The sequence below is a fragment of the Actinomadura sp. DC4 genome (assembly GCF_030406325.1).
Taxonomy (GTDB): Bacteria; Actinomycetota; Actinomycetes; order Streptosporangiales; family Streptosporangiaceae; genus Actinoallomurus.
The window spans coordinates 55611-112696 of the sequence record NZ_JAUEQY010000002.1 but is presented as its reverse complement, the minus strand read 5'-3'; the positions used below and the strand labels follow the sequence as shown (position 1 = coordinate 112696).

The following is a 57086-nucleotide window of genomic DNA, read 5'->3' as shown; positions in this document are numbered from 1 at the left end:
TCCGGCGCATTCGCGGCGTGACCATGTCGATCGCGGTGACGGTGCCGCGGACGAACAACCGGTCGATCAGGACCTTGCCCGCGCTTCGTACGCTCACCATGGCTCGGCCTCCTTTCGAGATATGTCGCGACTATAGATCACTTGTTCGCGGGGCGGAACCAGATCGCGACGAAGACGGCGGCGAGGAGGACGACGACCGCGGCGGAGCGGTAGCCGATCGCCACGGCGTCCACGAACGCGGCCACGGCGCGGGGGCTGTGGCCCGCGCGGGCAAGGGCCTCGCCGACGGAGTGGGCGCCTCCCGGCGTACGGGCGGTGAACCGTTCGGTGAGGATCGTGCCGAGCACGGCCACGCCCAGGGCGCTGCCGATCTCCCTCGCCGCGCCGTTCAGGCCCGACCCCAGGCCCGCCTGCCCACGGGGCAGCGCACCGATGACGCCCGTCGACAGCGTCGGCACGCACAGGCCCATGCCGAGCGACATGACCACCAGGAACAGCGCGTACAGAAGGTACGGCGTGTCCGGCCCGGTGAGCGACACCAGCGCGAGGCCGACGGCGATGGTCACCATGCCCGCCGTGACGAGCGGGCGCGCGCCGAAGCGGTCGGCCAGGTTCACGCTCCAGCGGGAGGTGACCAGCATGCCGAGCGCCAGCGGGCCGATCGCCACCCCGGTCACCACCGGCGAGAAGCCCTTCGCGTACTGCAGGAACTGGGCGTTGACGTAGAACAGCGCGAACAGCCCGAAGAACCCGAACCCGACGCCGATGACGCCGGCCCGCAGCCGGGCGACGCGGAAGACGCGCGGGTCGATCAGCGGGTGCTCGACGCGCAGCGCCCGTACCGTGAAGATCGCCCAGACCACGGCCGCGACCGCGAAACCGCCGATCACACTGCCGGAGGCCCAGCCCAGCTCCGGGCCCTCGATGATCCCGTACAGCAGCGCGGCGAAGGAGAGGATGAGCAGCGCGGAGCCGGTGAGGTCCAGGTCGGCGGGGTGCCGGTCGGAGTGCGGCGCGAGCCGTACGGCCAGGGCCAGCAGCACGAGCATGATCGGCGCCATCGCCCAGAACAGTCCCTGCCAGGGCAGGTACTCCAGGATCAGCCCGCCGCCGACGTTGCCGAAGATGCCCGCGAGACCGGTCGCGGCGGTCCAGGTGGCGACCGCGTACGGCCGCCGGGTCGGCGGGAACGACTGGATGGACAGCGAGAGCGTCGCGGGCATGATCAGCGCCGCGCCGACGCCGGTGACCACCCGCCCGGCGAGCAGGACGCCGACGCCCGGCGACAGCGCGCACACCAGGCAGCCCGCGGCGAACAGGCCGAGGCCGGCGAGCAGCGCGCCCCTGCGGCCGTGCCGGTCGCCGAACGCCCCGGCCGGGATCAGCAGGCAGGCGAACACCAGGACGTACGCGTCGACGATCCACAACAGTTCGGCCGAGGAGGGCCGCAGCGTGCTCGCGGACAGCTTGGGGATGGCCAGGTTGATCGCGGCGACCAGGGCGACGGTCATCGTCGCGCAGACCGACATCAGCGCCAGGATCGCGGTACGCCGGGGGTGTCCGGTCTCGGGCGGGTTCAGCTCGGTCTGCAGAGTCACGGGAACCTCCGGGGGTGGGACTCTCAACGCGACACAACGTAAGCTCGCCGGTAACTTGCTATCAAATGCATCTTTCGAAGGTGAAACATGCACGAGACGCATTCCCGGCTGGACCTGAACCTCCTGGTGTCCCTCGACGTCCTGCTCCAGGAGCAGAGCGTCGGGGCCGCCGCCGCGCGACTCCACCTGTCCGAGCCCGCCATGAGCCGTACGCTCGCGCGCATCCGTAAGGCGCTCGGCGACCCGGTGCTGGTGCGCTCGGGCCGGGCGATGGTGCCGACGCCGCGGGCCCTGGCCATTCACGCCGAGGTGCACGAGCTCGTCGAACGCGCGAACTCGGTGTTCACCGAGCGGGCACTCGACCTCGCGGCACTGGACCGCACGTTCACCTTCCAGGCGGACGACTCGATCACCGCGGTCGCGGCGGCCACCCTGCTCGGCCGGATGCGCGCGGAGGCGCCGGGCGTCTCGATCCGCTCGCTTCCCGAGGGTGCCGCCGACTCGGGCGCGCTGCGCGAGGGCCGGATCGACCTGGAGATCGGCGCGATCGCCGACCGGCCGCCGGACGTCGTCGTGGAACCCCTGCTGGACGACCTCGGCGTCGGCGTCGTACGGGCCGGGCATCCGCTGCTCGACGGGGAGATCACGCCCGAGCGGTTCGCCGCCGCGGAACACCTGACCACCTCACGGCGGGGCCGCCTGGAGGGCCCGATCGACACGGCGCTGGCCGCGTACGGGCTGCGGCGCCGGGTGGTCGCGTCGGCGCCGTCCTTCTCCTCGGCCCTGCTCATCCTGCTGACGACCGACCTGGTGGGCCGGGCGGGCCGGCGGCTGCACGCGCCGCTCATCGACCGGCTGGGGCTCGCCGTCTTCGACTTCCCGATCGAGGTGCCGCCCGTGGCGCTCGCGATGGCCTGGCACCACCGCTATGAGACCGACGCCGCCCACGCCTGGCTGCGAGGCTGCGTCCGTGAGGTCTTCACCGCCCTGTGACGGGTCCGCGAGCCCACCGGCGCACTCCGCTCAACAGGCATGTGGAGGGCAGATAACAGCCTGTTTCTGTACTCTTCCGGACATGCGCGTCAAGATCGGTTGCCTGTCGGTCGTCGCGGAGCGCGGCGCGTGTGCGGGTCCGCGGACGGCGGGATGACGCCGGGGTTCGGCGTCGTCCCGGGCGCCTGGGGGCGGGCGGGGAACGGCTTCCAGCAGGCCGCGTACGACCTCGCCTACTCCGCCGGCGGCCTGGACGCGTTCTACCGGGCCATGAACGCCCAGCCCTTCGGGAGCGACGAGCTGGGGAAGGCGCTGTTCAAGGGTGATGAAGCGTCGGGGGCGCCGGGATTCGTCGGGCAGCGCGACGGGCTGGTGCGGGACCTGGCCTGGACGGTGAACCTTCTGCGCCGGATGGGAGCCGGCCTGGCCGCCTCGGGCGAGGTGTACGTCGAGGCCGACGGCACGGTGGCCGACCAGCTCGGCGGCCGGCCTGCGGGGCAGGCCGGAATCCCGCCGGCGGCCGAACCGGAGGTGTACGTCCTGCCCACTGTCTCCGGCGGGCTGCCCTCGACGGTGGCGGCTCCGCCGGCCTGGCGCCAGGCCCTGTGGATCCTCGAGGCGGTGGGCGCCGGGTCCGAGTGGCCGGACGGTCACGTCGGCCAGGTGGGGGAGTTGCGCGACGCTGCGCGGGCGCTCGAGCAGGTGGTCCGCGGCGTGATCGGCCTGGTGGCCGGCCACTCGGCACACGTGACCGGCAGCGGGTACGGGACGGCCACGGACGCGTTCGGGTCCACCGCCCGGCTCGTCCACGGCGAGGCGGGGCTGCTGGCCGACCTGGCCGGTCGCTGCGGAGGCCTGGCGGACTACTGCGGGCACGCCATCGACGCGATCAGACGATCGCAGGCGCAGTGCCTGGCCTCGGCCGTGTTCGTCGTGATGCTGATGAGATGCAGCGCTCTGCTCGGCGGGTGGACCGAGGCGGCGGTGCTGCCGCTCATCCGGCTGGACGGCCGGGCACTGCAGATCGTCCTGCGGGCGATCAGGGAGGCGGTGCTGGGGATGACGTTCTCCGGCGGTCTCGCCGGGATCGGTCAGGCGTTCCGCGGGGACTTCGACGCGGCTGAGCTGTGGGCGGCGTTGTGGCAGGGCGCGCTGGCCGGCGGCATGATCGGTACGACGAACGCCGGGCTCCCCGGCCTGGCGCGGCACGCTCCCTCCGTCGCCGGTCTGCTCCGGGCGATGGAGTCGCCGGGCGGGAAGGGGATGATGGCCCGCTTCGCCGTCGGCGGGACCGTGGGAACCGCGGCGATGGCGACGACCGGGTGGGCGAGCGGGCACGGCTGGGATTGGAAGCATGCCGCGGAGACCGGCTTCGGCATGGCCTTCGTCGGCCTCGGCGCCGAGTCGGGCCACGCCGCGAAGGGGTTCGTGCACGACTTCCTCGACGCCCGGCGCGGCGGCGAAGGCGCACGGCCCGTAGGCGGGGACGCCTTTCCTCCGGCCGGCGCCGCGCACGACTCGGCTCTGGGCGCGGAGAACACCCGGACGGCTCACGCCGTGCCCGCCTCCGCCGATGTCGCACAGACGTCTTCGCCCCGGTCCGGTGGGGACCATGTCGTGTCCGGGCCGGTCGCCCTGGACACCGCCCACACCGTCGCCGGGCACGGCGTACGGACCGCGACGGACACCTCTCTCGCGGGACCGCCGGGGCTCGACCGGACCGCGACGGACACCTCCTTCGCCGGGCCGCCGGGGCTCGACCGGGCGGCGGGCGGGCACACGGGAACCGCTCCGGCTTCGCAGGGCGCGCACGCCACGTCCGGTTCAGGTGTGCCCGGAGGCCTCGACGCGCTGCTGAACGTCCGTACCGACCCTGCCCCCGCCTCCGAAGGCGGTCGCCCCGAGGGCACCTCCGTCGCCGCGATCCTGGGTTCGGAGCGTCCGTCCCGCGCCGCGCCCCCGGTCGTGGCCCCCGGCTCCGGGGAGCCTCGCCCGGACCCTCGGGTGACGCCTCAGACCGCCCTCGCGGATCAGGTCTGGCACGGATCGCCCCTGCCGGACGGTGGAACGCACGCTCCGGCGCCGAGGCAGGAGGGTGGCTTCACTCCGTGGCGGCGTCTTCGCCGTCTCTTCGCCGGACCGACGGTGCCGGAGGCCGGGCCGGGCTCGACGGGCGGCGAAGACGCCGGTTCTCAGCACCCCGGCCCAGGCGCACGGCACCTGTACATCAGGAGCGGGTACGAACTGGTCGAGCTGCGTGGTCGGTACGCGAACCGGATCGACCCGGCCGACGCCCTGTCGCACCATCAGTGGGTGCGGCTCAAGGAGTCCGCGACGGCTCACGACGTCGTCAGCGATCTCGTCCGGAGCTCGGACCTGCGGGTACGGCGGATGACCCTGACGGAGCACGGCGGCGCCGAGCGGGACGTCACGGAGTTCACGCTCGAAGTGAACTACCGGGCCGAGAGTCCCGGGCTGGCCCGGACGGTGATGGAGAACGCGGTGGAGGCGGTGGACCGGTATTACAATTACCAGCACATTCTCCCCGACCATTCGCAACTTCATGTCGAGCTGAAGTTCAACGAGGTCGTCGGCGAGCCGACGAGAGACTTCGTGCAGTTCAAGGGCGACCGGAATCACGGCCTGGTCGAGCGAGCCCACGCGGATCTCTGGTTCGCCGATATGGCGCCGAGTGTCTACGCCCACGAGGTCGGGCATCATCTGGGATTCCCCGATGAGTACATCGAGCCCGGCGTCCCTCGGCGCGGTTCGCTCACCGCGCCCGGCGTCAGGAGCGACGCCACGCTCATGGCGGTGGACCGGCAGTTCATGCCAGGAGGGGACGTACTCCGGGACTCGCGGGGGTCGGAGGTATCGGCGGTCGCCTCGGTGCTCGACCGTCACATCGAACACCTCCACGAGCGCGCGAAAGGGGCGGGGCACGGGGACCGTGCCACGGGCCACGGCACAAAAGGATCTGACGATGGCGTCGCGCGGCCCAGAATATGGCGACGTGCCTATCATGAGGCCGGTCTGCGGCTCTCTCCGGATTTGAGCCAGCTGCTCAGGGACTTTCCCGCCGGAGACCGGCCGATCCCTGATCATGCCGTTCTGCTCGACCATATGCGTGAGCTGTTCGGCTTCGAGCCGCTGACCTCTGGTCATCTCCGGTACACGATCGAACTCTTCGAGGCCACCCGGCAGATCTACGGGACATCTCTTCACTTCAAGTTCCTGCAGGGCGAGATGCCGCGCCTCCATGAACTCGCGGATGCGTTCGGCATGGGGTTCCGCGATGCCGCACCGAACGTAGGTGTATTTCGCGAAAAGGCGCGAGAAGTCCTTGGATATCGGCCCGACGATCCGGTCGGCGCCGCGGAGATGGACGCCTTGGCGCGGCTGGTCGAGCTGGACTCCCTCCCTCCCGCCTACTCGGCCGTATGGAACACGAGGAGGGACTCGCCGGTGCACGGCGCGGCCGCCGACCTTTTGATGGCGCCGGAGGGAGAGGCGACGACCAGGGAGGCGGTGCGGATCATCGCGGACGCCGCCGCGACGGACGCGCGTATCGTGAGGCCACACCCGGTCACGTCGTTCGGGCACGGGTTCAGGGAGGCCGCGGGCTTCTTCGTCGAACGGGGCCTGGCGCCTCGCCTCTACCAGCCGCTGGGCTCGAGATCCGACCCGAACTGGACGGTGTCGGCGCTTCGCGTCGTGCGGGACCTCGATGGCAGAACGGTGGTCCAGACTCTCTCGAATCGGGACGACTGGCCGGCGATGTCCGATGATTTCATTCTGGGCGGTGGGCACAGAGCTCTCAGCAGCCCCAGTTCCGGTGAGGCCGAACTCCAGGGGCTGGCCGGAGAGAGGATCGCGGACCAGCTGTCCCAGGCCGGATTCGAGCGAGTCCCGGGTGACCACTCTGGCGGTCGGCTCTGGAAGTACGGCGGCGGCCCGGTCGACGTGGTCGTGCGGCTCGACGGGGAACGAGTCGCCGGAATCTACGCCGCCGACGATCTGGACGCCCTCTCGCCCGTCATCGCGAATTCCCGGTTCGCTCACCCGCTCTTCGCCTCGGATGGAGAGGTCGGCCTCCGGTTCTACAATGACTGGCTCTCCTACACCGTCGGGCATGGTCACGACCCGATCAGCGACGCTCTGATCACCGGTGACGTCCGGCCGGGCGACCTGGGCCTCGATGAGGTGGCATTCCGCCAGGAGGACAACGGATTCGTGGTCGGCGGCGACAATGACATGGAGACCGTACAAGGGCTCGACGAGATCAATGACAGGCCGCTGGCACAGATCGAGAACCATCTGCGGACGGGACACTTCGACGAACCGCCGCCGTGGGCGACAGCTGAAGATCATCGAAGGCGGCTCCGCGACGACGATGGTCTCGTGGATGTCCTCACCCGGGACAACGGCAGGGTCTACGCGCTGGGGATGACCCATCGCGATCTCGCACTTCCACTCCGGACCATCGTGAAGCTCTACGACATCGGCGTCCTGAAGAGCGATGAAACCCATGAGGTGCCGATCGGCGGACGACTCTTCGAGGTGCGAGGCGAGCTCGGGCCGCGGAGAGAGTCGTCATTCGACGATGGGCTCCGCGACAGATTTCGCTTCACCGTCACCGACGTCGCCACCGGCCAGAGCCTCCGGGCGTCCAGCCTGACCGGCGAGATGATCGCGCGGTACGGCTTCTACGGCGGCCCCGGAACCCCGCTGCGCGTCGCGCCCGACGACATCACCCGCGTGTTCGGCGACGCCGTGGAGGCGCTGCGCGGCGAGTGACCGGCCGCCGGCGCGCCGAAGCCCACGCCCAGGACCACCCGGTCCGGGTACGCCTCGGCCAGAGTGCCGCGCGTCTCAGCGTGGGTCGGGCTGCGACTTGCGGCGGGCGAACGTCGCCGTACGAAGGCCCGGGGCCAGCCGGGCGAGGTCGGCCTCCGGCCACCTCTGGCGCAGTGAGCGCACCAGCGCGATGATCATCCCTCGGCCGCCGATGCCGGGCGTGGTCTTGCCGGAGTTGCGGGCCCACAGGTCGTTCACGACGTCGAGGTAGGCCTCCGACGGCGGGACGCGGTTCGCCGCCTCGCGCAACAGGTCGACGGTGGTCGCGACCGGCAGCGTACGGGCGTCGTCGCGCAGCCGCAGCAGCACCTGCGTCTCCAGGCGGGGGAAGGCCGGCAGCGCCTCCAGGCACGGGCCGTAGCGCTGCGCGCGTTCCCACGCGGGCGTGTCCTTGCTGTAGTCCAGCAGCGCCAGGAGGTACGCGGGCAGCGCCGCGTCGTCGTCGCCCTGGCGCCAGCGCACCTGGTCGCCCATGCTCCGGTAGTACGGAACCGTCTGGAGCAGCAGCATTCCCATCCGCCAGTTGGGCAGGAACGCCATCTTCCTGATCGAGATCCCGAGGTCCGTGCCGGCCGGCGCGCTGAGGTCGAACGCGTCGGGGTCGTGCGAGAGGAGCACGTCGTAGTCGGTCGTCTCGGGCCGTGAGCCCGGCGGTGAGATGAGGAAGGTGTCCAGCAGCCGCGCCGGCGAGCCGTCCTCGCGGGCCAGCGTCACGTCGACGTTGCCGCTGTCGCGGATCGCCCGCGCGCGCAGGGTGTTGACCAGGCCGTTCCACTCCGAGGCGGTGAGCTGCGCCTCCCACAGCCGGCTGTGCTCGATCCAGCGCTGGACGGCGGCACCCGTGCCGGGGAACATCGCGCGTACGCCGATGCCGCCCTCCGACGCCAGGACGAGCAGCACCGTGAGGTTGGCGGAGTAGGCCGCGAGCCGGCGGGTGAGCGTATGGCGGACGGGCTCGTACGCCGCGTACGACCGGCTCGGATGGGGGTACAGCGCGCCGTCGAGGATCTCCAGCAGCAGTTCGCGGTACCGCCCGCGCGCCGCCTCGGGCAGCCCGCGGAAGATCGCCGCGAGGAAGTCCACGACCGGCGCGCGCTCGGCCACGCACGCGAACGACAGGATCGCGTGGAGGAACCCGTCGTCCAGCCGCGCCGCCGTCGACCGATTGCGGACCAGGTCCTGTACCGCCACGAGGTCGCCCAGCGTCCGGTTGGTGAGCCAGGCGACCAGGAACTCCCCGAACGTCGTGTGCAGGAACTCATAGGTACGGGTCCGGTGCCCGCGCGCGTGCGCCTCGGAGCGGTGGATGAAGAAGAACCGGCCGATGGCGCGCTGGCCCAGGCTGAGCAGCGCCTCGTCGTCCGCGTCGGCCGACGGATCGGGCCGCAGCAGCGCCAGGTCGCGGTCGAGCTCGCCGTCGCCGACGCTCTGGCGGCCACGGGCGAACATGGCGAGCGCGACGACCGCCAGCCGGTCGAGCTCGGCCTCGGCGAGCTTGTGCTGGGCGCTCAGCGGCAGCGACTGGTTGCCCGGGGTCTTGCGGATCTCCCGGAGCGCGAAGTCCATCAGCAGCGCCTCGTACAGCTCGGCCTGCCCGAGGCTGGCGTCGCCGGTCAGCAGCGCGTTGTCGGTGGCGTCGAAGATCGCGAGCATGAGCAACAGCAGGGGCTGGCGGGCCAGCTCCCGGTGCGACAGCGCGGCCTCGGCGGTCAGCGGGCGCAGCCCGCGGCTCTTCAAGATGTCGGAGTTGTGGAGTTTCCAGACTTCCAGCCACTGCCGTACCTGCTCGTCGGAGAACGGCTGGAGCTGCAGCGCGATGCAGCCCGCCGGATAGCGCACCCGGTCGGCCACGACCGTACGGCTCGTCACGATCACGACGACGGGACGGCCGAGCGCGAGCTGACGGCGCTGGAAGTCGCGTACCTGCTCCAGGTAGTCGTAGCGGTTGACGCCCGCGGCCTGCAGCAGCTCGTCGAAGCCGTCGAGCATCACGACGGGCAGCGCGCCGGAGGCCGCGTCGAGCAGGTCGTGAAAGGAGACCCGCTCGCCCGCCTGGCGGAAGATCGCCTGTTCGATCTGCTCCTGGATCAGGGATTCGGCCTCCACGTCGCGCAACTCGACCCGGATCGGCAGGAAGTCCTGCTCCGGGAGGCGCGCGGCGAGGACCTCGGTGAGCTTGGACTTGCCGGAACCGGGCTCGCCGAGCACGACCAGCGGCGCCTGCACGGCGCGTGGCAGCGTGAGGAACCCGGCCAGGAACGTCTCGACGTACGGGACCGGCTCGTGCGGGGCCCACCAGTCCAGCCCGGCCGGCGTGTCGCCGGGAAGCACCTCGGCCGCCTTGCAGCGCGGGCTGACGTACGCCTCACCGAGCGCCGGCAGCACGACCCACTCCGGCGCGTGCCCGGTCGCGACGACCGGGTCGGCGAGGGCGGCGCGGTAGGTGCGGATCAGGTGGCTGCGCGGCCGGTCGCCGACCCGCTGCCCGGCCATCTCGCCCAGCAGCCGGCCCACCTCGGCCAGCCCGGAGCTCAGCCCCGCCGCCTCGGTGAAGCTGGCCCAGACCTCGAACTCGCGGTTGTCGGTGGCGAGCCGCCGGAACGCGTCGTCGTACGCGCTCAGCGCCTGCGGCGGCATCTTTCGGACCAGGTCCAGCACGCGGGTGCGCTCGCGCCCGGCGAGCGACTCCCAGGCGGGAGCGGCGCGGATGAGCGTCGTCAGGCGCCGCGACATGAGGTCGTAGACGGCCTCGATCGCCTCGCGGGTGCGAGCGTAGGGCACGTGCGGCTCGGGCAGCGGGAGACGGTCGCTGAGCAGGCCGTCGATCAGGTCGACATAGCCCTTCGGCGGGCTGCCGCCGTGCGTGAGCTTCTCACCGGCGCTGGAGGCGAGCCGCTCCGGCACGAGCGGCAGGTCCGTACGGTCGATGGTCTCGAAGTAGGACGAGACGACGAGCACGGCGTGCGCGGCGGCGAGCCGCTGTGTCCGGTCGTACCGGGACAACCCGCTGCGGCGCTCGGAGACGCGGCGTACGGACTCGTGCCCGAACCTGACCACCTCGTCCTTGAGGTCGAAGAGGTTCATCGGCGCCGAGGAGTCGGCCCCCATGGTCCAGGCGGTCGCGGCCCACGTCGCCAGTCCCGCCGACATCACGCCGTCGAGGAGGCCGACGAGCCGGCTCTGCCGATCGCCAAGGATCTTCAGTGCGTCGACATAGGTCAACGACTCGGACACATCGGCTCCACGGGGCGCTACGGGGAAGTTCCGGCCGGATCCATCATCGCCCATTCGCCCGTCCGCCGGACAAACGCGAGACGCCCGGTCACTCGACGAGAGCGGGCCGGTCCGGATGGTCGACGCGGACGACCAGGTCGGCCACCCGTTCCTCCTCGTACCGGGCGTACGCCGGAAGCGTCCAGCGCTCCTCCGCGGCGGTCTTGCGGGCCAGCGCGGGCGGCGACAGCCACAGGTGGACCGACAGGTCGAACGGGAGCCCGCGGCCGAGCAGCAGCGTGCCGTCCAGCAGCAGGACGCCGCCCGGCGGCAACGTCACGTACGGCGTACGGGCGGCGCGGTCGGCCGTACTGTCCCACAGGGCGGGCAGGACGCGGCCCGAGCCGCCGGGCCCGAGCGGGCCGAGCACCTCGCGTACGAGGCCCCCGGCGTCCAGCCACTCGTCGTAGAACACGTCCGGGTCCGTATGGCCGTGTTCGAGGCGCAGGGACGCGGGACGCAGGAAGTCACCGGCCGAGACGCGTACGACCTCGCGGCCCCGCAGCCGCAGCGGGCCGGCCAGCGCGTCCGCGAGATCGTCCGGGCGGGCGGCCGGCGCGCCGTCCACGGCGACCCGCGGCCGGGACGCGGGGTCGGCCGCCGCGATCCGGTCGGCGATCTCCTCGACCAGCAGGGGAGGGGAGATCGGCCGTATACGCATTCCGACATCTTGGCCGATGCGAATACACGCCACCACCGTCGACGTGGAACTCCCGCCCGGCCGCCTTCCGACCCCCTGGGGACCACGGCCGTCCTGGACGTCGCCGGCCGAGCACACCCGTCGCCGGAGAGGGGCGCATCGACCACCGCTCGTACCTGGTCCGAGTGTCAGTGGCACGGAACTCGCCATCAAGAGCACCCTCGTAGGGTCTACCACCGTGCTCGGCTTCGGCCTCCGGCCGTGACGCCTCCCAGGTGACACGTCGGCGATCCATCCAGGCATCCTCGAAGCACCCCCGGGCTGGTCCTCTGACGTCCCGGATCAAAAACGAATGCCGGGGTCCGAGCGGTACCCGGCGTGATGGAGATAATCATGGACATTACGACGGAATCGGCCGGACTTGCGTTCACCGACGCCGCGACGTACGCGGACAGGGAGCAGCTTCATCGAGGACTTGCTCTGCTGCGGAAGGAATCCCCCGTCCACTGGGTCGACGCCCCGGGATTCCGCCCGTTCTGGGCGCTCACCCGGCACTCCGACATCATGGATGTAGAGCGTGATCATCAGCGGTTCGTCAACGAACCGCGGCCGATCCTCGGGCCCAAGGTCGTGGAGGAGGAGATAGCGCGGATGGCGGCGGCGGGCGCCGGAGTGCGATCCCTGGTGCACGTCGACGGGGAGGAGCACCGGTCGCTCCGCGCCATCGGGGCCGGCTGGTTCCGCCCGCGCGCCATGCGCCACATGGAGGAGCAGATCAGGGAACTGGCGCGGCGTTACGTCGGCCGCATGGCCGACCTGGGCGGCGAGTGCGACTTCGTCGAGGAGATCAGCCTGAACTTCCCGCTCTACGTGATCATGCACCTGCTCGGTGTACCGGAGAGCGACTTCCCGATCATGCTCATGCTGACCCAGCAGGTGTTCGGCAACGCCGACCAGGACAAGTCGCGGGACGCCGCCAGCCCGGAAAGCATCGTCGCCGCCTTCCAGGAGATCTTCGGCTACTTCGCGAAGCTGACCGCGGACCGGCGCTCGAACCCCACGGACGACCTGGCCTCCGCCGTCGCCAATGCCCGGGTGGACGGTGAATACCTGAGTGAACAGCACACGCTGTCCTACTACCTCATCCTCGCCACCGCCGGTCACGACACCACCAGCGCCGCCCTTGCCGGTGGAGTGCAGGCGCTGGCGGACCACCCCGCCGAACTGCAGCGGCTCAAGGCCGACCCGGCCCTCATGCCGACCGCGGTCGACGAGATCATTCGGTGGGTCACTCCCGTGACCTCGTTCATGCGTACCGCGGTCGAGGACTGCACCATCCGCGAGGTCGGCATCAGGGAAGGCGACGGCCTCCTGCTGTCCTATCCGTCCGCCAACCGTGACGAGGACGTATTCGCCGAGCCGTTCCGTTTCGATGTCGGCCGCACACCCAACAAACATCTCTCCTTCGGGTTCGGAGTCCACTACTGCCTGGGTGCGGCGTTGGCAAAGATGGAAATCGGGATCTTCCTGAGCGAACTGCTGCCCCGCCTGGCCGGCCTGGAAGTGGCCGGTGAACCCGTGCTCACGCAGACGCACTTCGTCGGCGGCCTGAAGAGACTGCCCATCCGGTACGAGTTGAGCCGCTGACACAAGCCCGGCGATCCATCTCGGGTGGGTACACCCTCTATTCAGGGAGCGGGTGGGTACACCCTCTGTATAGGGAGTCTGTCTCTGCCGGCGGCCGTGAGGAGCGAGACGATGGCGATCCAGCTGAACCACACGATCGTCGCGGCTCGCGACCGGGCGGCCGCCGCGGAGTTCGTGGCAGGAATGCTGGGGTTGAAGGTCGGAGCGCCCTTCGGCCCCTTCCTGCCGGTCGAGACCGCGAACGGCGTCACGCTCGACTTCATGGACGCCGGCTCGAAACCGATCGCACCGCAGCACTACGCGTTCCTGGTGTCGGAAGAGGAGTTCGACGCGATCTTCGCCCGGATCAAGGAGGCCGGCATCCCGTACTACGCGGACCCGGCCCACCAGGAGGCGGGCGAGATCAACCACCTCGACGGCGGCCGCGGCACGTACTTCGACGACCCGAACGGTCACCGGCTGGAGATCATCACTCGCCCGTACGGCAGCGGCGGCTGAGCTTCTACAAGGCCTGACGGCGTTTGCGGGTCAGTTCCTGGCCGACGGCGAACAGCAGCCAGCTGAAGGCCGTCGCGTCGTCGATGATGCCGAACGGCAGCAGGAAGTCGGGGATGATGTCGATCGGCGAGACGATGTAGATCACCGCGACGACCATCGCGAAGATCTTTCCTTTGCTCGTACGGTAGGCGCGCTCCTGCACGCCCCCCACGACCCGGCCCGCGACGACCCGGCCGCCCACGACGCGGCGGCGGCCACGGCCGAGGCGGATGAGGCCGACGATGAGGATGATGGCGGCGACGACCATCGTGATCACGCCGAGTGCGGTGACGCTCACGCCCCCGACGTGGCCGTGGACGGCGAACGTCAGGATCGCGCCGACAAAGAGCGCGAGAACGCCGGGCAGGACCATCGCATCCTCCGTGATGCTCGGGGTTACCCGCCGAGTATGTCCGGCTGAACCCATTTCATTCGCATTGACGCGCCCCCGGCTTCCCCTCGGATGCCGCCGCGAGAGAGGCTGGGCGCGGTTACTTCCTGGTGAGAACGGAGCCGACATGACTTTGGACCTGCTATCGATCCGCGCGGCCTATCCCGCGCTGCGCGACGGCCACGCCTATCTCGACGGCGCCGCGGGTACGCAGGTTCCCGAGTCCGTGATCGAGGCGATCTCGGCCGCCTACCGCGTCGGGATCGGCAACGAGGGGGGCGCCTTCCCGGCCAGCGACCGCTCCGGCGCCATCGTCGCCGCCGCCCGGCAGGCCATCGCCGACCTCGTCGGCGGCGACCCGCGCGGCGTCGTGCTCGGCCCGAACATGACCACGCTGACCTACCGCTTCGCGTACGCCCTGTCCCGTACGTGGGGACCCGGCGACGAGATCGTGGTCTCCCGCCTGGACCACGACGCGAACGTACGCCCGTGGGTGCAGGCCGCCGAGCGGGCCGGGGCCACGGTGCGGTGGGCCGAGGTCGACCTGCCCGCGGGCGAGCTGCCGGCCGAGCAGTACGACACCCTGCTGAGCGACCGTACGCGGCTCGTCGCGGTGACCGCCGCCAGCAACGTCCTCGGCACGATGCCCGACGTCGCGGCGATCACCAAGCGGGCCCACGACGCCGGGGCGCTCGCCTACGTCGACGGCGTGCACGCCACGCCGCACAGCCCGATCGACCTGGCCGAGCTCGGCGCCGACTTCTACGCGACCAGCGCGTACAAGTGGTCCGGGCCGCACATCGGCACGGTCGTCGCCGCGCCCGATCTCCTGGAGACGATCCACCCCGACAAGCTGGCCTCCGCGCCGGCGGAGGTGCCCGAGCGCTTCGAGACCGGCACCCCGCCCTTCGCCGACCTCGCCGGCGTGACCGCCGCCGTCGACCACCTGGCCGGCCTGGACCCGGCCGCGACCGGCGACCGGCGGCGGCGCGTACTGGCCTCGATGGCGGCGGTCGAGGCGCACGAGCAGGCCGAGCTGGCCCACCTGCTCGACGGCCTGGCCGCGCTGCCCGGCGTACGGCTGCTCGGCGCCCCGCGGCGCCGTACGGCCACGGCGTACTTCACCGTCGACGGGCACACGCCGCGTGCGGTCGCCGAGCACCTCGCCGCCCGCGGGGTGAACGTCTGGAACGGGCACAACTACGCCTGGGAGCTCACCGCCGCACTGGGGATCCGCGACCATGGCGGTGCCGTACGGGCCGGGCTCGTGCACTACAACGACCGGTCCGACGTGGAACGCCTGCTGGCCGCGGTATCAGAATTGGGCTGAGGACACCCATTCCCGACCGTGAGGACACCGATGACCTACACCGTCGATCCCGACACCCTGGAGCGCGCCCGCGCGCTGCTCGCCGGCCACCCCGTGGTGGACGGGCACAACGACCTTCCGTGGGCGCTGCGGGAGCTGGCCGGGTACGACCTCGACCGGTGCGACATCGCCGACGACCAGACCGGCCGCCTGCACACCGACCTCGCCCGCCTGCGCGCGGGCGGCGTCGGCGCGCAGTTCTGGTCCGTCTACGTGCCCTCCGAGCTGCAGGGCGACCGGGCGGTCAGCGCGACGCTCGAACAGATCGACTGCGTACGCGCGCTGGCCGCCCGCTATCCGGGCGAGCTGCGCCTCGCCGGGACCGCCGACGACATGGAGGCGGCCTGGGCGGACGGCCGGATCGCCTCGCTGATGGGCGCCGAGGGCGGCCACTCGATCGCCTGCTCGCTCGCCACGCTGCGCGGCCTGTACGAGCTCGGCGTCCGCTACATGACCCTCACCCACAACGACAACACGCCGTGGGCGGACTCGGCCACCGACGACCCGGTCGCCCACGGCCTCACCCGCTTCGGTGAGGAGGTCGTACGGGAGATGAACCGGCTCGGCATGCTCGTCGACCTGTCACACGTCTCCCCGGACACGATGCGGGACGCCATCCGGGTGAGCCGCGCCCCGGTGATCTTCTCCCACTCGTCCTCGCGCGCCGTCTGCGACCACCCGCGCAACATCCCGGATGACGTGCTGGCGTCGCTGCCGGGCAACGGCGGCCTGGCCATGGTGACGTTCGTGCCGAAGTTCGTGCTGCAGGAGGCGGTGGAGTGGACCCACCGTGTGGATGAGCACACGCGCGCGCAGGGCCTCAACCCGCTCGACGGCGGCCCGGAGGCGGAAGAGGTGCGGAAGGCGTACGAGGAGGCCAATCCGCGCCCGGTGGCGACGCCCGCGACCGTCGCCGACCACCTCGACCACATGCGCTCGGTGGCCGGGATCGACCACCTCGGCATCGGCGGCGACTTCGACGGCACGCCCTTCACGCCGGACGGCCTCTCCGACGTCTCCGGCTACCCGAATCTCATCGCCGAACTCCTCGGCCGCGGCTGGAGCGAGGCGGACCTGGCCAAGCTGACGTGGGGCAACGCCGTACGCGTGCTGCGGGCCGCCGAGGAGACGGGGCGCTCGCTGTCACGTACGGAGAGGCCGTCGGTGGCGACGATCGAGGCTCTGGACGGTGGAACCGCGTAGGCGGTTTCGGCGTCTCATTAAATATGTTGCCCTTCTGTCGAGGGTGCTTAAGATAGAGGCAAGACATCAGGGGAGAAGGAGGCGGACCGGTGAATACCGAACGATGGCTTACGTCGCAGCGATATGAGCTGCATTCCGTCCTCCTTATGGGGGCCTCTGGTTAGGGCTGTACGCCTGGTCGGGAGGCCGCTCTGAGGACATCGTCCCGGAGCGGCCTTTCTTGTGGGCGAGCCAACGGGTAGGCGGCCGGTTTCCAAGTCCGGCGAAAAGTGGGTTCGACTCCTACCGCCCATGCTTCCCTTTTCGGGGCGCGTGCTTTTTGACAACTCCACAGTGGAAGACGTTTGTTTTCGCGCGGCGCTTTTTGCGTCGCGCCCTGCCTCTGTAGCTCAGTGGAGAGAGCGCCCGCTTGCGGAGCGGGAGGCCCCAGGTTCGAGTCCTGGCGGAGGTGCGCATTCCCTGGTCGTCCAACCGGCAGGACACGCGGCTCTGGACCGCACGATCGAGGTTCGAATCCTTGCCAGGGAGCTGCGCCGCCGCACACGGCTTGGTGACCATCGCAGATGGGTGGCCCGGGTCGGCACCGGGTGGCGGCTCTTCACGCGCTCGTGGCCCAATCGGCAGAGGCACCGGCCCGAGGAGCCGGAGGTGCGGGTTCGAGTCCCGCCGAGCGTACTTTTCTCGCCGCTCTGGCCCAACTGGCAGAGGCGTCCGGTTCAGGACCGGGAGGTTCAGGGTTCGAATCCCTGGGGCGGCACGGTGTTGGAAGGTTGGCGGAACCGGTATCGCGCCCGTTTCGAAAACGGAGGCCAGGGTCACACCTGCGAGGGTTCGAATCCCTCACCTTCCGCCACGTCGGTTTTTGTAAGGCCCCTTCGACCACGGGTTAGGTCACGAGGCCCTCAACCTCGAGAAGCGGGTTCAAGTCCCGCAGGGGCTACGTACGCGAAGCGCAGTAGGGGAGCTCGGCCGTCCCCGTCAGTTTCATACGCTGAAGATCGTGGGTTCGAATCCCACCTGCGCCACTTGTTCCCGTGTGGTCCGACACCACTCCTTCCGGTGTGATCCAAGGCAGGATGCGCGGTTGTTACCCGCGTCATGCTGGTTCGAGCCCAGCCGCCGGAGCCGTCGCCCTCGTAGCTCAGTGGACAGAGTGCCTGCGTCCGAAGCAGGTGGTCGCCGGTTCGACTCCGGCCGGGGGTGCGTCACGACCGGTAGCTCATCGGCAGAGCGGTGCCCTTACAAGGCGCGCGTGGCAGGTTCGACTCCTGCTCGGTCGACCGCGTCCCTGGACAGGGACGTCATGGTGTTCATGGTGTAACGGCAGCACACCGGGTCGTGGTCCCGGCGGTGGTGGGTTCGAATCCCCCTGATCACCCTCTTGCATGGGCCTGGTCACTGGTGAGACCAAGCGGCTGTAAACCGCCCGCTTCGCGCTGTGCAGGTTCGACTCCTGCCCCATGCACGTACCGGGCCTCCATGGCTCAATCGGAGAGAGCACCCGGCTTCGAACCGGGACGAGTGCGGGTTCGAATCCTGCTGGAGGTGCCCTGAAAGAACGTCTTCCGCTATGGAGCCCTCAGTATTCGTCGTGGTAGCGCATGTCGGGGCTGCCCGCCGGCACCCCGCCGGAGGCGCGGCCCTTCGGCTCCTCCCACTCCTCCTGGCGGCCCAGCGCCGTCACGTCCAGGTAGCCGCGCGTGCTGCCGAGCATCTCCAGGCCACGCGCGTGGGTGGAGTAGGTGTGGTAGATCGTCTCGCCGTCACGGAGGAAGGCGCTCAGGCCCGGCTGCTCGATCGGCTGTTCGCCGGCGACGTAGTAGCCCGTGGGCCCCGCCTCGTGCTCGGCCTTCGTGCGGAAGTTGTAGACGATCGGCGTCACCGAGTCGTCCAGCGTCACGTGGAAGTCGTAGTTGAAGTCGCTCTCGTACGAGGAGTACCAGGGGAACGTCCACCCCATGCGCGACCTGAACGCCGCGATCTTGGCGAGCGGCGCGCGGGACACCGCGACCAGGTTGGTCTCGCGGGCGCGCAGGTGGGAGAGGTCGGGGATGTCGTCGGCCGTGCCGGAGCAGCTCCGGCAGGCGGCGTCCCAGCTCGGGTCGAACATGAAGTGGTGGACGACGAGCTGGCGCCGGCCGTCGAACAGGTCGAGCAGGCTCACCCGGCCCTCAGGGCCCTCGAAGACGTAGTCCTTGTCGATCTCGACCATCGGCAGCCGGCGGCGCGAGGCGTTCAGCGCGTCCTGGGCACGCGTCGCGGCCTTCTCCTTGGCGAGCAGTTCCTTGCGGGCGGCCAGCCACTCTTCCCGGCTCACGACCTCGGGCAGACTCATCGGGCACTCCTCCGAAACGGCGGATCCGTCACAGACTTAGACCGCCGCGGGGCGCGGAACTCATCGGTCACAGGTGCGGCGGCAGTCCGAACAGCGCGAACAGCCTGGTGTCGAGGAAGCAGTCGATCCCGACGACGCGGTCACCGCTCAGCCGCAGGATCTGCAGCGCCCACGGCTCGTGCCGGCCGCCGGGACCGCTGGGGCGGTACTGCCCGAACGCGGGCGCGGCGTTCGCCTCGACCGGGACCAGTCGCGAGCCCCGGCACCCGCTGCCCTGCCCGTGCCACCACGTGCGCAGCTCCTCGCGGCCGCGCAGCCACATGGCGTAGGGCGGCATGGTCTGGGTGGCGTCCTCGTGCAGCAGCGAGACGAGCCCGTCGATGTCGAAGCGCTCGAACGCGTCGACGTAGCGCGCCACCAGCGAGCGCTGCGCGGAGTCCAGAGGCTCGACCGGGTCGGAGTCGGTGACGCCGCGCTCGTCGAGCGTCGTACGGGCCCGCTGGAGCGCGCTGTTGACCGAGGCGGCCGAGGTGTCGAGCAGGTCGGCGACCTCGCCGGCCCTCCAGCGCAGCACCTCGCGCAGGATCAGCACCGCGCGCTGCTTGGGCGGCAGGTGCTGCAGCGCGGCGACGAACGCCAGGCGGATCGTGTCGCGGTAGACGGCCTGCTCGGCGGGGTCACCGCCGGACGGCAGGACGCCGGCGTCGGGGGCCGGCTCGATCCAGGCGGTCTCGGCGAGCGGCGGGTCGATCGGGGCGTCGGCCGTGGTGGCGGGGCCGAGGTCCACCGGCCGGGCCCGGCGCTTGCGGCTGTTCAGCAGGTCGAAGCAGACGTTGGTGGCGATGTGGTAGAGCCAGGACCGTAGCGACGAGCGTCCCTCGAACCGGTCGAGGCCCCGCCACGCGCGTACGAAGGTGTCCTGCACGGCGTCTTCGGCCTCGAAGACCGAGCCGAGCATGCGGTAGCAGTAGCCGGTGAGCTCCACCCGGTAGTGCTCGAGCTCCTCGGGACGATGGCGTTGAGCCGTGGTGTCGCCCATCACAGTGGATCACCTCTGTCGACGTCCGGCGATGGGGCCATCGTAGGCGCCGGCCCTGACAGAACCAGGGCGACCAGCGGAAATCCGCCCGTTGACAGGGAACCGTGCGATCCGGAGGATCCGAATCATGGCTTCCGTACCGAGCAACCCCGAATCCGTGTTCACCTATGGCGCGCCCCTGCTCAAGTTCGGTGCCGGGGCCTCCGCGGAGATCGGCTACGACCTCTCCCAGTACGGCGTGCGGCGCGTGCTCGTCGTCACCGATCCCGGGGTCGCCGCGACCGGGAGCCCGGAGCGCGTCGCCGAGCAGATGAAGACCTACGGGATCGAGGCGCAGGTCTTCGACGGCGTACGGATCGAGCCGACCGACGAGGGGATGCGGGCGGCGATCGCGTACGCGCGCGAGTCCGGGCCCTGGGACGCCTTCGTGGCGGTCGGGGGCGGCTCCAGCATCGACACCGCGAAGGCGATCAACCTCCTGACCACCAACGACGGCGAGCTCGTCGACTACCTCAACCCGCCGATCGGCGCGGGCCGTGCCCCGGAGCGGCCGCTCAACCCGCTCGTCGCCGTGCCGACCACGACCGGGACCGGCGCGGAGAGCACGACCGTCTGCGTGCTCGACGTCCTGGACCTGCGGGTCAAGACCGGGATCAGCCACCCGCGGCTGCGGCCCACTCTCGCGGTCGTCGACCCCGAGCTCACTCTTACGCAGCCGGGCGGCGTCACCGCCTCCTCCGGCATGGACATCATCTGCCACGCGCTGGAGAGCTACACCGCCCGCCCGTACACCTCCTTCGAGCGCAAGAGGCCCGAGCAGCGCGTGCCCTACTGCGGAGCCAACCCGGTCGCCGACATGTGGTCCGAGAAGGCCCTCACGCTGGTCGCCCGGTCCTTCCGCACGGCCGTGCACGACGGCGGCGACACGGCCGCCCGCGAGGACATGGCGCTCGCCGCGACCTTCGCGGGGCTGGGCTTCGGCAACGCGGGCGTGCACATCCCGCACGCCAACGCGTACCCGATCGCCGGTCAGGTCCACGACTTCCGCCCGGCCGGGTATCCGGAGGAGGAACCGATGGTGCCGCACGGCATGGCCGTCGCGCTCACCGCGCCGGAGGCCTTCCGCTTCACCTTCGAGGCCGGGCCGGACCGCCACGTACGCGCGGCGCAACTGCTCGGGCCCGAGGCCGAGCGCCCCGGCGACCCGGCCGAACACCTTCCCGCGGTGCTTCTCGGCCTGATGCGCGATATCGGCATTCCCGACGGGATCGGCGCGGTCGGCTTCACCGAGAATGACATTCCCGAGCTCGTCGCGGGCACGATGAAGCAAGAACGGCTACTGGCGACCGCGCCGCGTGAGGCGACCGAAGAGGACCTGACCGGAATCTTCACTCGGTCGCTCTCCCTTTGGTGAAAATCACCAGAGAAAGGCTCACGAAAGAACGATGTGCTCAGGAGCGCCGTGCGACTCCCGCATAGCCCCATGACTGCGCCGGGTCGGGGAACGGGACGTCGGCCGGGTCCGGGTGCCACAGCGGGAGGTAGACCAGGCCCGGATCGATGAGGTCGAAGCCGTCGAAGAACGCCTCGATGCTGGCGTGGTCGCGCGGCCGCCCGGGGGCCGAGGCGCGGGAGTAGAGCTTCTCGACGGCCTCGACCACCTGGCTGGAACGCCCGTCGAGCGTGCCGTGGGAGATGGTCAGGAAGCTGCCGGGCGCCATCGCCGTGCGCAGGCGTCGGACCAGGTCACCGGGGTCTTCTTCGTCGGTGATGAAGTGCAGCACCGCGACCAGCAGCACGGCCACGGGCCGGTCGAAGTCGATCAGCCGGGTCACCTCGGGGTGACCGAGGATCGCCTCCGGGTCGCGCAGGTCCGCGTGCACGATCGTGGCCCGGTCGTTGCCGGCCAGGATCGACTTGCTGTGCGCGATGGCGACCGGGTCGGTGTCGACGTAGACCACCTGGGAGTCCGGGGCCGCCGCCTGGGCGATCTCGTGGACGTTTCCCAAGGTGGGGACGCCGGAACCGATGTCGAGGAACTGCCGGATGCCCGCGTCGGCCAGGAAACGGACCGCGCGGCCGAGGAACGCCCGGTTGGCGCGGGCCGCCTCGCGCGCGGTGGGCTCGATCGCGGTGAGCGCGCTGGCGACGTCGCGGTCGACGGCGAAATTGTGTGAGCCACCCAATAGGGCGTCATACACCCGGGCCACGTTGGCGCGTTCTACGTCGACTTCGGGAGGTGCCCAGCTTTCGTGCTCCACCTGCTCGCCATTCGTGTCGGGGCCAGGAGAGGCCGTAACCACATGCGCTCACGGCCGCCAGTTCACCCTAGATGGTGGCGACGCGCGGGTCGACGGGGAGAGGACATATGCGAACATAGTTCCAGAATTGCGTATGCGTGGCGTTTGCTCCCTCATGCCGTTCATAGGAGGATCTAGTGCTGCCGCTACACGGAGCGGACAGGGAGGCCTGCGCGATCGTGGAGCATCGTCCTGAGGCCGACGACCGCAGGCCGGAGACGGCCGCGATGGCGCCCGGCCTGACCGCGCTCGCGACATTAGCCGTGACCACCACCGGCAGCGTCCTGCACTGGAGCCCCGCTGCGGCCGGCCTGTTCGGCCGTGCCGACGCCGAGGTGCACGGCCGCGACCTGTGCGAGGCGGTGCTGGGCGGCGAGCACCGCGCGGTGGTCGCCTCCGCGGTCACCGGCGCCGCGACCGGCGCGGCCTCGGTCACCGTGCTGCCCGTACGCCTCGGCGACGGGCACACCGTCCCGGTCGAGTTCCGCTGGGAGCCGCTGACCGACGCGGCGGGCGGGGTCACGGTCGGGGTCAGCGCGCTGCCCCGGCACGACGAGGAGAGCGTGACGGACGGGCGGCCCGCCGACCAGACGATTCTCGGCATCGGCGCGACGCTCGACCTGCGGCAGACCGCCCGCGAACTCGCGGACGCCCTCATCTCCCGCCTCTGCTACGGCGCCGGCGTCTACGTCCTCGAACGCCTCCTGGTCGATGACCAGATGCCGTCGTATGAGGAGGCCGAGTCCCGCGTCGTCGTACGGCGGATGGCGCTGGTCGTCTCCGACGGCACGCAGGGCGAGTGGGCGTCGGCGTTCCCCGCGGACGAGGTGATCGCCTACGCGGCCGACACGACCGTCGCGCGCAGCATGACCACCGGGCGGCCCATCGTCTTCACCTCGCTGGACAGCCAGACCCTGGGCCGGTTCAAGGACCGCCTGGCCGTACGGCCCCGCATCAACGAGGCGTTGAGCTACCACAGCTTCCTGACCGTGCCGCTCATCGCCCGCGGCCACGTCATGGGCTTCACCGTCCTCGCCCGCCGGCCCGGCGAGCCCCCCTTCACCCGGGCCGAGGCGACGCTCGCGCACCGGATCGCCGAGCACGCCGCCGTGTGCATGGACAACGGGCGCCTGTACGACCGCGAGCGCCGTACCTCCAAGACCCTCCAGCGCAGCCTGCTGCCGGTGGCCCTCAAGACGCCGCCCGGGACCCGGATCGCCCACCGCTACCTGCCCGCCGGTCAGACGAGCCGGATCGGCGGCGACTGGTACGACGTGATCCCGCTGCCCGGCGGGAAGGTCGCGCTGGTCGTCGGCGACGCCATGGGCCACGGCACGGCCGCCGCGCTCGTCATGGGCCAGCTCCGCACGGCCGTCCGCATCCTGGCGCGGCTCGGCCTGCCGCCCGCGGACCTGCTGCGCCACCTGGACGAGATCGCCCAGGAGCTCACCACGGCACAGTTCGCGACCTGCGTCTACGCGCTGTGCGACCCGGGCGCCCGCACGCTCACCATCGCGCGTGCCGGGCACGTCCCGCCGATCCTCGCGACGGCCGACGGCGCCTCCGTGCTGCTCGACCTGCCCCCGGGTCTGCCGCTCGGCGTCGGCGAGGCCAGCTACGAGGCGATGGAGATCCACTTCCCCGACGACGCCACGCTAGTGCTGTGCACCGACGGGCTGGTGGAGAGCCGCGACCGCGACATGGACACCGGCCTGGCCGAGCTGCGCTCGCTCCTGCCGGGAACGCTCCCGGACCTCGAGGCCACCTGCGAGGCCGTCGTCGAGCACCTGCACACGGGCGCGGGCGCCGACGACGCCACCCTGCTCCTCGCCCGGCTCACGCCCCGGCCGCCCGGGTGAACCGCGCGCCCCACTCGCGGATGTGCTCGGTCAGCTCGGGCGGGCCGAGCACCTCGAACTCGGCGCCGATCGTGCCCAGCGCCAGCGTCGGCCAGTCGAGGGAGTCCGCGGTCATCCGCAGCAGGCACCGCCCGTCGCCGAGGTCCTCGACCTTCGCCCACTGACCGATCTTGGGGTGTACGGCGTCCGCGGACGCGTGCACGACCGCCTCGACGGTGTACGGCGTCGGGAGGTTGACGATGCCGCTCCGTACGAACGTCGCGGGGTCCTCGGCCGGCAGCTCGCGCGGGCGGAACCGCTCGCCCGTGCTCGCGGGATCGGCGAGGCGGTCGAGCCGGAAGCTGCGCCAGTCGTGCCGCGTCAGGTCGTACGCGACGAGGTACCAGCGGCGGCCGAGGGAGACCAGCCGGTGCGGCTCGACGTGGCGGGCGGTCCGCTCGCCGCGGGCCGCCGTGTAGGCGAACCGCAGGCGCTCCTCGTCCCGGCAGCTCTGCGCCACGGTGGTCAGGACGTTCGAGTCGACGGTCGGCCCGTTGCCCCACACGGCGGGCACCGTGGCCGTGCGCAGTGCGTCCACCCGCCGGCGCAGCCGCGGCGGCATGACCTGCACGACCTTGGTGAGCGCGCGGATGGAGGACTCCTCGATGCCGGCCACCGCGCCCTGGGCGGCGGCACGCAGCCCGATGGCGAGCGCGACCGCCTCCTCGTCGTCGACCACCAGCGGGGGCAGCGCGGCGCCCGGGGCGAGCTGGTAGCCGCCGTCCACGCCGCGCTGGGCCTCGACCGGGTAGCCCAGCTCGCGCAGCCGGTCGACGTCGCGGCGCAGCGTGCGGACGGACACCTCGAGCCGCTCGGCGAGCTCGGCGCCGGGCCAGTAGCGGTGCGTCTGCAGCAGGGACAGCAGCCGCAGGGTCCGCGAGCTCGTGTTCGCCATGGGCCCATCATGCCCGCGATTGAGGACGGAAACTGACCGCTGTCACGGGGGAGGGACCGGCACCTCCACGAGCAGCGAGGTGCCGCCGCCACTGGGGCTGACCACCTTGATCGTCCCGCCGAGCGACTCGATCCGGTCCTTGAGCCCGAGCAGCCCGGACCCGCGGGTGGGGTCGGCGCCGCCGACCCCGTCGTCGTTGACCCGCAGCCGCAGCGTCGTCTCCTCCACGGACAGGTCGATGTGGACGCTCGTCGCCTGGGAGTACTTCGCGACGTTGGTGAGGGCCTCGGAGACGGTGTAGTAGATGGCGACCTGGATGTGGTCGGGCAGGTTCCGGCCGATGCGCGCGTTGAGCGCGGCCGGCACCTCCGACCGCTGGGTCAGCGCCTCCAGGGCGTTGCGCAGGCCGCTGCGGGACAGCGTCGCCGGGTGCAGGCCCCGCGAGATCTCCCGCAGGTCGTCGAGCACGCTGTCCAGGCCGCGTACGGTCCGGGCGAGGTGTTCGCGCAGCGGTCCGAGGCGCGGGTCGACCGTGGCCTGGGTGACCCGCAGGTCCTCGCCCAGGGCGGTCAGGCGGCGCTGCGGGCCGGTGTTCAGGTTGCGCTCGACGCGCCGCCGGGCCTCGTCGGCCGCCGCGACGATCCGGGCGGAGGAGGCGAGCAGCTCGTTGCGGTTCTCCGCGTTGGCGATCGCGGTGGCGAGGAGCTCGACGAACTCCACGAGGCGTTCTTCGGTGTCCTCGGGCGGCGGCTCGTGGTCGAGCGAGAACACCGCGATCATCCCCCAGAGATGCCCGCTGACCGTGATCGGGCAGCCCACGACGTAGCGGATCCCGTGGACGCGCGACCAGACCCCGATCGTGCTCGTGGCGCGGTCGGTGTTCACGCGCGCGGGCTGCAGGGTCCTGATGATCTGCGCGGCGGCGCTCTGGTCCTCGACCGGCCAGCGCCCGCTGACCGGCGGCATGATGTCCGGCGCTCCGGGGGAGGTCCAGTGGCCGACCGCCGTCGCCACCAGGCCGGGCTCGAAGCGGTTGACCACCGCGTACTCCATCCCCTGGATCCGGCCCAGCTCACTGGCGACCGCGGTGAAGATCTCCGCGGGCGAGACGCCGCGGGCGATGAGCGTGGCGATCCGGCGCAGCGCGCCCTGCTCCTCGACCACCCGGCGGAGCTGCTGCCGGTCGGCCTGGAGCGAGCCGGCCATCACGTTGAAGGTGCGTTCGAGCACTCCGACGTCGTTGCGCGAGACCTCCGGGATGCGTACCGACAGGTCGCCGCCGGCCAGGTTGCTGGCCATCGCGGACGTACGGCGGACCGGGCGGAGGATGGCGCGCCTCAGATAGCCGGAGAACAGCAGCAGCAGGGCGAGCGCCCCGCCCGCTCCGGCCGCCGCGATGATCGTCGCCTTGGTGGCGTCTCTGGAGGCGCGGGACTCATCGGACTCGATCAGGTCGCTCTGGGTGGCCATGAAGAGGTCGAACCGCGCCCGCAGCGGCTGCAGGCGCTGCTCTCCCTCGGCGATCGTGGCCATGGACCGCGCGGAGCCGGGATCCGCCCGGATCTCGGTCACCAGCGGGATCGAGTAGTCCCGTACGTACATCTCGGTGTCCCGGACGATCTGGCGTGCGCGCCCGGCCTGCCCGGGGTCGCCCTTGGCCGTGAGCCGTACGAGGGAACGGCCCTCGGCGATCACGTCGTTCTGGGCGTCGCCCAGCGGGGCGAGGAGCCGTTTGTCCCCGGTGATGATGAACCCGCGGACGCCGGTCTCCAGATCGGTCACCAGGCGTTCGAGGCGGTTCGCCGAGGACAGGATGGCCTTGGAACGGTTCGCGACGTCCGCCGAGTCGCGCAGGTCGATGATGACCGCGAACAACAGCGCGTACGCCCCGATGGCGAGCAGCACGACGATCCCGCTCGCGAACACGATGCGGCGGGTCAGCCCGCCGCGCGGATCGGACCTCGACCGCAGGCGGCGGAGCGCCCGAGCCCCCACTGCGCATCCCCCCGGACGGCGACTACATGACGGTGCCCCGCCTGTCACTCTACGGTGACATGACCGGTTCCGGCTCCGCGGGACCGGCCGTGACCAGGTGTTTCTCCTGTCAGAGGCCGGTCGTCAGGGCGTATCCCGCGGCGGCGGCCACGAAGCCGAGGAGCAGGCTCACGAAGGCGTTGAGCCCGGCCTCCAGCAGCGAGCCCTCCTCCAGCAGCCGCGTGGTCTCGAAGCTGAACGTGCTGAAGGTCGTGAATGCGCCGCAGACGCCGGTGCCGGCGAAGACGAGGAGGTCCTTGGGCAGCGACTGCGCGGCCCCGGTGAGCAGGCCCAGGATCAGGCAGCCGGTGAGGTTGACGACGAGCGTGCCCCACGGGAAGACGCTCTCGTGGCGCCGCTGCACGGCGCGGTCGAGGAGATAGCGGGCCGGAGCGCCGATCGTGCCGCCCAGGAAGACCAGCAGGACCATCATGGCCGGCCGCCCTTCGCCTCCGCCCGGCCGGCGTACCGGTAGACCTCGACGTCGTCGAGCATCACGAGCCCCCGGTCGATCAGGTCGTCCAGCTCGGGAAGGAAGGCGTTGATCTTGTCTTCGGTGTCGACGATCACGATGGCGATGGGCAGGCCGTCGCTGAGGGACAGGATGCGGCTCGTGTGGATGCGGGTCGAAGCGCCGTAGCCCTCGACGCCGTGGAAGACGCTGGCGCCCGCGAGCCCGTGCTCGTGCGCGCGGTGGACGATCTCGGTGGAGAGCGGCCGGTGGCGGTGCTGGTCGGTGTCGCCGATGAAGATCGTCAGCCGGAGTGCGCGACCGTGCAGCCTCATGTGCTCCGTCCTTCCCGTCCTCGCCGTACGGGCAACCGGCCGATGAGCCGGGCGAGCGTGATGCCGCACCATACCGCCGCGACACCGCCGACCAGACTGTTCAGCGCGTACGCGTCGGCGAGCGCCCCGGACCCGTGTGCGACGAGGCCGCGCATCTCGACGGTGAACGTGGAGAACGTCGTGAACCCGCCGAGGACCCCGATGCCGACGAAGGGCCGGACGTAGCGGCGTGGCGGCCAGACCTCCAGCACGAACACCATGAGGAAGCCGAGGGCGAAGCACCCGCTCAGGTTGGTCAGGAAGGTGGCCCAGGGAAAGCGGCCCTGGTGGGCAGGAAGGGCGGTCGCCAGGAGATAGCGCGCCACGCTCCCGAGCCCACCGCCGAGGGCGATCGCGCCGATGACATCGAGCTGCCGATCGCGCCGGGCGGGCCCGCGCGTACGGAAGACGTCCTGGCCGGCGTGGAGGTCGACGGCGGCGTCGGGGTCGATGGGGCCGTGCGTCATCACGACGTCCTCTCGTCCTGAGTGGTCGTGGCGGCGTCACACGGCGGAGAACACTGTGCGGGCATGGCACCTTCCTGACCAGTGGCCAGGAGCCGTCAGCGGTTCGCCCGCGGTTCGGAGGTGAGCCCCATCACCTGTTGCTCGCTCCATTGTGCCGCATCCGGAAACGCGGACGGCCCGTGGGTCCGGGGGACGCGCGGGCCGTCGGTCGCGTTCGGGTCAGCGGGTGAAGCGGTCGAGCAGGGAGGTGGCCTGGGGCCGCCGGTACCAGGCGATGACGGCGAACAGGACGCCGTAGACGACGGGCAGCAGCGCCCAGACCGGGTCCAGCACGAGGATCTGGGTGAGGACGGCGCCGGCCATGAGGCCGATGAGGCCGATCGCGGCGGGGGTGACCAGCCGGGGGACCAGCAGGCCGATCCCACCGGCGGCCTCGATCGCGCCCGTGAGGTAGCGGAACCACTGACCCCAGCCGATCTTGTCGAAGGTCTCCACCGCGTCCCGCTGGCCGGCGAACTTCGGCGCGGCCGAGGCGATCAGCAGGAAGGCGGCCAGGAGGATCTGGACCGTCCAGAGCGTGATGTCGACGGCGCGCCGCCGGGTCGTCGTCGCGGGCACGGCCTGGGCTTCGGTCACGGTGGTCATGGCGTTCGCTCCTTCGTCGCGGGTGGCCGTCTCAACCCGGCCTCTCGCTGACGCGTCGAACGGGAGACGCCAGGATCGACACGGGGGGCGGAGAAAACTCACGCGAGAAAAATTCCGGGCAGGTGTCGAACCGTCCGCTTCCCGTTCGACGCGTAGGCAAGGGACGGGCACGAGCCCGGACCGACCGCAGAAGGAGAGATCATGCGCTTCCTGATGATGACCAAGGGCGACACCGGCTCCGCAGACGCCCCGCCGGACGAGAACCTCATGGCGGAGATGGGCAAGTTCATCGAGGAGATGACCCAGGCGGGCGTGCTGCTCGCGACGGGCGGCCTGGACCCCAACGGCATCAACATCAAGAGCTCCGGCGGCGAGATCACGGTGACTGACGGCCCCTTCGCCGAGTCAAAGGAGGCCGTCGTCGGCTTCGCCCTGATCGAGGTCCGGTCGCGGGAGGAGGCGATCGAGATGTCGAAGCGCTTCTGGAAGATCGTCGGAGACGGCGAGGGCGAGATCCGCCAGGTCTTCGGCCCCTGAGGCCGAGCAGGTCCCGTACGGCTCCGGCCGTACGGGACCGTCGTCCTGGTCAGGGGGTTGCGACGGCCGGGGAACGATGCTCTGATCGGTCGGGTGACCGCTTCGGACACCCATCGCGCGATCGACGCGGTCTGGCGGATCGAGTCGGCCCGGATCATCGCCGCCCTGACGCGGATCGTCCGGGACGTCGGCGTCGCCGAGGAGCTCGCCCAGGACGCGCTGGTCATCGCGCTGGAGAAATGGCCGGAGTCCGGCGTGCCGGACAACCCCGGCGCCTGGCTCATGGCCACCGCGAAACACCGCGCGATCGACCTGCTGCGCCGCAACAAGCGGCTGGAGACCAAGCAGGAGCAGCTCGGGCACGAGCTGGAGACCGCACCCGACGCGGCCGAGGCCGAGATCGACGCCGCGCTCGACGACGACGTGGGCGATGACCTGCTGCGTCTCATGTTCATCTCCTGCCATCCGGTGCTGTCCACCGAGGCACGCGTCGCGCTCACCCTCCGCCTGCTCGGCGGCCTGACCACCGAGGAGATCGCCCGCGCGTTCCTCGTGCCGGAGCCGACCGTCGCGCAGCGGATCGTTCGCGCCAAACGGACGCTCGCCAAGAAGCGGATCCCCTTCGAGGTGCCACCCGAGGCCGAACGCGCCGCCCGGCTGTCGTCCGTGCTCGAAGTGCTCTACCTCGTGTTCAACGAGGGGTACTCCGCGACCGCCGGCGATGACTGGATGCGGCCCGCGCTCTGCCAGGAGGCGCTGCGCCTCGGCCGGATCCTGGCCGAGCTCGCGCCCCGGGAGCCGGAGGTGCACGGCCTGGTGGCGCTCATGGAGATCCAGGCGTCGCGCTCGTCCGCCCGTACGGGCCCGTCCGGCGAGCCGATCCCGCTGCTCGAGCAGAACCGCGGCCGGTGGGACCAGTTGCTCATCCGCCGCGGGTTCGCCGCCCTGCTGCGCGCCGAGAAGGCCGGCGCACCACTCGGCCCGTACGTCCTGCAGGGCGCCATCGCCGCCTGCCACGCCCAGGCGCACCGCCCCGAGGAGACGGACTGGGCGCGCATCGCGACGCTCTACCAGGCGCTCGCCCTGCTCACCCCGTCGCCGGTCGTCGAGCTGAACCGCGCGGTCGCCGTCGGCATGGCCTCCGGCCCGGCCGGTGGCCTGGAGCTGGTCGACCGGCTGGTGGACGAGCCGTCGCTGCGCAACTACCACCTGCTGCCCAGCGTGCGCGCCGACCTGCTGTCGCGCCTGAACCGGCCCGGCGAGGCGCGGGTGGAGTACGAACGCGCCGCGGCGCTGACGCGCAACGAGCGCGAGCGGGCGCTACTCCTCGACCGCGCCGCCGCCTGTGAGACCTGACCGCCGGCCGGGCGTTCAGGTTCAGGGTCAGTCCGGCAGGGGGGCGATGAGCAGATTGGGGTCCCCGCCGGCGAAGTAGGCGCCGCTGGTGACGTAGACGGTCCGGCCGCGTACGGCCACCGAGGTGGGGTTGTCCAGGCCGTCCGCCGCGGTCAGGACCACCGTCGCGCGGCCTTGGGCGTCGACGCGTACGACCGTGTTCTCCTGGTTGATCGCCGCGAGCACCGTACGGCCGGCGAACGCGAAGTCATCGACCGGGCCGAGGTCGCGGGCGACAACGCGCGGGGTGCCCGAGGCTCCGCCGCGGCCGACCGGGATGCGGATGAGCGTCCCGGCGCCGATGTTGGAGACCCAGACCGCGCCGCCGTGGACCTTGAGGCCGTTCGCGCCGAACCCGCCGACCGGCGTCAGCGCGTCGCCGGTGGCCCACTCGGACGGGGCGCCGCCGCGTACGGGGACGCTCCAGATCACCGGGGCGGCCGAGTCGGCGACGTACAGGCGGCCGCTCGCCCAGTCGGCGGCCAGGCCGTTGAGGAAACCGCCGGGCGGCAGCGTGGCGACACGTACGGGAGCGCCGCCCGGCCGTACCCGGTAGATCCCGGTACCGCCCGCCGTGCCGGTGGACACCGTGAAGAAGAGCGTGCCGTCCGGGGCGCGGACGATGCCGCCGAGGAAGATCTTGCTGTGGTTGTTCGGCACGTCGCCGTCCGGAGGTACGGGCACCTGGGCGAGGATCCGGACGCCGCCGTCCCGGCCGACGCGGGCGACCTGGCCCGTGTAGGCGAACGTGACGTCGGCCGATCCGTCCGGTTCCAGGGCGATGTTCTCCGGCTCCTGCCCGGCGGCCCGGTCCAGGTGGACCACTGTCGGAGGCGGCGTCGCGACGCCGAGTGCCAACGCCAGAAGCACGGTGCTGAATATGGGCATGCCGAAATCTCCGATGAACGGTAGAGGGGAGGCCGGGGGCGCCCGGCCGGGACCAAGTGTCGGCGACACCGGGGTGAGAGCACAAAGATCGGTTGGGTCCTGCGCGTATACCGCACGGGTATCGGCCGCCCGATACGCCTACCGTGGTGGGTGTGATGGTCGACCTGCGTCTCATGCGCTACGTCGTGGCGGTCGCCGACGAGGGCGGGTTCCAGCGGGCGGCGGAGCGCCTGCACATGGCGCAGCCGCCGCTCAGCCGCCAGATCCGCGACCTCGAACGCGAGCTCGGCGTCCGGCTGTTCGACCGGCGGCCGACCCGGCTGACCGAGCCGGGGCGGGTGTTCGTCGAGTCCGCGCGCAAGGTGCTCGCCGACGCGGCGGGGCTGGTGGAGGCCACCCGCCGGGCCGGGCGCGGGGAGACCGGCGTGGTGCGGCTCGGCTACGTCCCGAGCGCCGCGCACGAGACGCTGCCGCACCTGCTGGCGGCGATGGCCGACGAGCGCCCCGGCGTACGGGTCGACGTACGTGAGGCGTGGTCGGCCGAGCTGGACCTGGCGCTGCGCGAGGAGCGGATCGACGTCGCGCTGGCCCGTGGCGTCCCGGAGCGGGAGATGTACGCGCGGGCGACGCTGCGGAGCGAGCCGCTCATGGTGGTGCTGGGCGAGCGGAACCCGCTGGCCGGGCGCGACGGGATCCGGCTGCGCGACCTGCGCGGGCGGATGTTCTGCTTCTTCCCCCGCCACGTCGCGCCCGACTCCTACGACGCCGTGCTCGGCGCGCTGCGGCACACCGGCGAGGAGTTCGAGGTGTGGGAGAACACGGTCCCGCAGGCGCGCCACGACCGCCTGCGGGCGGGGGAGGACTTCACCGTCGTGCCGCGCTCGCTCGGCGGGGAGCCGCCGGCCGGGACCGTGAGCCTGCCCATCCTCGATGATCTGCCGACCATCGACGTCGAACTCGTGTGGCGGCCGGACTCACTCTCCCCGTCGGCGGGCGCCCTGGTCGCGCTCGCGCGGCGGCTCACCTGGTCTCACTGAGTCACTCCGGCGAGCTCCAGACTGCGGTCCCAGAGATCGTTCGCCGGTCGGTCATTCGTGGCTCCCGGTGAGCGTGGTGACGAGCTCCTCGATGAGGCGTTCGTCGGGCAGCCGGCGGGTGGCGAGCAGCCGGTACCAGAGCGTGCCGAACACGATGTCGATGACGGTCTCCGGGGAGACGCCCGGCGGGAGGTCGCCGCGGGCGGCCGCGCGGGAGACGACAACGCCGAGGGCATCGCGGCGGAGCTGCAGGAAGTCGTCGCGGAACCGCTCGCCGAACTCCGGGTCGATCTGGGCCTCGGCCATCAGCGCGCGGAGCACGGCGACCACCTGGTCCCGGCGGCCGAGCTCGAAGGTGGCGGTGAGGAACGCCCGCAGGTCGCCGGCGTAGTCGCCCTCGTCCGGCACGGGGATGTGGAGGTCGGCCTTGGTGGCCAGCGCGTCGAGGAGTACGTCGGCCTTCGAGGCCCACCAGCGGTAGATCGTCTGCTTTCCGGCGCCGGACCGGGCCGCGATCCCCTCGATGGTCAGGCCGGCGTAGCCGACCTCGGCGGTGAGCTCGGCCGCCGCCGCGAGGATCGCCAGCCGGCTCTCCTCGCTGCGCCTGCGGCCGGGCCGCCCCGGTCGATCGTCCATGCCGCCATGCTAGCTTGAAACGAGACGAGACGTCACGGTTCGAAATAGGAGCGATCATGAGCACTGCACTCATCGTCGGAGGCACCTCCGGCATCGGGCTGGCCACCGCCCGTCACCTGCGGAGCGCGGGCGCGACCGTGCACGTTGCCGGGCGGAGCGCGGAGCGGCTGGAGGCCCTCGACCCCGGCATCACCGGCCACCGCGCGGACGGCGGCGACCGCGCCCAGATCGCCGCCGTCGCCGAGAGGATCGGCACGGTCGACTGGCTGGTCGTCTCGCTCGGCGGGAGCGAGGGGGTCGGCCCCATCGCCGACCTGGACCTCAGCATGCTCCGCCGGGCGTTCGACGCCAAGTTCTGGGGCCACATCACCACCGTCCAGGCGGTCCTGCCGCACCTCGCGCCGACCGGTTCGATCACCCTGCTGGGCGCCATCTCGGCCCGTACGGGCATGCCCGGCACGGCGGGGATCGCCGCGGTCAACGGAGCGGTGGAGGCCCTGGTCCGGCCGCTCGCGGTCGAGCTCGCCCCGATCCGGGTCAACGCCGTGTCGCCGGGTCTGGTCGACACCCCGTGGTGGAGCGGCCTGCCGGACGAGGTGCGGGAGGACTACTTCGCGGCGGCGGTCAAGACGCTGCCGGCGCGCCGCGTCGCCACCGCGGAGGACGTCGCCGAGGTCGTGGCCCTGGCCGCCACCAACCCCAACCTCACCGGCACGGTCCTGGAGACCGACGGCGGCGCCCGCCTCGTGTCGATGAGCTGAAGCACCCGGTCACCGGGGGAGCCCGCCGGCGTGCATGCCGTACATCATCTTCTGGCCGCGGCCCGGGAGACGTTCGCGGAGCAGGGACGGACGCGTCCCTCCGTGAGGTGGCGCGCCGGGCCGGGGTCGGCATCGCGACGCTGTACCGGCACTTCCCCACCCGGGAGGCGCTGCTCGAGACGCTGCTGCGGCAGGGGTTCGACACGCTGCGCGTCCGTGCGGCGGACCTCATCGCCTCCCCCGACCCCGGCCAGGACCTCGTCGTCTGAATACGGGAGCCGGCGGCGGCGTCGGCCCGCTACGAGGGGTTGCCCGCCTCGGTCATGGTGGCGCTGCACGACCCGGAGTCCACCCTGCACGCCTCCTGCGCCGGACTCCGCACCGCGGCCCGCGACCTGCCGGCCGGCGCCCAGCGCTCCGGTCACATCCGTGCCGACCTCGACGCCGACCAACTGCTCACCGCGGTCCACGGCATGGCCTGGGCGGCGCGCCAGGCCCCCGGGACGGCCGGCGACCGGTTCCTGTCGCTTCTCGTCGAGGGCCTGGAGGCTCGTTAGAGGTCCGCGAGCCAGTTGCCGTGGAAGCCGTACGGCACGCGGGCGGGCAGGTGGACGGTGGCGACCGGGTCCGAGGCCAGGTCGTCGGCGTCCAGGACGATCAGGTCACTGCGGTCGGTGGCCGCGTCGTAGACGTAGGTCAGCAGCCAGCCCGCGCCGCCAGGTTCGTCGTCGGCCGGCGCGAAGGACGCCTCGGCGGGGTGCCGGCCCTCGCCGAAGTCGTGCCGTGCCACCCCGCCGGTGCGCAGGTCGTAGCGGAGCATCGTGCCGCCTTCGGCGTCGGAGGCGTGGCCGAAGCGCGCGTCCAGGCCGACCAGGCGGTCGTCCACACGCGGGAACTCCGCGGCGCGGTCGTCGATCTGCTCCTCTCGTACGGTGCCGGTGGTCAGGTCGAGGGTCCAGCGCCACAGCGTCGCGTGCTGGAACGTGTCCGTGTCCTGCCGCCACAGCTCGGGGTAGCGCATGACGTGCACCACGATGCGGTCGCCGTCGTCGTGCGCGTTGAGCGGGTGGAACACGTAACACGGGTCGATGCCGAACCAGCGCACGGTCCCGTACGGGTCGTCGCGGCGCAGGACGCCCAGGCGGGCGCCGTACTCGTCGTCCCAGCGGTACGGCATGGTCCCGCTCCTGGCCAGCTCCAGGTCGAACACGACCGGAAGGTCCATGAACACGACGTGCCCGGCGGTGAGGTTGAAGTCGTGCATCATCGTCGGGCCCGGCACGTCGACGGGCCGGCTGATCACCAGGTCGCCGCCGGCGTCGGCGCGGTGGTAGGTCAGGTACGGCGCCTGGGCGTCGTACCCGAAGAAGTGCATCTCGCCCGTCGTCGGGCAGGTCTTCGGGTGCGCCGTCATCGCGGTGGTCAGCCTGCCGCCGAAGTCGTACGGGCCGGCCGTGTCCAGGTCGCAGACGCCGGACGGCAGAGGTGTGCCGGACCCGGACAGGTGCATCTCGTGCGGGAACGAGGACTCGACGAGCGCGAGCGTACGGCCCGCGTGCCGCACGACGTGGGTGTTGGCGGCGCCCGCCGCCAGATCGCGCACGCCGTGCTCGTCGCGGACCGGTGCGTCGTCGGTGAACGTCTTGGTGCGGACCCAGCGGTTGCGGTACGAGGTGGCCCGGCCGCCGTCGAGGCGTACGCCGTGGATCATGCCGTCGCCGAAGAACCAGTGGCCGGAGGCGGCGTCGTGCGGGTTGGGGCCGTTGCGGAGGTACCAGCCGGTCAGCTCGCCGGGGATGCGGCCGGTGACGGGCAGGTCGTGGGCGGTGAGCTCTTCGGTGACGGGAGCGTAGTTCCCGGCGAGGTGGGGCGGTCGCATGGCGTTTCCCTCAGTGGGCCTGGGTCATGGCCGCGACCTTGGCCTTGACGTGGGCCACGTAGCGGATGGTGAAGACCATCGGGACGATGAGCCCGGCGACCTGGACGATCACGGCGGTGCGGTCCCCGCGAGCGGCGAAGATCGCGATCACGATGGCGCTCACGGCGAACGACACGGTCCAGACGGACGTGATGATCATGTTGATCCGCACGAACTCCGGCATCTCCCAGTACTCCCGCGGCGTCGACTGCTTGGCGATGCCAAGTGTGAACGGCCGGTGGACGGCCAGGGAGATCGCCGCGATGAGGGCGAGCACCCCGTTGGAGAGCGCGCCCGTGTAGGGGTGCAGGCCCGAGTGCGGGTCGGCGAAGGCGACGATCGCGAGCGCGACGAAGAAGACGGCCGAGCCGGTCTCGATGATCAGGGCGTCCGCCGTACGGCCGGCGCGGCGCTGCCAGACGATCAGCGCGACCGCGACGACGAGGGCGGCGAGGGCCCCCCACTGCCAGCTTCCGGACGGGACGGCGGCGTAGACGATCCACGGGAGGAAGGTGCGGAGATAGGTCATCGGAGGCTCCTGGTCGATATTCCTATGCTGACATGTCGAGAGTAGAATCTCCTATCTCGACATGTCAACATAGGAAGGTAGTGTGGTGCCCATGACTCTTCGCCACGCGTTGCTGGGGCTGCTCACCGAGCGCTCGGCCAGCGGGTACGACCTGCTCAAACTCTTCAACACCTCGCTGGCGAACGTCTGGCCCGCCACGCAGAGCCAGATCTACACCGAGCTGAACAGGCTCGCGGAGGCCGGTCTGATCACGGTCGTGGCGGAGGGCCCACGGGGCCGCAAGCAGTACGCGCTCACCGACGAGGGCAGAGCCGAGCTACGCCATTGGCTGACCGAGACCGAGCCACAGCCCGTACGCCGCAGTGAGATCCTCCTGAGGGTCTTCTTCCTGGGCGAGATCGACCGCGACCAGGCGCTCGCCTACCTCGACGGCCTGGCCGAGATGATGGGCAAGGAGGAGAACGCCCTGCGCGAACTGGACGAGGCGATCGACTGGGACGACGGCAACCTGTCGGTCTACGGTCGCATCGCGATGGAGTACGGCCTGCGCTTCAACGCCATGCGCCGCGAGTGGGCGGAATGGGCCGCCGACCAGATCAAGTGACAGTACTGGCCCGGGGGGCGACCCCCGGAACCCTCCGGTGTGAGGGGCTCCCGCCCCCACCCCCCACCGGGCTGGGGTCGTAGGACAGGGGATCCCAGGGATCATGCAGCATGCGTCCAGATGACTGGTACCTCACGGAAGACGTCGACGGCTTCTTCGCCCGGGCCGGGGACTTCCTGCGCTCGCGCCCGGTTTTGCACAACATGCCGCTGACGGACATCGAGAAACTGCGAGCACGCGGGACGAGCGGGCACGGCGCCGAAGCCACTGTCTTCGGCCGGCTGGAATCGGGAGGCGAGGTCCGCGCCATTTTCTACCGCACTCCGCGCGGCCGCCTGACCCTCAGCGCCCTCTCCGCCGAGCAGGCCGGCTCCCTCGCCGCTCACCTGGCTTGCCTCGGCCACCCGCCGTCCGGCGTCGTCGCGGACCACGACACCGCCACCATGTTCGCCGAGACATGGCAGCCGCACACGGGCGCAGCGCCGGTGCCCTTCTGGCGGGCTCGTCTCTACCGTCTCGGCACGCTCGCCCCACCGCAGCCGCGCCCAGAGGGCCGGAGCCGCGTCGCGGGCGAGCAGGACCATGAGCAGGTCGTGCGCTGGTGTCGTGAGTTCTGCGCTTCCGTCGGAGAGAACGTGTCCATAGACGCCATTGACGCCGGCTCCTGGGCCGACACGCGTTTCGCGGACAAGCACTTCACCTTCTGGGAGACCCGGATGGCGTTCCCGTGTCCATGGCGGGCTCGACGTCACGACCACCACGCGTGGATCACGTCGAGGTCGACGTCGGCGCCGAAGCCCGCGATGATGTCACCGAGGTGCCTCGACCTCCTCCACGCCGGCCGTTATCGCGGGACGACCGGCCGCTCACCGACCGGGCGGTCACCCTCGGGTGACCCCTGCGTCAGGCCCCGGCCACCAGGACGGGGACGGTGAGGGCGATGAGGACGGTCAGGATCCAGAGCGCGGGGGCCGCGCCGAGGATCTGTTCGCGGCGAGCGGTGGCGCGGACGGCCTCGGTGTGACTGCGCGCGACCCACCACGGGTTCTCCCGGTGTTCCAGCCAGGCGTACGCGGCGCCCAGGCCACCGCCGTAGGCGAGATGGCCGACGAGCCCGGGGAAGGCCGCGGCGATGGCGACGGCGTTCCACCGCGGCGGCTGGCCGAGCAGGACGGGCAGCAGCGTCAGGGCGCCGAACATCCACCAGAAGAAGCCGTACGACAGCCCCCATCCCAACCCCGAGGCGAGGTCGTAGCTGCGCCCGCGGAACAGCACCGCGTACGAGACGCCGATGAGCTGGGCGATGACGAGGTGGACGATCCAGCCCGCGACCGCGCCGCGCGCCCCGACCAGCCGGGCCACGGTGGGCAGCACGTCCACGGTTCCCCAGACGAAGCCGAAGACGATCCCGCCGATGAGCCCGGACAGCGCGCCGTAGCCGACGGCCCGCAGGCCGCGGGTACCGGCCTCGTGGTGCAGGAGCCGTACGTCGTCGACGAACAGGTTGCGGGCGAGCGAGCCGAGCCAGTCGAAGACGAGCGCGATCCCGGCGCCGGCCAGCACGTACGGCGGCAGCCTGACCGTGGCCGCCGCCACGGCCTGCTGGGACCAGTCGATGGTGCCGTCGTCGACGATCGGGACCAGAGTGAGTCCGGCCACCACCCACCACAGGAAGCCGTACGCGGTGCCGCGGACGAGCGCGGGCCCGATGCCCTCGGCCCGGCCGGTGAACACGAGCGGATAGCCGATCCCCATCCCGGCGGCGATGGCGGGCAGCCAGCCCAGCCGCGCTCCCGCGCCGACTCCGAACGCGAGCACGAGGAGGCCGCCGACGATCACCGCGGCGAGCAGGCCGCGCAGCAGTGTCCTCGGCCGCAGATGATCCCTGACCACCGTGTGGCCGTCATGGTGCAGGAGGGCGAAGACGACGGCGGTGACCGCGCCGTAGCAGAGATGCCCGACCAGGCTCGGCACGGCCGCCTGCGCGGTCGCCAGGCTCCAGGTCATCGGCGTTCCGGACAGCAGCGGCTGAAGGGTCAGCGCCCCCAGGAACCACCAGAAGACGCCGTACGCCAGGCCCCAGAACAGCAGCTCGCCCGACCGGATCCGCTGGTGCGCCATGAGCAGCCCGAACCCGGCGCCCACCAGGGCCGCGATCACGATGTGCAATGCGAAACCGAGCACCGGCGAGTCCGACCGTACGAGCGCGGCCACGGACGAGAGCAGGCCGAGCGAGCGCAGCGCGGCCCCGTAGACCAGCCCCCCGGCGATTCCCGCGAGTGCGCCGGGCAGCGCGCCCCGGCGGACGTACGGAGCGGTCATCGGGCACCTCGCGGGGTCTCGGCCGGAGGTCCGGTGACGACGATGTCGCGGGGGAACACCAGGTCGAGGCTCCAGTCGAGGAGGACGCGGACGCGGCGTTCGAGTCCGGGCAGTTTGGCCAGGTAGATGCCGCGCCAGAGGAGCCAGGCGCTCAGGCCGGAGAACGGATGGCCGCGGATCTCCCCGGCGGCGGTACGGTGGCCGAGCGCGACGAAGATCCCGATGGTGGTGAAGCGGAACGGTTTGGGGCGGCGGCCCTTGAGGACGGCGGCGATGTTGTCGGCCACGGCCTTGCCCTCGCGCATCGCGTGCTGGGCGGTCGGCGGGTACGGCGTGCCGTCGGCGGCGGGAATCTGGGCGCAGTCGCCGATCGCCCAGACGCCCTCGGGCTCGAAGGTCCGCAGCATGCGGTCCACGACGACCGAGCCGCCACGGCCGCGTTCGCCCGGCAGGCTCTTCAGCAGCGGGCTCGGCCGGTTGCCCGCGGTCCAGACGAAGGTGGCCGTCGGGATCACGGATTCGTCGTTGAGCCGCACCTCGCGGTCGGTGGCGGCGCTCGCGCGTACGCCGAGACGGAACTCGATGCCGCGCGCCTGCAGCTTGCCGAGCGCGTAGTCGCCCAGGCGCTCCGACAGCTCGGGCAGGATGCGCTTGCCGGAATGGATCAGGATGAAGCGCGGCTCGTCCGGATGGATGCCGGGGTAGAAGTGGAGCACGTCGTGGGTGAGGTCGTACAGCTCGGCGACCGCCTCGGTCCCGGCGAACCCACCGCCCGCCACGACGAAGGTCAGCAGCCGGGCGCGCTCGTCCGGATCGGTCTCCTGGTCGACCCGCTCCAGCAGGGTCAGCACCTGGTCGCGCAGCCGCGCGGCGTCGCCGAGCGACTTGAGCGTGAAGGCGTGCTCGGCCATGCCCGGCAGGTCCAGGAAGTGCGGGACGGAACCGACGGCCAGCACGAGATGGTCGTACGCGACGGGCTCGGCCGAGGCGTCGAGGTGGACCACGCGCCGTACGACGTCGATTCCGGCGACGCGGCCGTGGCGAAACCGGGTGTGGGCGACGGCCGCGCGGACCGGTGTGCTGATGTGCTGGGCCTCCAGGCCGCCGGAGGCCACCTCGGCGAGCATCGGGGTGAACAGCAGGAAGTTGGAGTCGCTGATCAGCGTCGTCTCGATGCGGTGGCCTCTCAAGTTCAGCCGCTCGAACCGGCGGGCGGCGCTGACCCCGCCGAACCCGCCGCCGACGATGACCACGTGCGGCACACGGGGTACCGGCCTGGCGGGACGCCGGGCCGCGCGTTCGTTGAAGCGCGTCACCAGCAGGTGGAAGAGCGTGCCGGCGAGGGCGCCCTGGAGCAGCGATCCGACGAGTTCGGGGTACCCGGCCGTGGCCGCCGCGACCGACCAGGTCGGCGTGCCGTGCAGCAGCGGGTCCAGGGTCAGCCACCAGACCACCCAGCCGAGCAGCCCGAGGAGCAGCCCGCCCGACGCGGACACCGCCGGGCCGTAGGGCCGCCGTCCGACGATCGCGCCGAGCAGCGCGCCCGCGACCGCCGCGTACCCGGCGAAGACGGCCCAGCCGTACGTGCCGTGGGGCGCCAGGATGTGCTGCCAGGTCATCAGCGCACCGAACACCAGCCCCGGGACCAGGCCGCTGACCACCCCGATGGCCAGCCGGGCGCCGCCGCCGGGCGCCGTGGGTCCGTACTCCTGCAGCCGCATGCCGCATCACCGTCCCGCGCCGTGAGCCGCCGCCCGCCTGCCCATCCGGGCCGAGCCCGCCCAGCGTCGCATGAATAGCCGGGATTGTCCGCCCGTCATGCGATGAGCCGTACGGCAGGCAGGCGGGTAACACCCGTCACATCCGGCACTGGCCTGCTAGATCCACCTTTCTCGCACAATGTCAGTGTTCGTATAGGTCTGACCCGTACGGTGGGCCCTTGCCCTCAGCGGTCCCGACCGGGCGGAGGATAGGCATGGCGCAGCACATCTGTTCACTGAAGTTCGACGCGGACCGCGACGGCGGCCCGCTGGCCGTCGCGCCGGGCGAGGAGTACCACCTCGTGCCCTTCCCGTACGGGTCGGCGGAGAACTACGACGACGAGAACATGCACGCGGAGACGCGCGACGGGACCCGCCACCCCTTCCCGTCCGACCCGGCCAGCGCCCTCATCCAGCCCGGGCACGACGCGTGGGGCCGGCTCTACGGGATGATCCAGTGGGAGGTCGCCTCGGGCGGCGAGGCCACCGAGCTGCGCGACCAGTTCGCACGCGACCCGCTGGGCAAGACCGACACGACCTGCACCGAGCACCGCCGTGCCTCGCCGGGGATGCAGTGCTTCGCGAAGTCCTGGGCGATCTTCGTCTCGCCGGACGTCCCGCTCGGGCTCCGGGTGGCCCACAACGCGTCCGGCTCGCTGCACGTCGTGCTGGCGGAGTTCAAGCTGGAGTACGACGCCTGAAAAGGCCCCGGTGCTGCGCGGACTCAAGAATGTCAGACCCCCTCGATACGTTTTCGGTAACTCGATCGGCTGGACGTCTGTGGAGGCACGGTGCGGCGCTGGGAATTCGTCGGCGGTAAATCGGAGAAGTTCTGGGAGGCCGGCCTGGACGGCACCGTCTTCACCAGCAGATACGGGCGAATCGGTACGAACGGCCAGACGGCGGTCAAAGAGTTCGACTCCGTGGAGAAGGCCGAGTCTTATCTGCAGCGCATCGTCGCCGAGAAGGAGAAGAAAGGCTACGCCGAAGTCGCCGAGGTCCGGCCGGACGCCATTCCGGAAACGGCCGCAAAACGCGTAGAGGCGCCCAAGGACGAGGACGCCTTCGAGCTCCCCGGCTCCTGGCGCCGCGTCCTGCACCCCCGGCACGGCGGCATCCCGCGCCCGCCGGCCGCGGCCGACAAGGACGCGGTCCGTGAGGTCGGGCACTGGCTCCGCGAGTGCGCCCACACCTTCGACACGATCTTCCACGACTCCGGCAGCGACCCGCGGCTCGTCGAGGACGCCAAGGCCCAGTTGGAGGGGAAGGCGAGCCCGCGCGGCGCCGCGATCGTCGGCGAGGTGGCCGGGCTGAAGTTCCACGCGAGCCGGCAGCGGTTCGTCGACGCGTGGGTCGTCGAGCACGGCCTGGCGTTCGCGGCGTGCGCCGTCGCCGAGCTGGCCGAGGTCCAGGTCGAGTGGGCCTACAACACCACGCCCCGCCTCCGGTTCCGGCCGGGGGCGACGTCGCTCGGCTGGCGCTGGGAGTGGCAGCCGGCCGCCGTACGGCTGCGCGCCCTGCTGGCCTGCGCCGGCGAGCGCGACTACCGCGAGGTCGTCGACGCGCTGGCCGGTCACCGCGGCGGTTCGGCGCAGCGGATCGTCGTGTCCTTCCTGGTGCCGACCGAGAAGGCGTGGGTGGACGAGTGCTGCGCGGCCCCGTCGCTCGGCGGCAACGACGTCGCCGCCGACCGCACCCTCCTCTTCGAGGCGCTCGGCTCCGCCGAGCAGATCGCCGCGCTGGGGCCGTACGCGCGGTTCGGCTGGGGGCAGTGGTCGCTGGAGACCCTCGCCACGACGGCCGAGGGCGTCGGCACGAGCATCGCCCCCATGCTGCTCGACGCGTTCGAGGACCGGCACGGCTACGTCGACGCCCGCAAGCTGGCGGTCGCCGTGCTCAGCCGGGTGCCGACCGACGAGGCCTTCCAGATCCTGCTGGACCGCGTCGACGAAAAGTACGTCCAGCCCGCGCTGCTGGAGGCGATGCGCCGCTTTCCCGCCCGCGCGCTCCGGCTGCTCGCCCAGGCCGGCGGCCCCTCGGCCCGGCGGCTGCTGACCGCCCACCTGCTCGCCGAGCCCGAGCTGACCGCCGCCGTGCTCCCCGGGCTCGCTCCGGAGCTGCGCGCGGTGGTGGAGCAGGCGTCCGTCGAGCTGGTGCGGGTCGAGGCCGTCCCGATCGAGTCCCTGCCCCGGCCGCTGGACGACCCGCCCTGGTCCCGCCGCCGCAAGGCCGTGGCGCGGCCGGTCGTCACGGGCCTGGAGCCGCCGGCCGAGCCGGCGATCTCCTGGGCGCCCGGTGAGCAGGAGCGCTGGGCGTCGGCAGGGCTCGACTACTCGCGCTGGGGCAGCAACGACTGGGACAAACTCCTCCAGCGCCACCACGACACCACGACGGCGCCGCTGCGTGGGCACGAGCAGGTCGGCCTCTTCGTGAACGGCCCCGAGCACCTCGTGCGCCCGCTCCTCGCCGAATGGAAGCCGGACTACTACTGGAACGCCGAAACCTGGATGAAGCCGGTCGTCGCGCGCTACGAGCTCGCGGCCCTGGACGCGGCGGTCGCGATCGCCTCCGCGCACCCGGCGACCCTCGGCGTCCTGCTGCTTCCCTACACCGACGTCCGCGTGGCCCGGCTCATGGCCGACTGGCTGGTCCGCCTCAAGTCGGCGCGCAAGGTCGCGCTGACCTGGCTCGGCCGGCACGCCGAGGAGGCGGCGCGGCTGCTGGTCCCGGACGCCGTCGGCGCGACCGGCCGCGACCGCGCGTGCGCCGAGGCCGCGCTGCGGGCCATCGCCTCCGCCGGCGACGACGCCACGGTCCTCCGCGCCGCGCAGACCCACGGAGCCGAGGCGGAGGCGGCGGTGGAGACCCTCCTGGCCGCCGACCCCCTGGACAACGTGCCCGTCCGGATACCCAAGCTCGGCGCCTGGGCCGACCCCGCACTCCTGCCGCAGGTGCTGCTCCGCGACCGTACTCGCGCGCTTCCGGACGAGGCCGTCGGCCATCTCCTCACCATCCTGACGATCTCCAAGCCCGGCGAGGTCTACGCGGGTGCGGCGGTCGTACGCGAGATCTGTGACCCCGCCTCGCTCGCGGAGTTCGGCTGGGCCGTGTTCGAGCGCTGGCGGATGGCCGGCATGCCGTCCAAGGACGGCTGGGCGCTCACCGCGCTCGGTCTCGTCGGCGACGATGAGACCGTACGCCGGCTCACGCCGGTGATCCGCGCCTGGCCCGGCGACGGCGGCCACCAGCGGGCGGTCACCGGGCTGGAGGTGCTCGCCGCCATCGGCACCGAACTCGCCCTCGTGCACCTCAACGGCATCGCGCAGCGGGTCAAGTTCAAGGGCCTTAAGGAGCGCGCGCGAGAGACGATCGAGGAGGTCGCCGAGGGGCTCGGGCTCACCCGCGAGCAGCTCGCCGACCGGCTCGTCCCGGACTTCGGGCTCGACGAGGACGGCAGCATGGTCCTCGACTACGGGCCGCGCCGGTTCGTGGTCGGCTTCGACGAGCAGCTCAAGCCGTACGTCGAGGACGAGTCGGGCAAACGCCGCAAGGACCTGCCCGTGCCCGGGGCACGCGACGACGAGGAGAAGGCCCCCGCCGCGCGCAAGCGGTTCGCCGAGCTGAAGAAGGACGTCCGTACGGTCGCCGGCGACCAGATCCGGCGGATGGAGGCGGCCATGGTCGCCCGGCGCGACTGGACCACGGCCGAGTTCACCGACCTGTTCGTCCGCCACCCGCTCAGCTGGCACCTGGCCCGGCGGCTCGTCTGGACGAGCGACGGCACGGCCTTCCGCGTCGCCGAGGACCGCACGCTCGCCGACGTCGAGGACGAGGCGCTGACCCTGCCCGACACGGCGCGCGTCCACCTCGCGCATCCGCTCGACCTGACCGGCGTGCTCGACGCGTGGGCCGAGGTGTTCGCCGACTACGAGATCCTGCAGCCGTTCCCGCAGCTCGGCCGGCCCGTGTTCGCGCTGACCGAGGAGGAGCGGGCCGCGTCCCGCCTCACCCGGTTCGAGGAGAAGACGGTGCCGACCGGCCGGCTGCTGGGCATGCAGCGACGCGGCTGGGCCCGCGGCGAGCCGCAGGACGCCGGCGTCGAGCGGTGGTTCTCCCGCGAGATCGGCCCGGACCGCCACGTCGTGCTCGACCTCGACCCGGGCATCGCGGTGGGCCTGGTCGACGAGTTCCCCGAACAGCGTCTCAACGCGGTGTGGCTCAACACCCACCCGGGCGACTACTGGCCGTCCCGCCAGAGCTCGCTGACCTTCGGCGAGCTGGATTCGGTCACCGCCTCGGAGGTCCTCGCCGATCTGACCGAGCTGACGAACTGAAACGTTGATCCCTCCACAGGCCAGGAGTCGTGTGTCAGGTATGAGCAGCGCCGATATCGAATTCCCCGACGAGCACACCTTCGAGATGCCGGCGTCGTGGCGGCGGGTCCTGCGCCGCCGGCGCGGAGGCATCGCCGGCACGCCGGTCACGGCGGGCGACCAGGCGGCCGGCAGAGTACAGGAGTGGACCGAGCGGGCCGCGGCGCGTACGACGGCGGCGCTGGACGACGAGGAGAGCGACCCGCAGCTCGCCGAAGAGGTACGCGCACACCTCGCCGGCGGCCATCCGCGCGGCGCCGCGGCGCTCGCGCACATCCTCGACGCGCGCGACGGCGACGACCGCAACGACGTCGAGGACCACGCGGCCTTCGCCGACGCGTGGACGTCGGCGCACGGCCTGGTCTTCGCGGCGCAGGCGGCGGCCGAGATCGGCTCCGTCGGCGTCGAGGAGTGGTGGCCGGGAATGAACCGGGGGCAGCGCGCCTGGCGCCTCCGCCCCCGCGCCACCGGTCAGCACCCCTTCTGGCGGTGGGCCTGGCAGCCGACGGTGGACCGGATGCGGCACCTCCTCGCCGACGCCGGCGAGGCCGACTACCGTGCGGCCGTCGAGGCGCTGGCCGACCATCGGCGCACTCCGGCGCAGCGCGTGATCGTGTCCTACCTGGTGCCCACCGAGATGGACTGGGTGGACGAGTGCCACGCCGACACGACCGGTGTGCACGAGATGGCCCTGCGGACGATGATGTTCTGCTCCGTCGGCTCGCCCGAACAGCTCGCGTCGCTCCGATCGAAGGTGTCCTTCGGGTTCGGCCAATACTCACGCGGAGTCCTCGCCACGCTGATCGAGGTCGTCGGCACCGACGTCGTGGACCTGCTGGACGGAGCCTTCAACGCCGCCGCCACCTGGGCGGAGGAGCGCAAGGTGGCGGTCAGCGTGCTGGGCCGGCTCCCCACCGACGAGGCGTTCCAGCTGATGGTGGACCACCTCGACCAAAAACACGTCCAGCCCGGCGTGCTCGACGCGGCGAAGCGCTATCCCGTACGCGCGCTGCGGCTGCTGGCCCAGGCCGCCGGCGGCTCCTCGCAGCACGCCCCGCTCGCGCGGGAGATCCTGATCGGCCACGTGGCGGCCAACCCGGAGCTGACCGCGGCCGTGCTCCCCGGCCTCCCGCCGGAGGTGCGGAGCACGGTCGAGCAACTGCACAAGGAGATCGCCCGTACGGCGGGCAAGACGGACCGGGTGGAGGAGGCTTCCGCCGACGCGCTGCCTCCCGTCCTGGCCGCCCCGCCGTGGACCCGGCGCCGCAAGGTCGCCAAACCGGTCGTCATCGCCGGCCTGGAGCCGTCGGCCGAGCCCGCCGTCACGTGGGCGGAGGGCAGCCGGGCGCAGTGGTCCAAGGGCGCCTCGACCTACTCCCACCTGGTCGAAGACGACTGGCCGTCCGCCGTCCGCCGCTACCACGCCCGCGAGATGGACTCCATGCGGCAGATCGCCCTCTTTGCGAACGCCCCGGAGGAGGTCACCCGCCCGATCGTCTCCGGCTGGCGGCCCTCGCCCCTCTGGGGTTGTGAGATGTGGATGAAAACGGTCGTCGCCCGGTTCGAGCTCGACGCCCTGCCGGTCGTGCTCGACATCGCCGCCGTCGACAACCCGGCGGTCGTCGGCGTGCTGTTGCTCCCCTTCTACGACGTCCGCGTGGCCCGGCTGATGGCCGACTGGCTCGCCCGGCTCAAGTCCGTGCGCGCGACCGCGACCACCTGGTTCGCCTGGCACGGCGTCGCGACCGTCCGGCTGCTGGTGCCCGACGCGGTCGGCCCGGTGGGCGCGCCGCGTACGGGCGCGGAGGCGGCGCTGCGTCACGTCGCCTCGGTGCACGGCGGCGAGGCCGTCATCGAGATCGCGCGTGAGTACGGCGACGAGGCCGCGGCGGTCGTCGCGGCACAGCTCGCCGCCGACCCGCTGGAGCGCCTTCCGGCCCGCATGCCCAAGCTCGGCGACTGGGTGGAGCCGGCCCGCCTGCCCCAGGTACTGCTCGCCGACAGCACGCGGGCGCTGCCGGCGGAGGCCGCGGGCCACATCCTCGCCATGCTGAGCGTCTCCAAGCCCGGTGAGGAGTACGCCGGGCTGGCGATCGTGCGGGACACCTGCGACCGCGCGTCGCTCGCGGAGTTCGGCTGGGAGGTGTTCCGCCAGTGGCAGGCCGGCGGCATGCCGGCCAAGGACGGCTGGGCGCTCACCGGCCTGGGCTCGATCGGCGACGACGAGACCGTACGCCGGCTCACGCCGGTCATCCGCGCCTGGCCGGGCGAGGGCGGTCACTCCAAGGCGGTCGCCGGTCTCGACGTGCTCGCCGAGATCGGCACCGAGATCGCGCTGATGCACCTCAACGGCATCGCGCAGCGGGTCAAGTTCAAGGGTCTCAAGGAGCGGGCGGGCTGGAAGATCCGCGAGGTCGCCGACGGCCTCGGACTCACCCGCGAACAGCTCGCCGACCGGCTCGTCCCGGACTTCGGGCTCGACGAGGAGGGCAGCATGGCCCTGGACTACGGGCCGCGCCGCTTCATCGTCGGGTTCGACGAGCAGCTCAAGCCCTACATCTCGGATGAGGACGGCAAGCGCCGCAAGGCCCTTCCCGCTCCCGGCGCGCGTGACGACGCGACGCAGGCGCCGGCGGCGCGCAAGCGGTTCGCCGACCTGAAGAAGGACGTCCGCACGGTCGCGCGGGACCTGATCCGGCGGATGGAGGCGGCCATGGTGGAGCGGCGCGACTGGTCGGTCGCCGAGTTCACCGACCTGTTCGTCCACCATCCCCTGACCTGGCACGTCGCACGGCGGCTGGTCTGGGTGAGCGACGGCACGGCGTTCCGCGTCGCCGAGGACCGCAGTTTCGCGGACGTCGAGGACCGGGCGCTGACCCTGCCCGACGGCGCGCGGATCCACCTCGCGCACCCGCTGGAACTGGGCGGCGTGCTCGACGCGTGGGCCGAGATGTTCGCCGACTACGAGATCCTGCAGCCGTTCCCGCAGCTCGGCCGCCCCGTGTTCGCGCTGACCGAGGAGGAGCGGGCCGGCCGTCGCCTCACGCGGTTCGAGGGCATCACCGTGCCGACCGGCAAGGTGATCGGGCTGGAGCGGCACGGCTGGTCGCGTGAGGACCCCCAGGACGCCGGCATCCAGGGAGTGATCTCGCGGGCGGTCGGCGAGGAGCGCTTCATCGTGATCCACCTGGACCCGGGCATCGCGATCGGCTCTCCCGACATCTTCCCCGAGCACCAGCTCGACTCCATCTGGATCTCCGACGATCCGGACAGCCTGGGCGTCCGCGACGCGAACCCGCCGCACTTCGGTGACCTCGACCCGGTGACGGCCTCCGAGGTCATCCTCGACCTGACCCAACTCACGAGCTGACCCTCCTCCAGGAGCACCTGAATGTCCGAAGAGAACCTCCAGCGGCCACCCGCCGAGATCCGCTACGCCGAGGAGCTGGCCCGGCTGCGGGAGACCGACGAGGGCAGCCGCCCGCCCGGCTGGTGGCTCAGCCTGGAGGCGGCCCGCCGGTTCATCGTCGGCGACGAACGGCAGGGGATCCGGCGCAAGTTCGTCGGCGACCCATCGCTGATCGACCGCTCGCTGGTGAGCCTGGCCACCAGCCGCGGCCTGCTGCTGGTCGGCGAGCCGGGCACGGCCAAATCGCTGCTGTCCGAGCTCATCGCCGCCGCGGTGAGCGGCACCTCGACGCTCACCATCCAGGGCGGCGCGGCCACGACCGAGGACCAGATCAAGTACTCCTGGAACTACGCCCTGCTCGTCTCCGAGGGCCCGTCACCGCGCTCCCTGGTGCCCGCCCCGATGCTGCGCGGCATGGCCGACGGCCGGATCGTCCGCTTCGAGGAGATCACCCGCTGCCCGCTCGAGGTCCAGGACTCGCTGCTCTCGCTGCTGTCCGAGCGGGTGGTGGCGATCCCCGAGCTGAGCGGCACGGACGGCATGGTCTTCGCCAAGCAGGGGTTCAACGTCATCGCCACCGCCAACACGCGCGACCGGGGCGTGAACGAGATGAGCGCGGCGCTGAAACGCCGCTTCAACTTCGAGACCGTCTTCCCGATCGCGGACTTCGCCACCGAACTCGAGCTGGTCGAGACCGAGGCGCGGGCGCTCCTGGAGGGTTCCGGCGTCAAGGTCCCGCCGCGGCGAGACGTCCTCGAGGTGCTGGTCACGACGTTCCGCGAGCTACGAGCCGGGATGACGGCCGACGGCGGGTCCATGGACCGGCTGTCCGCCGTGATGAGCACCGCCGAGACCGTGTCGGTCGCACACGCGGTCGGGCTGCGCGGGTGGTTCCTGCGCGGCGAGCCGGGCACCGCCGCCGACATCGTCGCCTGCCTGGCCGGCACCGCGGCCAAGGACAACGCCGACGACCTCGCCCGGCTACGCCGCTACCTCGAACAACAGGCGTCGCGCAGACGCGGCGAGCAGTGGCGAGCCCTGCACGACGCCCGCCACCTGCTGCCCGGCTGATGCCCGTCACCTACATCGGGGTCCGCCACCACAGCCCCGCCTGCGCCCGGCTCGTCGGCCGGACCATCGCGTCCCTACGCCCGGCGTACGTGCTCATCGAGGGCCCGGCCGACGTCAACGACCGCCTGGACGAGCTGCTGCTGGGCCACGACCTGCCGATCGCCATCTTCAGCCACTACCGGGACGAGGAGCGGGCCCACATGTCCTGGGCCCCGTTCTGCGAATACTCACCCGAGTGGGTGGCGATCACAGAGGGACGAGCGGCGGGCGCCGAGGTCCGCCTCATCGACCTGCCGGCCTGGCATCCGGCCCTGGCCGACCGCCGCAACCGCTACGCGGACGCCGAACAACGCTACGCCGACGCCGCCGAACGCCTCTGCCGAGCCTTCGCGGTCGACAACGCGGACGCCTTGTGGGACCGCCTGGTCGAGGTCGAGCCGGAAGACGGCCTGGAGGAGCGCCTGGCGACGTACTTCGATCTGGTCCGGGGCGACGCGGCGGCCGGCGAGGACGACACGGCCCGCGAGGAGTACATGGCCGCCTGGATACGAGCAGCGATCACCGCAGCGGGCGACCGCCCGATCGTCGTGGTGACCGGCGGCTTCCACCGCCCCGCCATCCGAACCCTCGCCGAACGCCCCCTTACGACCGCCTCGGCGGCCAACGGCGCTGCACCCGGCGTTCTGGAAGCGGGTGCGGTCGGAGCGGGAGCTTCTGGAACGGACGGCTCGGCCGCGGGTGGTCCTGGGGCTGACGGCTCGGCAGCCGATGGCGTTGCGGTGGGCGGATCGGCTGCGGACGGCGCGTGGGAGGACGGCCCGGTGACCGAGGGCGTGGAGGCGGGCGGTCCGGCTGCCGATCGGCCGGCGGCCGGCGGCCGGGGTCCCGGCGGACCTGCCGCCGATGGTGCGGGGCCGGGTGGCTCGGTGGCCGGTGGTTCAGGGGGCGGCGGCTTGGCGCGCGCCGCCGTCCGTACGTCCGCGGAAGGCGGCGTGTCCGTCGACATCGGCTCCCGGTCCGTGTCCGGGGGTGCGGCGCGTGGGGACGGGCCTGTCTGGCCGGAGATTCCGCGGCCGGAGGAAGGCACCGTGTCCGGTAGTTATCTGGTGCCGTACTCCTTCCGGCGGCTGGACGCGTTCTCCGGTTACCAGTCCGGTATGCCCTCGCCCGAGTACTACCAGCGCCTCTGGGAGCAAGGGCCCGAGGCCGCCGCCGACGGGCTCGTCGAGGCGGTCGCCACTCGCCTGCGCAAGCGTGGGCAGAGCGTCTCCACCGCCGACCTGATCGCCGCGCGTACCCTCTCCGAAGGTCTCGCGCGGCTGCGCGGGCATCCGCACCCCGCCCGTACCGACATCCTCGACGGGCTGGTCAGTGCGCTCGTCTCCGACGACCTGGACCAGCCGCTGCCCTGGAGCCGGAGGGCGTCGCTCGCGCCCGGGGCCCACCCCGTGGTCGTGGAGATGGTCTCGGCGCTCAGCGGCGAGCGGGCCGGCCGCCTGCATCCCGACACGCCCGCGCCGCCGCTGGTCCACGACGTCGATGCCGAGCTGACGCGGCTGAACCTCGATCGCGAAGGTCCCGTCGACCTCGATCTCACCGAGTCCGCAGACCAGGCCCGCAGCCGGACGCTGCACCGGCTCGCCGCCCTGCGCGTACCCGGGTTCGAGCGCCGGTCCGGGCCCTCGTCCGGGGCCGACCCGGTACTCGACGAGCACTGGGAGCTCACCGCGCACGACGCGCGCCGTGCCGCGCTGATCGAGGCGGGCGCGTACGGCGGCACGCTTCGCGACGCCGCGACGGCCCTGGTCACCGAGCGCATCGCCGCCGCCGGTCCCGACCCCGACCGGCTCGCCGCGGTGCTGTTCGAGGCCGCGCTGTGCGGGATCACCGACCTGTCCGGGCAGATCACCGAACTGATCGCCGCGTCCGTCGGCGGCGCGCGCGAACTCGGCCCGCTCGGCGCGGCGCTCGCCACCGTGCTCGGTCTCTGGCGGCACGACAGGGTCCTGGGTACGGCGCGCAGCCCGATGTACGCCACGGTGATCGACGCCGCGGTCACCCGCGTCCTCTGGCTCGCCGAGGGCGTACACGGCGGGCCCGCTCCCGCCGACCCGGCCCGGCTGCGCGCGCTGACCGCGACCCGCGACGCGCTTCTGCACGCGCCCGAGGTCCTGACGACCGGCCGCGACGTCGCCCTGGAGGTCATGGCCCGCATCGACGCCGACCGCACGGCGCCGCCGGACCTGCGCGGCGCGGCGTTCGGGTTCGGCTGGTCGCTCGGCGCGTCCGGCGACCCGGTACGCGCCCTGCGCGGTGCCGCGGACGCACTCGGCGACTGGCTCGCCGGGCTGTTCGCTCTCGCACGGGACGAGGTACTGGCGGGCGGCTCCGGCGTGCTGGACGCCCTGGACGACCTCATCACCTCGATGCCGGACTTCCTGGTCGGGCTGCCCGCACTGCGCCAGGCCTTCGAGTACTTCCCCCCACGCGAACGGGAGCTGATCGCCCGCCGCCTGCTGGAACGCCGCGAACTGAGCGGCTCGGCACGAGCCCTGCTACGCACGACGGCGAACCCGCTTCTGATCGCGGAGGCACAGGCGCTGGAGGAGAAAGTGAGTCGCCTGCTCACCAGAGAGGGACTGCTCCCATGACGAACCCGGGACCGGGCCACCGACGGCTGCGCCCGCTCGCCGGGCAGTGCACGGCCGGCGTGCAGGACAGGGTCGCCGCGTACGAGGCGGCGGCGGAGAAGGCGGTCCCGGCGGCCCGTCAGAGGGGACTGTTCCCATGACGAACCCGGGCCTGCAACGTCGGCGACCGGGCTCGCCCGCCGGGCAGTGCACGCGCGGCGCGCGGGGCGGGGCCGGCGCGCGTAAGGCGGCGGTGGAGAAGGTGGGCCGGGGGCTCGTCGGAGAGGGGCTGCGTTCATGATCGATCCGGGGCTCGAACGTTGGCGGCTGGTGCTCGGTTCGCCTGCCGAGCAGTGCACCGGCGGCCTGCAGGGGGAGGCCGCCTCCCAGGACGCGGCGCTGGACTGGCTCTACGGCCGTGATCCCGACCTGAACCGCCGCGGTGTACGGCGCGGTGGCACGCGTACCGCCGGGACCGGGCCCTCGGCGCTGACCACGGTCGACTGGCTCGACGACGTCCACCGACTGTTCCCGCGCGAGACGATCGAGCGGCTCGAGCGTGACGCCGTCGAACGCTATGAGATCCACGACGTCGTCACCGACCCCGACGTCCTGGCCCGCATCGAGCCGAACCCCACCCTGCTCCGTGCCGTCCTGCGCACCAAGCACCTGATGAATCCCGAGGTCCTGCGGCTCGCCCGGCGCATCGTCGACGCCGTCGTACGGGATCTGATGAAGCGGCTCGCCCCCGAGGTACGGAAGGCGTTCACCGGCACGCGGTCGCGGCGGCCCAGCCGGTTCCGCCAGGCGCGCGACTTCGACTTCCGGAGCACGATCCGGGCCAACCTGGCGCACTACCAGCCGGAGGAGCGGCGGATCCTGATCGAGCACCCGAAGTTCGTCTCCCGGGTGAAGCGGCACCTCGACCAGTGGCAGCTCGTGCTCATCGTCGACCAGTCCGGCTCGATGGCCGGGTCGGTCATCCACTCCGCCGTCACCGCCGCGTGCCTGTGGAACCTCCCCGGTCTCAAGACCCATCTCATCGCCTTCGACTCCAATGTGGTCGACCTGACCGCCGATGTCGCCGACCCGGTGGAGCTCCTCATGAAGGTCCAGCTCGGCGGCGGCACCGACATCGCCAAGGCGGTGAATTACGGGGCGAGCCTCATCGAGAACCCACGAAGGACGATCCTCGCCGTGATCACCGACTTCTACGAGGGCGGCGACGAATACCGGCTCGTACGGACCGTCGCGCGCCTCGCCGAGCAGGGGACGCAGGTTCTCGGGCTCGCGGCCCTGGACGAGGAGGCGAACCCGACCTATGACCGCGCGCTGGCGCAGCGCCTCGCCGACGTCGGCGCCCACGTCGGGGCCATGACGCCGGGCGAGCTCGCCGCCTTCGTCGCCGAACGGCTCGGCCGATGACCCGCGCCGACCTGCTCGCTCTCAACCACGACGTCCTCGTGGCGCTCGCCAACCGCGGCCTGGTCAAACGGGCCGCCAAGGAGATCGACGCCGGTGTCGTCCCGGACGTGTCGGCCGACGAGGACGGCACCGTACGCGGCCGGTTCGCCGACGGCGTCGAGGTCGTGTTCCCGGTGGGCGCCGGGCTCGACTCGGCCTCCTGCACCTGCCCCGCGACCGGCGTCTGCCGCCACCGGATCGGCCTGGTCCTGGCCTACCAGTCGCAGGCCGCCCAGGAGCCGTCCGAGGACCGGACCGAAGACCCGGCCGGAGACCCGACCGGCGGGTGGTCGCCGGGGAGCGTCGCCGACGAGGAACTGCAGGAGCTGCTCGGCACCCGGGCGATGAACGCCGCCCGCCGCCGCCTCGCCGCCGGCTACTCCGTCCACCTCGACCGGGGCGGCCCCGACGAACCGGCGCCGCGCGCGGACCTGGCGACCTGTACGGTCCGGTTCCTCGTCCCGGGCGAGCTCGGCTACGCCCACACCGACGCCGCCGGACCCAACCGCGCCGAGGCCATCGCGCTGGCGGTGTGGGCGTTCCGCGAGGCGGACGGACGTGGGCTGGGCGAGCGGGAGATCCGCCTCGACGTGGGCGGCGGGCCGACGCCGCGCGCGGAGCGTACGGGCATCGAGCCCGCCGTCGAGCTCGCCACCGAACTGCTCGTCGAGGGCGCGATGCACGCCGGGCCGGTGCTGGGCGCGGCGCTGCGCAGGATGCAGCGGACCATCGACGACCAGGGCCTGCACTGGCCCGCCGGCGCCCTGGACGACCTGGCCGATCAGCTCGACGCGTACGCCGCGCGGGGCGCCCGTTACGAGGCGACGCGGTACGCGACGCTGCTCGCCGAACTCCACGCGCGGCAGCGGGCGGCCGCCGGCAGCGGGCTGCGCTCCCAGGTGCTGGGCGGCGACGAGCCGGGCCAGACCCCGTTGCGGCGCGTACGGCTCGTGGGCCTGGGCTGCCGCGTCGGCGGCACGCTGGACGAGCGCGTCGCCGACGTGTACTTCGCGCACGCCGGGGACGGCACCGTCCTCGTCCTGCGGCGGCGCTGGGAGCAGGAGCCGGACCGGCCGGTGACCGGTCACGACCTGTCCGGCCGGCGGGTCGCCGGAGCGTCGCTCGGCGCGCTGGCCGCCGCCAACCTCGTGTCCGAGTCGGCCTCGCGCAGCGCGAGCCGGGTGGTGAAGGTCGCCCCGGGCCGGATCGCCAAGACGACCGTCACCCCGGTCGGCGCCGCGTGGGAACGCCTCCCCGGGGCGGTGATGGTCCGCGACCTCGCCGCCGCGGCCCGAGCGCTGGAGGAGCTGCCGCCACGGCTCATCCGCCCGCGGATCGAGGCGGAGTTCGTGCGCGTCGTCCAGGTCGCGGAGGTACGCGACGTCGGCTACCACCCCGGCGACCAGCGGCTGGAGGCCGTGGTCGCCGATCCCGCCGGAAGCACGGTCACGGTCTCGGCGGAGTACCGCGCCGAATGCCCCGGCGCGCTCGACGCTCTCGCCGGCGCGCTCGACGACGGGCCGGCCTTCATCAGCGGGTCCCTGCACCGTGGCCGCGGGACCCTCGTACTCGACCCGATCGCGGTGATGACCTCGAAGGGGATGGTCGTGCCCGACCTGGCGGCGGGGGAGGGGGAGACGGGCCTGAGTCCGTACGCCGGACGCAGCCCGGACCCGCTCGGCGCGGCCCTGGACACCGCCCTGACCACACTAGCCGAGGTCGCACACCGCGGCCTGCGCCACGCCACCCCGGGCGTCCACACCCGGATCGAGGAGGCCGCGACGGACCTGGGCCGCGTGGGCCTGCGCAGGTCGGCGACCATGCTGACGGCCTTCGTGGCCGCGTGCCGGTCCGACCTGGAGTCGGCGCCCGGCAGGTGGGTGGACGCTCAGCTCCAGCTCGTCACCGCCGCCGACCTGCGCTGACGCCCCAGGCGAGGAGGCGGTCCACGTGGCTTCGGGTGAGGCCCTCGGCGGGGTCGACCGGGACGAGCAGGATGCCCCGGTAGGCCAGGCCTGCCGTCTGACGCGCGGCGGGATGACGTCGTCGACCCAGGCGAACCGCCGGCCCACGTCGACGACATGGGACACGAACAGGTCGGGATCGGCGGGGAACGAGGGGTTCAGCACCCCGTCGATGTCGAGGTACAGCAATGGCCGGGCCGTACGGCTGCCCGGCCGCGGAACGGAACCGACACCCCAGGGCATGGCCTCAGATCTACCAGGTTCAGACGGCGCGGAGATACTGGTCCGGCCACGACGGCGCGGCACCGAGCGAGCGGGCCGCGCGGTTCGGCCAGTACGGGTCGCGCAGCAGCTCGCGGGCCAGCAGCACCGCGTCGGCCTGCCCGGACGCGATGATCTCCTCCGCCTGCCGGGGCTCGGTGATCTCACCGACCGCCGCGACCGGCAGGTCCGTCTCGGCCTTGACCCGTGCGGCGAACGGGACCTGGTAGCCCGGCCCGGTGGTGATCCGCACGCCCGGCGCGATCCCGCCGCTGGAGGTGTCGAGCAGGTCGGCGCCGTGCCCGAGCAGCTCCTTCGCGAGCCGTACGGTGTCATCGGTGGTCCACCCGGCCTCATCCAGCCAGTCGGTCGCCGAGGCGCGGTAGAACACCGGCAGCTCGTCCGGCCAGACCGCGCGTACGGCGTCGACCACCTCCAGGGCGAACCTGGTCCGGTTCTCGAACGAGCCGCCGTACTCATCGGTGCGCCGGTTGGTGTGCGGCGAGACGAACTCGTGGATCAGGTAGCCGTGCGCGCCGTGGATCTCGACCACCTGGAAGCCCGCGTCCAGGGCCCGCCGG

At 72.0% G+C, this 57086-nt stretch carries 45 protein-coding genes, 14 tRNA genes and 1 riboswitch (2 of these 60 cut by a window edge); of the genes, 38 read left to right on the top strand and 21 right to left on the bottom strand.

The window, feature by feature from the left end:
* Together QWU11_RS03065 and QWU11_RS03060 are read right to left on the bottom strand one after the other, a co-directional pair.
* Positions 1-100, bottom strand: partial view of a siderophore-interacting protein gene (locus QWU11_RS03065; protein WP_290103435.1) — the 5' portion only. The gene continues 587 nt to the left of window position 1, outside the view; the window shows 100 of its 687 coding nt (coding positions 1-100); the start codon lies at positions 98-100; its stop codon lies beyond the left edge, outside the window.
* Positions 101-137: 37 nt separating this feature from the next.
* On the bottom strand, positions 138-1598 hold the full coding sequence (locus QWU11_RS03060) for an MFS transporter (protein WP_290103434.1): 1461 nt from the start codon (positions 1596-1598) through the stop codon (positions 138-140).
* A gap of 87 nt (positions 1599-1685) precedes the next feature.
* Here QWU11_RS03060 and QWU11_RS03055 point away from each other — a divergent pair, with 87 nt between their 5' ends.
* Together QWU11_RS03055 and QWU11_RS03050 are read left to right on the top strand one after the other, a co-directional pair.
* A complete protein-coding gene (locus QWU11_RS03055) occupies positions 1686-2591 on the top strand; it encodes a LysR family transcriptional regulator (protein ID WP_290103433.1) in 906 nt (301 codons plus the stop codon).
* A 129-nt stretch (positions 2592-2720) separates the two neighbouring features.
* Positions 2721-7388 (top strand): hypothetical protein, encoded by a 4668-nt coding sequence (locus QWU11_RS03050; protein WP_290103432.1) that lies wholly within the window; start codon positions 2721-2723, stop codon positions 7386-7388.
* Positions 7389-7463: 75 nt separating this feature from the next.
* Here QWU11_RS03050 and QWU11_RS03045 read toward each other — a convergent pair whose 3' ends face one another.
* A complete protein-coding gene (locus QWU11_RS03045; RefSeq protein WP_290103431.1) occupies positions 7464-10682 on the bottom strand; it encodes a hypothetical protein in 3219 nt (1072 codons plus the stop codon).
* Positions 10683-10770: 88 nt separating this feature from the next.
* On the bottom strand, positions 10771-11382 hold the full coding sequence (locus tag QWU11_RS03040) for a uridine kinase (RefSeq protein ID WP_290103430.1): 612 nt from the start codon (positions 11380-11382) through the stop codon (positions 10771-10773).
* 372 nt (positions 11383-11754) lie between these two features.
* On the opposite strand from QWU11_RS03040, the gene QWU11_RS03035 reads away from it, so the two are divergent.
* Both QWU11_RS03035 and QWU11_RS03030 read left to right on the top strand, forming a co-directional pair.
* Positions 11755-13008 carry a cytochrome P450 gene (locus tag QWU11_RS03035; protein WP_290103429.1) on the top strand — a complete coding sequence of 418 codons (1254 nt, stop codon included), beginning with the start codon at positions 11755-11757 and terminating at the stop codon, positions 13006-13008.
* A gap of 111 nt (positions 13009-13119) precedes the next feature.
* The gene (locus tag QWU11_RS03030) at positions 13120-13506 is read left to right on the top strand and encodes a VOC family protein (RefSeq protein WP_290103428.1); all 387 of its coding nucleotides are present in this window, start codon (positions 13120-13122) and stop codon (positions 13504-13506) included.
* Between the two features lie 4 nt (positions 13507-13510).
* Here QWU11_RS03030 and QWU11_RS03025 read toward each other — a convergent pair whose 3' ends face one another.
* On the bottom strand, positions 13511-13918 hold the full coding sequence (locus tag QWU11_RS03025) for a DUF1232 domain-containing protein (protein WP_290103427.1): 408 nt from the start codon (positions 13916-13918) through the stop codon (positions 13511-13513).
* Between the two features lie 145 nt (positions 13919-14063).
* Here QWU11_RS03025 and QWU11_RS03020 point away from each other — a divergent pair, with 145 nt between their 5' ends.
* The 16 genes from QWU11_RS03020 to QWU11_RS02945 all read left to right on the top strand — a co-directional run bounded on the left by QWU11_RS03020 (position 14064) and on the right by QWU11_RS02945 (position 18056).
* Entirely contained in the window at positions 14064-15266 is a 1203-nt protein-coding gene (locus QWU11_RS03020; RefSeq protein WP_290103426.1) for a cysteine desulfurase-like protein, read from the top strand.
* A gap of 30 nt (positions 15267-15296) precedes the next feature.
* On the top strand, positions 15297-16508 hold the full coding sequence (locus QWU11_RS03015; protein ID WP_290103425.1) for a dipeptidase: 1212 nt from the start codon (positions 15297-15299) through the stop codon (positions 16506-16508).
* Positions 16509-16730: 222 nt separating this feature from the next.
* A tRNA-Gly gene (locus tag QWU11_RS03010) sits at positions 16731-16802 on the top strand.
* A gap of 84 nt (positions 16803-16886) precedes the next feature.
* Positions 16887-16959, top strand: a tRNA-Arg gene (locus tag QWU11_RS03005).
* A 5-nt stretch (positions 16960-16964) separates the two neighbouring features.
* Positions 16965-17036, top strand: a tRNA-Gln gene (locus QWU11_RS03000).
* Positions 17037-17110: 74 nt separating this feature from the next.
* A tRNA-Leu gene (locus QWU11_RS02995) sits at positions 17111-17183 on the top strand.
* 8 nt (positions 17184-17191) lie between these two features.
* Positions 17192-17265 (top strand) — tRNA-Leu (locus QWU11_RS02990).
* Between the two features lie 7 nt (positions 17266-17272).
* Positions 17273-17361, top strand: a tRNA-Ser gene (locus tag QWU11_RS02985).
* A gap of 15 nt (positions 17362-17376) precedes the next feature.
* Positions 17377-17448, top strand: a tRNA-Glu gene (locus QWU11_RS02980).
* 9 nt (positions 17449-17457) lie between these two features.
* Positions 17458-17533: transfer RNA gene (locus QWU11_RS02975), tRNA-Met, on the top strand.
* Between the two features lie 30 nt (positions 17534-17563).
* A tRNA-Asn gene (locus QWU11_RS02970) sits at positions 17564-17633 on the top strand.
* A 5-nt stretch (positions 17634-17638) separates the two neighbouring features.
* A tRNA-Arg gene (locus tag QWU11_RS02965) sits at positions 17639-17711 on the top strand.
* A gap of 5 nt (positions 17712-17716) precedes the next feature.
* A tRNA-Val gene (locus QWU11_RS02960) sits at positions 17717-17788 on the top strand.
* Between the two features lie 25 nt (positions 17789-17813).
* Positions 17814-17887: transfer RNA gene (locus QWU11_RS02955), tRNA-His, on the top strand.
* 4 nt (positions 17888-17891) lie between these two features.
* A tRNA-Tyr gene (locus QWU11_RS02950) sits at positions 17892-17973 on the top strand.
* Between the two features lie 8 nt (positions 17974-17981).
* A tRNA-Arg gene (locus QWU11_RS02945) sits at positions 17982-18056 on the top strand.
* A gap of 31 nt (positions 18057-18087) precedes the next feature.
* On the opposite strand, the gene QWU11_RS02940 is transcribed toward QWU11_RS02945, so the two are convergent.
* Positions 18088-18843 carry a DUF899 domain-containing protein gene (locus QWU11_RS02940; protein WP_290103424.1) on the bottom strand — a complete coding sequence of 252 codons (756 nt, stop codon included), beginning with the start codon at positions 18841-18843 and terminating at the stop codon, positions 18088-18090.
* 67 nt (positions 18844-18910) lie between these two features.
* Positions 18911-19882, bottom strand: a complete 972-nt coding sequence (locus tag QWU11_RS02935; RefSeq protein WP_290103423.1) for a sigma-70 family RNA polymerase sigma factor — start codon at positions 19880-19882, stop codon at positions 18911-18913.
* Between the two features lie 127 nt (positions 19883-20009).
* Between QWU11_RS02935 and QWU11_RS02930 the strand changes: the two genes are divergently transcribed.
* A complete protein-coding gene (locus QWU11_RS02930; protein WP_290103422.1) occupies positions 20010-21296 on the top strand; it encodes a hydroxyacid-oxoacid transhydrogenase in 1287 nt (428 codons plus the stop codon).
* Between the two features lie 37 nt (positions 21297-21333).
* Here QWU11_RS02930 and QWU11_RS02925 read toward each other — a convergent pair whose 3' ends face one another.
* A complete protein-coding gene (locus QWU11_RS02925) occupies positions 21334-22143 on the bottom strand; it encodes an SAM-dependent methyltransferase (protein WP_290103421.1) in 810 nt (269 codons plus the stop codon).
* Between the two features lie 218 nt (positions 22144-22361).
* Here QWU11_RS02925 and QWU11_RS02920 point away from each other — a divergent pair, with 218 nt between their 5' ends.
* Complete coding sequence (locus tag QWU11_RS02920; protein ID WP_290103420.1) at positions 22362-24041, top strand: SpoIIE family protein phosphatase; 1680 nt, start codon at positions 22362-22364, stop codon at positions 24039-24041.
* On the opposite strand, the gene QWU11_RS02915 is transcribed toward QWU11_RS02920, so the two are convergent.
* The 6 genes from QWU11_RS02915 to QWU11_RS02890 form a co-directional block, all read right to left on the bottom strand.
* The gene (locus tag QWU11_RS02915) at positions 24019-24975 is read right to left on the bottom strand and encodes a YafY family protein (protein ID WP_290103419.1); all 957 of its coding nucleotides are present in this window, start codon (positions 24973-24975) and stop codon (positions 24019-24021) included. The genes QWU11_RS02920 and QWU11_RS02915 overlap by 23 nt on opposite strands.
* 42 nt (positions 24976-25017) lie before the next feature.
* Positions 25018-26970, bottom strand: a complete 1953-nt coding sequence (locus QWU11_RS02910; protein WP_290103418.1) for a CHASE3 domain-containing protein — start codon at positions 26968-26970, stop codon at positions 25018-25020.
* A 109-nt stretch (positions 26971-27079) separates the two neighbouring features.
* Positions 27080-27442, bottom strand: coding sequence for a fluoride efflux transporter CrcB (gene crcB, locus QWU11_RS02905; RefSeq protein WP_290103417.1), 363 nt, complete (start codon positions 27440-27442; stop codon positions 27080-27082).
* Positions 27439-27795 (bottom strand): DUF190 domain-containing protein, encoded by a 357-nt coding sequence (locus QWU11_RS02900; protein ID WP_290103416.1) that lies wholly within the window; start codon positions 27793-27795, stop codon positions 27439-27441. The genes crcB (QWU11_RS02905) and QWU11_RS02900 overlap by 4 nt, the downstream gene beginning before the upstream one ends.
* Positions 27792-28301, bottom strand: coding sequence for a fluoride efflux transporter CrcB (gene crcB, locus QWU11_RS02895; protein ID WP_290103415.1), 510 nt, complete (start codon positions 28299-28301; stop codon positions 27792-27794). The genes QWU11_RS02900 and crcB (QWU11_RS02895) overlap by 4 nt, the downstream gene beginning before the upstream one ends.
* Before the next feature lie 79 nt (positions 28302-28380).
* Positions 28381-28445: riboswitch (Fluoride riboswitch) on the bottom strand.
* 75 nt (positions 28446-28520) lie between these two features.
* Positions 28521-28946 (bottom strand): DoxX family protein, encoded by a 426-nt coding sequence (locus QWU11_RS02890; protein ID WP_290103414.1) that lies wholly within the window; start codon positions 28944-28946, stop codon positions 28521-28523.
* Between the two features lie 201 nt (positions 28947-29147).
* Between QWU11_RS02890 and QWU11_RS02885 the strand changes: the two genes are divergently transcribed.
* Both QWU11_RS02885 and QWU11_RS02880 read left to right on the top strand, forming a co-directional pair.
* Complete coding sequence (locus QWU11_RS02885) at positions 29148-29483, top strand: YciI family protein (protein ID WP_290103413.1); 336 nt, start codon at positions 29148-29150, stop codon at positions 29481-29483.
* A gap of 93 nt (positions 29484-29576) precedes the next feature.
* The gene (locus QWU11_RS02880; RefSeq protein WP_290103412.1) at positions 29577-30839 is read left to right on the top strand and encodes an RNA polymerase sigma factor; all 1263 of its coding nucleotides are present in this window, start codon (positions 29577-29579) and stop codon (positions 30837-30839) included.
* 27 nt (positions 30840-30866) lie between these two features.
* Here QWU11_RS02880 and QWU11_RS02875 read toward each other — a convergent pair whose 3' ends face one another.
* Complete coding sequence (locus tag QWU11_RS02875) at positions 30867-31748, bottom strand: hypothetical protein (protein WP_290103411.1); 882 nt, start codon at positions 31746-31748, stop codon at positions 30867-30869.
* Between the two features lie 173 nt (positions 31749-31921).
* Here QWU11_RS02875 and QWU11_RS02870 point away from each other — a divergent pair, with 173 nt between their 5' ends.
* Complete coding sequence (locus tag QWU11_RS02870) at positions 31922-32803, top strand: LysR substrate-binding domain-containing protein (RefSeq protein WP_290103814.1); 882 nt, start codon at positions 31922-31924, stop codon at positions 32801-32803.
* 51 nt (positions 32804-32854) lie between these two features.
* Here the strand turns inward: QWU11_RS02870 and QWU11_RS02865 are convergent, their stop codons facing one another.
* Positions 32855-33439, bottom strand: a complete 585-nt coding sequence (locus tag QWU11_RS02865; RefSeq protein WP_290103410.1) for a TetR/AcrR family transcriptional regulator — start codon at positions 33437-33439, stop codon at positions 32855-32857.
* Positions 33440-33495: 56 nt separating this feature from the next.
* On the opposite strand from QWU11_RS02865, the gene QWU11_RS02860 reads away from it, so the two are divergent.
* From QWU11_RS02860 to QWU11_RS02850, 3 genes are all read left to right on the top strand, one after another.
* Entirely contained in the window at positions 33496-34200 is a 705-nt protein-coding gene (locus tag QWU11_RS02860; RefSeq protein ID WP_290103409.1) for an SDR family oxidoreductase, read from the top strand.
* Between the two features lie 107 nt (positions 34201-34307).
* A complete protein-coding gene (locus tag QWU11_RS02855) occupies positions 34308-34469 on the top strand; it encodes a TetR/AcrR family transcriptional regulator (protein ID WP_290103408.1) in 162 nt (53 codons plus the stop codon).
* Entirely contained in the window at positions 34470-34757 is a 288-nt protein-coding gene (locus QWU11_RS02850; protein WP_354670803.1) for a hypothetical protein, read from the top strand.
* On the opposite strand, the gene QWU11_RS02845 is transcribed toward QWU11_RS02850, so the two are convergent.
* On the bottom strand, positions 34754-36079 hold the full coding sequence (locus QWU11_RS02845) for a carotenoid oxygenase family protein (protein ID WP_290103406.1): 1326 nt from the start codon (positions 36077-36079) through the stop codon (positions 34754-34756). The two genes, QWU11_RS02850 and QWU11_RS02845, sit on opposite strands and share 4 nt — an antisense overlap.
* Before the next feature lie 10 nt (positions 36080-36089).
* Positions 36090-36647 carry a hypothetical protein gene (locus QWU11_RS02840; protein WP_290103405.1) on the bottom strand — a complete coding sequence of 186 codons (558 nt, stop codon included), beginning with the start codon at positions 36645-36647 and terminating at the stop codon, positions 36090-36092.
* Between the two features lie 91 nt (positions 36648-36738).
* On the opposite strand from QWU11_RS02840, the gene QWU11_RS02835 reads away from it, so the two are divergent.
* Both QWU11_RS02835 and QWU11_RS02830 read left to right on the top strand, forming a co-directional pair.
* Positions 36739-37251: a PadR family transcriptional regulator gene (locus QWU11_RS02835; RefSeq protein ID WP_290103404.1), complete on the top strand. Its 513-nt coding sequence runs from the start codon at positions 36739-36741 to the stop codon at positions 37249-37251.
* A gap of 110 nt (positions 37252-37361) precedes the next feature.
* Positions 37362-38186, top strand: coding sequence for a hypothetical protein (locus QWU11_RS02830; RefSeq protein WP_290103403.1), 825 nt, complete (start codon positions 37362-37364; stop codon positions 38184-38186).
* On the opposite strand, the gene QWU11_RS02825 is transcribed toward QWU11_RS02830, so the two are convergent.
* Both QWU11_RS02825 and QWU11_RS02820 read right to left on the bottom strand, forming a co-directional pair.
* Entirely contained in the window at positions 38155-39573 is a 1419-nt protein-coding gene (locus tag QWU11_RS02825; RefSeq protein ID WP_290103402.1) for a hypothetical protein, read from the bottom strand. The two genes, QWU11_RS02830 and QWU11_RS02825, sit on opposite strands and share 32 nt — an antisense overlap.
* Positions 39570-41294 (bottom strand): NAD(P)/FAD-dependent oxidoreductase, encoded by a 1725-nt coding sequence (locus QWU11_RS02820; protein ID WP_290103401.1) that lies wholly within the window; start codon positions 41292-41294, stop codon positions 39570-39572. The genes QWU11_RS02825 and QWU11_RS02820 overlap by 4 nt, the downstream gene beginning before the upstream one ends.
* A 254-nt stretch (positions 41295-41548) precedes the next feature.
* On the opposite strand from QWU11_RS02820, the gene QWU11_RS02815 reads away from it, so the two are divergent.
* The 8 genes from QWU11_RS02815 (at position 41549) to QWU11_RS02780 (ending at position 56205) form a co-directional block, all read left to right on the top strand.
* Positions 41549-42034, top strand: a complete 486-nt coding sequence (locus QWU11_RS02815) for a hypothetical protein (protein WP_290103400.1) — start codon at positions 41549-41551, stop codon at positions 42032-42034.
* A 90-nt stretch (positions 42035-42124) separates the two neighbouring features.
* Positions 42125-45667, top strand: a complete 3543-nt coding sequence (locus QWU11_RS02810) for a DUF4132 domain-containing protein (RefSeq protein ID WP_290103399.1) — start codon at positions 42125-42127, stop codon at positions 45665-45667.
* 40 nt (positions 45668-45707) lie between these two features.
* Positions 45708-49076: a DUF4132 domain-containing protein gene (locus QWU11_RS02805; protein WP_290103398.1), complete on the top strand. Its 3369-nt coding sequence runs from the start codon at positions 45708-45710 to the stop codon at positions 49074-49076.
* A 21-nt stretch (positions 49077-49097) separates the two neighbouring features.
* A complete protein-coding gene (locus QWU11_RS02800; RefSeq protein WP_290103397.1) occupies positions 49098-50186 on the top strand; it encodes an AAA family ATPase in 1089 nt (362 codons plus the stop codon).
* Entirely contained in the window at positions 50186-52837 is a 2652-nt protein-coding gene (locus QWU11_RS02795) for a DUF5682 family protein (protein WP_290103396.1), read from the top strand. Before QWU11_RS02800 ends, QWU11_RS02795 begins: the two co-directional genes overlap by 1 nt.
* On the top strand, positions 52834-52977 hold the full coding sequence (locus QWU11_RS02790) for a hypothetical protein (RefSeq protein WP_290103395.1): 144 nt from the start codon (positions 52834-52836) through the stop codon (positions 52975-52977). Before QWU11_RS02795 ends, QWU11_RS02790 begins: the two co-directional genes overlap by 4 nt.
* Positions 52978-53113: 136 nt before the next feature.
* Entirely contained in the window at positions 53114-54241 is a 1128-nt protein-coding gene (locus QWU11_RS02785; protein ID WP_290103394.1) for a VWA domain-containing protein, read from the top strand.
* Positions 54238-56205 carry a hypothetical protein gene (locus QWU11_RS02780; protein ID WP_290103393.1) on the top strand — a complete coding sequence of 656 codons (1968 nt, stop codon included), beginning with the start codon at positions 54238-54240 and terminating at the stop codon, positions 56203-56205. The genes QWU11_RS02785 and QWU11_RS02780 overlap by 4 nt, the downstream gene beginning before the upstream one ends.
* 301 nt (positions 56206-56506) lie before the next feature.
* Here QWU11_RS02780 and QWU11_RS02775 read toward each other — a convergent pair whose 3' ends face one another.
* Positions 56507-57086: the 3' portion of an NADH:flavin oxidoreductase/NADH oxidase gene (locus QWU11_RS02775; RefSeq protein ID WP_290103392.1), read on the bottom strand. Its footprint extends 503 nt past the window's final position; the window shows 580 of its 1083 coding nt (coding positions 504-1083); the start codon falls outside the window, past its right edge — the gene reads right to left on this strand; the stop codon is at positions 56507-56509.

Excerpts from the sequence above, each read along its gene's own strand:
- QWU11_RS03055 (WP_290103433.1), top strand. The coding sequence starts at position 1,686 with ATGCACGAGACGCATTCCCGGCTGGACCTGAACCTCCTGGTGTCCCTC.
- QWU11_RS02865 (WP_290103410.1), bottom strand. The coding sequence starts at position 33,439 with ATGGACGATCGACCGGGGCGGCCCGGCCGCAGGCGCAGCGAGGAGAGC.
- QWU11_RS02825 (WP_290103402.1), bottom strand. The coding sequence starts at position 39,573 with ATGACCGCTCCGTACGTCCGCCGGGGCGCGCTGCCCGGCGCACTCGCG.
- QWU11_RS03020 (WP_290103426.1), top strand. The coding sequence starts at position 14,064 with ATGACTTTGGACCTGCTATCGATCCGCGCGGCCTATCCCGCGCTGCGC.
- QWU11_RS02845 (WP_290103406.1), bottom strand. The coding sequence starts at position 36,079 with ATGCGACCGCCCCACCTCGCCGGGAACTACGCTCCCGTCACCGAAGAG.
- QWU11_RS02805 (WP_290103398.1), top strand. The coding sequence starts at position 45,708 with ATGAGCAGCGCCGATATCGAATTCCCCGACGAGCACACCTTCGAGATG.
- QWU11_RS03025 (WP_290103427.1), bottom strand. The coding sequence starts at position 13,918 with ATGGTCCTGCCCGGCGTTCTCGCGCTCTTTGTCGGCGCGATCCTGACG.
- QWU11_RS03040 (WP_290103430.1), bottom strand. The coding sequence starts at position 11,382 with ATGCGTATACGGCCGATCTCCCCTCCCCTGCTGGTCGAGGAGATCGCC.
- QWU11_RS02830 (WP_290103403.1), top strand. The coding sequence starts at position 37,362 with ATGCGTCCAGATGACTGGTACCTCACGGAAGACGTCGACGGCTTCTTC.
- QWU11_RS02870 (WP_290103814.1), top strand. The coding sequence starts at position 31,922 with ATGGTCGACCTGCGTCTCATGCGCTACGTCGTGGCGGTCGCCGACGAG.
- QWU11_RS02790 (WP_290103395.1), top strand. The coding sequence starts at position 52,834 with ATGACGAACCCGGGACCGGGCCACCGACGGCTGCGCCCGCTCGCCGGG.
- QWU11_RS02940 (WP_290103424.1), bottom strand. The coding sequence starts at position 18,843 with ATGAGTCTGCCCGAGGTCGTGAGCCGGGAAGAGTGGCTGGCCGCCCGC.
- QWU11_RS02795 (WP_290103396.1), top strand. The coding sequence starts at position 50,186 with ATGCCCGTCACCTACATCGGGGTCCGCCACCACAGCCCCGCCTGCGCC.
- QWU11_RS02780 (WP_290103393.1), top strand. The coding sequence starts at position 54,238 with ATGACCCGCGCCGACCTGCTCGCTCTCAACCACGACGTCCTCGTGGCG.
- QWU11_RS02815 (WP_290103400.1), top strand. The coding sequence starts at position 41,549 with ATGGCGCAGCACATCTGTTCACTGAAGTTCGACGCGGACCGCGACGGC.
- QWU11_RS02935 (WP_290103423.1), bottom strand. The coding sequence starts at position 19,882 with ATGGGCGACACCACGGCTCAACGCCATCGTCCCGAGGAGCTCGAGCAC.
- QWU11_RS02890 (WP_290103414.1), bottom strand. The coding sequence starts at position 28,946 with ATGACCACCGTGACCGAAGCCCAGGCCGTGCCCGCGACGACGACCCGG.
- QWU11_RS02840 (WP_290103405.1), bottom strand. The coding sequence starts at position 36,647 with ATGACCTATCTCCGCACCTTCCTCCCGTGGATCGTCTACGCCGCCGTC.
- QWU11_RS03030 (WP_290103428.1), top strand. The coding sequence starts at position 13,120 with ATGGCGATCCAGCTGAACCACACGATCGTCGCGGCTCGCGACCGGGCG.
- QWU11_RS03035 (WP_290103429.1), top strand. The coding sequence starts at position 11,755 with ATGGACATTACGACGGAATCGGCCGGACTTGCGTTCACCGACGCCGCG.
- QWU11_RS02860 (WP_290103409.1), top strand. The coding sequence starts at position 33,496 with ATGAGCACTGCACTCATCGTCGGAGGCACCTCCGGCATCGGGCTGGCC.
- QWU11_RS02785 (WP_290103394.1), top strand. The coding sequence starts at position 53,114 with ATGATCGATCCGGGGCTCGAACGTTGGCGGCTGGTGCTCGGTTCGCCT.
- QWU11_RS02930 (WP_290103422.1), top strand. The coding sequence starts at position 20,010 with ATGGCTTCCGTACCGAGCAACCCCGAATCCGTGTTCACCTATGGCGCG.
- crcB (WP_290103415.1), bottom strand. The coding sequence starts at position 28,301 with ATGACGCACGGCCCCATCGACCCCGACGCCGCCGTCGACCTCCACGCC.
- QWU11_RS02885 (WP_290103413.1), top strand. The coding sequence starts at position 29,148 with ATGCGCTTCCTGATGATGACCAAGGGCGACACCGGCTCCGCAGACGCC.
- QWU11_RS02820 (WP_290103401.1), bottom strand. The coding sequence starts at position 41,294 with ATGCGGCTGCAGGAGTACGGACCCACGGCGCCCGGCGGCGGCGCCCGG.
- QWU11_RS02835 (WP_290103404.1), top strand. The coding sequence starts at position 36,739 with ATGACTCTTCGCCACGCGTTGCTGGGGCTGCTCACCGAGCGCTCGGCC.
- QWU11_RS02900 (WP_290103416.1), bottom strand. The coding sequence starts at position 27,795 with ATGAGGCTGCACGGTCGCGCACTCCGGCTGACGATCTTCATCGGCGAC.
- QWU11_RS03015 (WP_290103425.1), top strand. The coding sequence starts at position 15,297 with ATGACCTACACCGTCGATCCCGACACCCTGGAGCGCGCCCGCGCGCTG.
- QWU11_RS02915 (WP_290103419.1), bottom strand. The coding sequence starts at position 24,975 with ATGGCGAACACGAGCTCGCGGACCCTGCGGCTGCTGTCCCTGCTGCAG.
- crcB (WP_290103417.1), bottom strand. The coding sequence starts at position 27,442 with ATGATGGTCCTGCTGGTCTTCCTGGGCGGCACGATCGGCGCTCCGGCC.
- QWU11_RS02800 (WP_290103397.1), top strand. The coding sequence starts at position 49,098 with ATGTCCGAAGAGAACCTCCAGCGGCCACCCGCCGAGATCCGCTACGCC.